The following is a 53,475-nucleotide window of genomic DNA, read 5'->3' as shown; positions in this document are numbered from 1 at the left end:
GCTCGAACAGGGCCTGGAGACGGATCCACGCCCATGCGCGGTGCAGGCCGCGCCGCCACCGACTCACGGCACCTCCCGTACTCACCGCGGCGCGCGTGCGGGCCCGACATGAACGCGCGCCTCCGCTTCACTGTGGCACGGACCGGGCCCGACGCCATGGAGGAGGCGGCCAGTCGGGTCGACCGACGGGTACGGGCGGGGCCGCGCGGCCGGTTCCGGGCGGTGTTCCGCACGCGCCACAGGGCGTACCGGAGCCGTACACGTGCCGACGGGGAAGGCGCCAGGACCCGGGAGCGGCCCGGGCGCAGCTCGGCAAGCAGCCGCGCGGCACGTCCGGGACCACGAGAGGTCCCGGCTGGAGATCGTCCGGTCCGGGCGGCGGCAGCGGCAGCGGCAGCGGCAGCCGGACCGAACCGACGCGGCGGTCGAGCACGCGCCGACAGCCGCCCGTCGCGCGCTCGACCGGCCGACCGAGGTGCCGGGGCATTCGCCGAAACCGCCGTCCACGGATCAGCCCAGCCCGTGCTCCCGCAACGGCCCCACCGTCAACCCCGCCTCCCGGCAGTCCCCGACGATGGCCGGCAGCGCGGCGAGGGCCGACCGCCAGCAGCCCGGCGCGGCCAGTCGGTCCGAGTCGTGGAGCAGGATCGTGCCGCCGCCCCACAGCTGCGCGGTGACCAGCGCGTGGACCGACTCCGGGGTGGCCTCCGCGCGCCAGTCCATGCCCCAGGCGGACCAGAGGACCGGGCGCAGGCCGGCGCGGCGGGCGGCCAGCCAGCGGGGGGAGGTGAGGATGCCGTAGGGCGGGCGGTACCAGCGGGGGCGGTGGCCGGTGAGGTCCCGTACCGCGCGGGCGGCTCGGGCGACGCCCTCGGACTCGCGGGCGAGGGCGGGGCGCCAGGGCCGGTCGTGGTGCCAGCCGTGCACCGCGACCTCGTGCCCGCGCCGGGCGGTCTCCGTGACCAGCGCCGGATGGCGCGCCGCGTGCTCGCCGAGCACGAAGAAGGTGGCGCGCGCACCGAGCCCGTCCAGCGCGTCGAGGAAGCGCGGCGTGGCGACCGGGTCGGGGCCGTCGTCGAAGGTCAGGGCCACGTGGTCGTGGCTCCCGGTGCCCGCGAGCCGGGGGAACAGCCGCTGCCGTACGCCCGGGAGCCACGTGGCGGCCGGGGCGGCATGGGCGCCCGCGAGCGCGAGCGGCAGCAGCGTGGCCGCCGCGCGAAGGGCGCGGGCGGACGGCGGGGCCGCGTGCTCACTCATGGCGCGTCCGCCGGTGCCTGCCGTCCCGTTCGCCGGGCGTGTCCCAGCCCCGGCGGACGGAGGGCGCGTTCGCCAGTCCGATGCTGCCCGCGCCGATCAGCGCGATGCCGATGATCTCCGGGATGATCCGCAGCCCGAGCTGCACGGACTCCTCGAACAGCGCCCAGCCGAGCGCCACGCTGGTGAGCGCGTCGCCCAGGGTGAGCGCGGGCTGCGACGCGGCCAGCGACCCCGCGCCGAGCGCGCTCTGCAGCAGCAGGAAGGCCGCGAGCCCGACGGCGGCGGTGGCGTACGGCGACCAGTGGGAGAACATCACACCGGGCCCGAACCGCAGCTGCCCCACGGTCTCCTTGAGCAGCGCGGCGGTGGTCGCGAAGGAAACGGCGGAGCCGAGGCCGAACAGCACCGCGCGGGCCGCCCCGCGCACCGTACGGGCGGCCAGCACCAGCAGCACCACGACACAGCAGGCCACTCCGCCCGCCATGAGCCACGCCCGGGACGTCGCGTCGGCGCGGCCCGGCCGCGGCGCGGCCGACAGCAGGAAGACGGCCAGACCGGCGGCGAGGGCGACGAACGCCGTCCAGGTACGGCGGTCCGGGGGGCGCCGGAAGACGAGGCTGCCCACGAGCAGCGTGAACAGCAGTTCGGTGGCGAGCAGCGGCTGCACCAGGGAGAGGCTGCCCACGCCGAGCGCCCAGCCCTGGAGCACGGCGGACAGCATCAGCAGGCCGACGCCCGCCAGCCAGTCCGGGCGCCGCAGCAGCCGCAGCAGCCCCCGCAGCATCCCGCCCGCCCCGCCGTGTTCCGCCGGGGCGTGCACCGCGGCGGCCCGGCGTTGCAGCACCGAGGAGGCCGCGTTCGCCAGCGCCGAGCACAGAGCCAGTCCGACGGTCAGCACGGTCGCTCACCCGAAGTGGGCGGCGAGCCGCCGGTAGAGCCCCGGCGCGGCGCCGCGCACCCGGGCGGGCAGCCGCAGCCAGCCGGGGACGTAGACCTCGTCCGTGCCGCGCCGTACGGCGGTGAGCACGGCGTCCGCGACCCGCTCGGGCGGCACCGGCCGGGGCCGGGACCGCCGGTAGGGGACGCCCCGCCGGTCGAAGAAGGGGGTGTCGACCACGCCGGGGACCACGTGGGTGACGCCGACGCCGGTGTCGCGCAGCTCGTAGCGCAGTGCGTCGGCGAACACGGCCACGCCGGCCTTGACCGCGGAGTACACCGCCTCGCCGCGCACGCCGACGCTGCCCGCGACGGAACCGAGCAGCACGATCCGCCCGGACCCTGCCGCGACCATGTGGGGCAGCAGGCCGCGCACGAGGTGCAGGGTGGCCAGCAGGTCGGTGCCGACGAGTTCCTCGATGCGGGCGCGGGGCATGCCGGTGAAGTCTCCGGCCCAGCCGACGCCGGCGCCCGCCACGACCAGGTCCACGCGGCCGAGGTGGTCGAGGGCGGCCTCGGCCACCTTGCGGTCGGCGCCCGGCCGGTTGAGGTCCGCGGCGACGGTCACGGCCGACACCTCGGCGGCCACCTGCTCCAGACGGGTGAGGTCGCGGCCGTTGAGCACCAGGCGCCAGCCGCCCTCGGCGGCCAGCCGGCGGGCCACGGCGGCGCCGATACCGGAGGACGCGCCGGTCACCAGGGCCGTGCCGCGCGGGGCCGGCTGATCGGCGGGCCGGGCGTCGTGGGCCGCCGCCGGGCCGGACTTCGTCACCGGCCGGGCGCGGTTCGACGGTCCTGCGGGGGGCGGGGCTTGGGACATGGTGGCGACCTCACTGCGACGGCGTGCAGGGTCCGCGAGCTCCTGGGCCGAACCTTCGCGGTGCTTCCAGGGCGCCACAGCCTGAAACTCCCCGCATGTGGAAGCGCCGCGGACGGGGGCGCGGCGGGGCGGTCCAGGCCCGCACCGGGGCGCCTCGGGGGGAGGGGGGAGGGCGGCGACGCTGCGTCGCCGGGCGCGCCGAGGACATCGGTGAGCGTGAAGCGGGCGCGGCCCTCGGACGGGGGTTCCCGGGTTCCCGCCAAGTCGTCCATGGTGCGCCGCACCGGGCGCACCATCGAAACGTTGCCGTTTCGCTGAGGCTCGTCTAGCCTCAAGGCGTACGAAACCGTTTCGTTTATGTCCGGCGCACGTCCCACGCGTGAACGACTTCCCTGGAGTGGTTCCCCATGTCCCAGAAAACCCTGACCGACGCCCCCCGAACGGGGGCAGGGGTCGCCGCACAGCACGACGCCTCCGCCCGGCGGTGGTGGATCCTCGCGGTGATCGCCGTCGCCCAGCTGATGGTGGTCCTCGACGCGACGATCGTGAACATCGCCCTGCCCTCCGCCCAGCGCGACCTCGGCTTCTCCGACGGCAACCGGCAGTGGATCGTCACCGCGTACGCGCTGGCGTTCGCCTCGCTGCTCCTGCTCGGCGGCCGCATCGCCGACCTGTTCGGCCGCAAGCCGGCCTTCCTCGTCGGCGTCGTCGGCTTCGCCGCGGCCTCCGCGCTCGGCGGCGCCGCGAACGGCTTCGCCATGCTGGTCACCGCCCGCGCCCTCCAGGGCGCGTTCGGCGCGCTGCTCGCGCCGGCCGCGCTGTCCCTGCTCAACACGACGTTCACCGACGCCCGCGAGCGGGCCCGCGCGTTCAGCGTCTACGGCGCGATCGCCGGCGCCGGCGGCGCGGTCGGCCTGCTGCTCGGCGGGCTGCTCACCGACGCCCTGGACTGGCGCTGGACGCTGTACGTGAACGTGGCCATCGCGGTCGTCGCCTTCGCGGGCGGCTGGATCCTGCTGGGCAACCACCGCGACGCGGGACACGCCAAGCTGGACGTGCCCGGCACCGTCCTGGTCGCCGCCGGTCTCTTCTCCGTGGTCTACGGATTCTCGAATGCCGAGACGCACCACTGGCACTCCCCGCTGACCTGGGGCTTCCTGCTCGCGGGTGGGCTGCTGCTCGCCGCGTTCACCTGGTGGCAGACCCGTGCCGCGCACCCGCTGCTGCCGCTGCGGATCCTGCTGGACCGCGACCGGGCGGCGTCCTTCCTCGCGGTGCTGATCACCGGCGCCGGCATGTTCGGCGTGTTCCTCTTCCTCACCTACTACCTCCAGCTCAACCTCGGCTTCAGCCCCACGAGGACGGGCGTGGCGTTCCTGCCGATGGTCGGCGCGCTGATGGTGGCCGCGCAGCTCGGCACCACGCTGCTGGTGCCCCGGGTCGGACCGAAGGCGGTCATCCCGCTGGGCTTCGCGATCGCCATGGCCGGCATGGCCTGGCTGACCGGCATCGGCCTCGGCTCGCACTACGGCAGCGCCGTCCTGCCGCAGCTGATCGTGACCGGCCTGGGCCTCGGCCTGGTGATGCCGCCGGCCATGCAGCTGGCCACCGGCGGGGTCGCGGCCGAGGACGCAGGCGTGGCCTCCGCGAGCGTCAACGCGATGCAGCAGGTGGGCGGTTCGGTCGGCACGGCCCTGCTGAACACTCTCGCGACCAGTGCCGCGACCCACTACGTGGCCGGCCGTGACGCCACCAGCAAGCTGGTCCAGGCACAGGCGACGATCGAGAGCTACACCACCGCCTTCTGGTGGTCGGCCGGCTTCTTCGCCGCGGGCGCGGTACTCGCCTTCCTGCTCTACCGGCGCGGGGTGCCGCGCCAGGACGCGGGCACGGCGACGGTCGTCCACATGTGACCGCCCGCGTCCTGGGACAGCCCCGGTCCGCGCGCTCCGCCGAGCCGGGCCGCGCCCGAGGAGCCGTCCCGCCGGAGGAGCAACCGAGGGGCCGGCCGAGCCGAGGGGCCGCCGTCCGCAGGGAGACGGCGGCCCCTCGGCCACGCTTGGGGACGGCCGCAGCGGGTAGCCGGTGCGGATCAGGACGACCCCGGCGAAAGGAGACGCCATGTCCGGCGGGGACGAGAAACGGCCCGAGACGGCGCTGGAGGAAGTGCTGCACGAGGTCGGGGAGGCCGAGCGGCACGGCGAGAAGGGCGACGGCGGAGGCGAGGCGGCGGACGCCCTCACCCCGAACGCGGGGGCCCAGGAGCAGTCCCAGGGTGACCGGACGGCACCCGGACGGCGGCACTGACCTGGCCGAGCCCGGGTACCCGGTCGCCATGAACCCACGAGGACCCGAGCTGCCGCCCGCGCGGGGACCGCTGTCCGCCGCGCTCGTCGGCCATCTGCGCGGCGCCGGACCGCTGCCCGAACCCACCGGCGCCGAGGACCCCTACGGCGACGACGCGCAGCTCGCCCTGTACCTCTGCTACGAGCTGCACTACCGCGGCTTCGCGGGCGTGCCCCCCGAGGCCGAGTGGGACCCGGACCTGCTGCGCCTGCGGGCCCTGCTGGAGCGCCGCTTCCTGGCCGCGCTGCGTGCCGACACGCCGGTGCACGAGAGCCTGGACGCCGCGCTCGGCGCGCTCCTGGTGGAACCGGTCGACGGCACCGGCGTCACCCATTTCCTGTGCGCCGAGGGCGAGTCGTGGCAGCTGCGGGAGTACGCGGCGCAGCGCTCCCTGTACCACCTGAAGGAGGCCGATCCGCACGCCTGGGTGCTGCCCCGGCTGTGGGGCCGGGCGAAGGCGGCGATGGCGGCGGTGGAGTACGACGAGTTCGGCGGCGGCCGGGCCGAACGGGTGCACGCGCGCCTGTTCGCCGATCTGATGCGGGACCTGGACCTGGACGCGGAGTACGGCCGCTACCTGGACGCGGCCCCGGCCGAGATGCTGGCCGTCGTCAACCTGATGTCCCTGTTCGGCCTGCACCGTGCGCTGCGCGGGGCACTGGTCGGCCACTTCGCGGAGGTGGAGATCACCTCCTCCCCCGGCTCCCGGCGGCTCGCCGAGGCGCTGCGCCGCACCGGCGCGGGAGAGGCCGCGCAGTTCTTCTACGACGAGCACGTGGAGGCGGACGCGGTGCACGAGCAGGTGGTCCGCCACGAGGTCATCGGCGGACTACTGGAGGAGGAGCCCGAGTTGGCGGCCGACATCGCCTTCGGCGTCGACGCGACCGAGTACCTGGAGGACCGGCTCGCCAGGCGGCTGCTGGACGCGTGGCGCGCAGGGCGGTCCGCGCTGCGCGTCCCCCTCGGGCAGCCGAGCGCGATATGACCCATATATCCGTCATGTCCGGGTACTCGCGGAATGTGATCACTTTGTTGATTCCAGGTGTCTACGCCCCTCAGGACGACACCGCGCTGCTGGCCGAGGCACTGCGCGAGGAGGCCCTGCCGACCGGGGCGCGGGTGCTCGACGTGGGCACCGGAAGCGGGGCGCTGGCGCTCGCGGCGGCCCGGCGGGGTGCCGAGGTGACCGCGGTGGACGTGTCCCGACGGGCGGTGTGGACGGCCCGGTTCAATGCCTGGCTGACCCGGGTGCCGGTGCGGATCCTGCGCGGCGACCTCTTCACCCCGGTGCGCAGACGGACGTACGACGTGATCCTCGCGAACCCGCCCTACGTGCCCGCGCCGCACTCCGGGCACGGGCCGCGCGGCCGGTCCCGGGCCTGGGACGCGGGCCACGACGGGCGGCTGCTGCTGGACCGGATCTGCCGGGACGCGCCCCCGCTGCTCGGCCCCCGGGGCGTGGTGCTGCTCGTGCAGTCCGCGCTGAGCGATCCGGAGCGCTCCCTGGAACTGCTGCGCGACGCGGGCCTGAAGGCCGCGGTGGTGCGGCGGCGCTGGATCGACCTCGGTCCGGTGCTGCGCTCCCGGGAGGAGTGGCTGCGCCGACGCGGGCTGCTCGCGCCGCACGAGAGAACGGAAGAGCTGGTGGTGATCCGTGCCGAACGAACCCGCTGAACGCGCCCACGAACCCGCCGGCCGCGCCCGCCGGATCACCGTGCAGCGGCGGGGTCCGCTGCTCGTGGAGGGGCCGGTCGAGGTCGAACTGGAGGACGGTACGACGGTGTCCTCGGACCGTTTCCGTGTCGCTCTGTGCACCTGCCGACGCAGTCGTCGCTACCCCTGGTGCGACACAAGTCATCGCCGCAAGGCCTGAGCACCGTTCGTTTTTCGCCGCTCCCCGGTAGGCCCCCCACGGACCTGCCCGGGGAGCGGCTCAGTGTGCCGGCAAGCCGACGGGCGACCCCACTTCGCCCGACGGTCCGGCGCGAGATCGCGGGTACCCCGCTCCGAGAGGGCCGCACTCCCCAGTCACGGTCCTGATCCGGTGGCCACGGAGCCCCTGCGATCCCGGTCCTCGGGCAGCCTTCGCTAGAACGCGAAGAGGCTGCCGCCGACGGCGTCCCGCTCGCAGGAGTTGCCGAAGGTCCGCTCATAGGAGACCCGCCGGCCCTGCCACACACCCTGGGCGGTGACGACCACGGGGTCGTACAGCTTGTTGCACCACACGTCCTCGCGCGCCGTGAGGGCGTCGAAGTCGCCGCCGACGGCGCGCAGTTCGGCGCAGGCCTCGGGGGCGGCCGGGTGGGTACCGGAGGCGCCCGGGGCGCAGCTGAGGGTGACGGCGCGTTCGGGGGTCGCGGTGGCCGCGTCGCCGCCGTGGCCGATGGTCAGCACCAGCGCCGAGGGGGCGTAGAGCGAGGCCGGGGCGGCGTCCGGGGCGGCGACGGCGGCCCCGGTCAGGGGGCCGCAGACGGCGACGGCGGTGAGGCCGAGGGCCGCTGCCCAGCGCGCGGTGTTCCGCATGGTGTGCATCCTTCCGCTCGAACTAGACGGGTGCCGGCTCCGTTTCCGGTGGGACGTCGGAGCGGCGAGCGCCACTCTGCCGAGTCCCCCGCCGAAACACACATCGACCCCACACGTTTCGGTAACCTTTCGTGTTGAAGCAGTGGCGTGAAGTCACGGAATTCGAACGACGGGACCCGGGAACTGGGCGGCGGCCGCCCCTGGGAAGTCGTCAATCGGCTGAAAATAAGCGGTTATTTAATCGTCCGGAAACATTCCGGCGCGGCCGCCCGAGACCGCCTCCATGACTCCTCGTGTTCATGCGGTGATCACCGCCGCGGCCGCCCCGCCGAGGCACGCACGCGAAAGCCGGCGACCGGCAGTCTCCTGCCGGTCGCCGGCTCGGGCGCGTGGGGACGGGTGAACCTCCGGGCCGTTCCACGGCGTTCAGGACTCCGGGGCCGGGCGCGGGATCAGGGCGTGCACGGCCCCGGCCACGAGGGCGATGCCGACGCCGGTCAGGCACAGCACGCGGGCGGTCACGCCGCGGTCGACCAGGATGCCGCCGAGGGCCGCGCCGAGGGCCTGGCCCAGGTAGATGCCGGAGGAGTTGAAGGAGATCACGACGCTGGGCAGCGTCGGCGCGAGCGCGGTCAGCCGGTGGTTGTTCGGCGTGGCCACGGCCCAGCCGGCGGCGCCGTTGAGCACCATGACGACGATCACGGCGACCATCGAGGTGCTAACCGTGAGCGCCGCGAGGGTGACGATCAGCAGGGCGGTGGCGAGGGTGAGGGTGCGTGCGGCGCCCAGCCGGTCGGTGAGCCAGCCGCTGCCGAAGGAGCCGAAGACGCCGCCGACGCCCCAGGCGAGCAACGCGGTCGCGAGGCCGGTGCCGTGGATGTGGGCGATCTGCCCGAGCACGGTCGCGGTGTAGGTGTAGACCATGATGCCGGCGCCGCTGGCCAGGAGCATGAAGGCGACGATCGCCAAGACCCGCCGGTTGGCCAGCACGGCGAACCGCCGAGCGAGCGGGATCGCCGGCGGGATCGGCAGGCCGGGCAGCACCAGCAGGACGCCGAGCAGGGCCAGCACGCCGACGGCCGCGACGAAGACGAGGCCGGCCTCCCAGGACAGGTGCTGGCCGATGGCGGTGCCGACAGGGACCCCGAAGACGGTGCCGACGGTCAGACCGCCCAGGATCACCGACAGCGCGCGGCCGCGGCGGGCGGGCCCGGCGAGCGCGGCCGCGGCGGCGGAGGCGTTCGGGGTGTACAGGGCCGCCCCGAGGCCCGCGACGACGCGTGCCGTGAGCAGTAAGGGCAGGTTGGGCGCGGCGGCGGAGGCGAGGTTGGCGAGCACGAACAGCGCGAGCGCGACCGCGAGCAGGGGCTTGCGGGGCAGCCGGCTGGTCAGCGCGGCCAGGAAGGGCGCCGCGAGCCCGTAGGTCAGGGCGAACGCGGTGATGGTCTGCCCGGCGGCGCCGGTGGAGATGTGCAGGCCGTGGGCGATCTGCGGGAGGATGCCGGCCAGGACGAAGGAGTCGGTGCCCATGGCGAACGAGCCGAGGGCGAGGACGGCGACGGGCCTTCCCCAGGCGGGCGAGGACGAGGCGGGAGCGGGGCTGTGGATACCCGCGGTGGTGGATGACGTGGTCACGGAAACAGCGTGCGGCCCCTCGTGAAGCGGGTACAGAGGGGCGGTCATGCTGGTGTAATGACCACCAGGACAAGGCCGTTCGGAAGGTGCTTGTATGACCGGCATGCAGCGTGAGCTTCTTGCGGCGTTCCTGCGGTCCCGGCGGGAGGCGCTCTCCCCCGAGCAGGCCGGGCTGACTCCCGGACGGCGGCGCCGTACCCCGGGACTGCGCCGCGAAGAGGTCGCCCAGCTGTCCGGCGTGAGCCTGACCTGGTACACCTGGCTCGAACAAGGCCGGGACATCCGGGTGAGCCGACAGGTCCTTGAGGCGCTCGCGCACACGCTCCAGCTCACCCAGGCCGAGCGTCGGCACCTGTTCACCCTGGCGGAGACGGCGCTGCCGGCCGAGCGGCCCGAGCCGGTCGCGGTCAACCCGACCCTGCGCAAGCTGCTGGAGACCCTCGACCCGTTCCCGGCGCACGTGATCAACGACAGCTGGGACCTGCTGGCCGCGAACCGCGCCTACGCCTCCCTGGTCGGCGGTCTCGACCAGTTGCCGCAGGAGGAGCGCAACAGCATCTGGCTGCTGTTCACCCGGCCGCAGATGCAGTCGCTGCTGGTCGACTGGCAGCGCGAAGTCCGCGACATCCTCGGCCAGTTCAGGATCTCGGTGGGCCGCAACCCCGACGATCCGCGGACCGCGGCGCTCATCGACACCCTGACCCGGTCCAGCGGCCAGTTCCGCACACTGTGGTCCGAGCACCCCGTGCAGGCGTTCCGGCCGACCCTGAAGCGCTTCAGCCATCCGACGGCCGGGCGGCTGGACCTCAACTACACCAAGCTGGACGTGGCGGAGACGCCGGGCCAGCATCTGGTGGTGTTCATGCCCGCCGCCGAGGAGGACGAGCGGGCGCTGGCGCGGCTGGTCGCCGAGTCCGCCCAGGCGGCCCTGCTGTAGCGGGGGCGCGTCCCGTCGTAGCGAGGCGTCCCCGGCGCCTCATCCCTGGCGGGGCGTCCGTAGCGAGGCATCCGTGGCGAGTCGTCCCCGGCGGGGCGCGTGGCGAGGCATGGCCGCCGCGAGGGCGAGGCAGAGCACGGCGCCTGCCGGCCGATCAGGTCGGTCGGGGCACCGCTGAGCAGCGCGCCGCCACCGGAGACGAGGCCGGCGACGGCGCTCACCGTGCCGATGGTGCGGCCGCGTTCAGGCGGGTCGGTGAAGAGCCGGTTGGTGGCCCGGTCGCGTACGTCCACGCGCGTCCTGGCAGTGACCTCGGCCACCGCCGCACCAGCTTCCCTCCCGGCCGACGGACTGCGACAGGAGTCGCGGATCGCGGGACAGACTGTGCGCGGCGGGCGCGGGCAGGGGCCGACGGCGGGCGGCGCACAGGGTACGTTCCGGGAAGCCGGCGGACGGTCCGTCCCGACCGGCCTCCCGCGCGGGGACGTTCAGATCTGCCAGGAGCGGAGCCGGTCGGCGGCCCCGTACACATCCGTCTTGCCGGAGATCAGATCACGGGCGAGGTCCACCAGCGCACCGTAGGGCGGGTCGATGCCGACGCCGCTGACGAACATGTAGGCGACCGCGGTGGCGCAGGCGAAGCGGGCGTTGGCCGCGGGCAGCGGCTTGAGCAGGACGAGGGTGTGCAGCAGGGCGGCGGCACGCCAGGCGGGATCGGAGTCCACGCCGAGCCGGGGCGGGTCCACCCGGTGCCGGGCGACGGCGGCGACCAGCGCGGAGAAGTCGTCGACCGCGGGCTGTTCGGGCAGGACCTCCTCGTGCCGCTGGAGCAGCCACGGGACATCGATATGGATGACGGGCGGCATCACTCAGGCGGCCTCGCCCCGCGCGGGCGGCTCGTCCTCGGGGAACGCGGCGGCGAACTCCTCGGCGTGCGTGGTGAAGAAGCTGCGGAACGCCTCGGCGCCCTCCTTCAGCGCCCGGTGCCGGGCGATGTCGGCGGCGGCGGCCTCGCGGACGAGGGCCTTCATCGACGTACCGCGCTCCTTGGCGATCTGCCGCAGGTCCTCTAGTTCCCGGTCACTGAACTCCACGTTGAGAGCTGGCATGGGCCAAACCGTACCCCTCGGGTACTCAGTCGTAAATATCCGCAGGTCAGCTCATATCCATTGCGGTACCGACTCTTACCCGGGGCGGCGCAGGGCCATGTCCGATCCCCGCCGGTACCAAGCCGTTCGGCGCGGCAGACTCGACCGCGGAACGGAAACCTTCCGAGGAGGACCGATGAGCACCGTCCACACCCTCCACCCCAGTCCCCTGGGCGAGCTGCTGCTGACCGGGGCGCGCTCCCCCGCCGGGTTCACCCTCACCTCGTTGTCCCTGCCCGCCGGGGAGAACCCGTCCGGGGAGCGTGACGACCGCCCGTTCGCCGAGGCGCACCGGCAGCTCGACGCGTACTTCGCGGGCCGGCTCCCGCGCTTCGAACTGCCCCTCACCGCCACCGGGACGCCGTTCCAGCGGGCGGTCTGGCGGGCCCTGGAGGACATCCCCTACGGGACGACGATCACCTACGGCGAACTGACCGCGCGCCTGGGCCTGCCCAGGGCCCGTGCCCAGGCCGTGGGCCGGGCCCTCGGCGCCAACCCCCATCTGCTGGTCCGCCCCTGTCACCGGGTGATCGGCGCGGACGGCTCGATGCGCGGGTACGCGGGCGGTACCGACGCCAAGGTCCGGCTGCTCACCCACGAGGGCGCGCTCCAGGCCGCCCTGATCCGAGAACACACCACCGAAGAGTCCAAGGAGTCACCGCTGATGAGGTTCACCCCGGCCGAGGCCCGCCGCCGGGTGGCCGGCACGGACTGGGCATCGCTCGCGGCGGAGCTGGACGCGCTCGGCTGCGCCGCCACCGGGCCGCTGCTGACGCCCTCCGAGTGCGCCGATCTGGCCGCCCTGTACGACGAACCGCGGCTGTTCCGCACCACGGTCGATCTGGCCAGGCACCGGTTCGGCTCCGGCGAGTACCGCTACTTCACCCACGACCTGCCCGCCCCGGTGGCCGCACTGCGCGCCGCGCTCTACCCCCGGCTGCTCCCCCTCGCCAGGGACTGGGCGTCCCGTCTCGGCCGCCCGGCGCCCTGGCCCGACACCCTGGAGGAGTGGCTGGACCGCTGCCACGCCGCGGGCCAGGACCGCTCGGCGCAGATCCTGCTCCGCTACGGTCCCGGCGACTGGAACGCACTGCACCGCGACGTGTTCGGGGACCTGGTCTTCCCGCTCCAGGTGGTGATCGCCCTGGACGTGTACGGCGGCGACTACACCGGCGGCGAGTTCCTGATGGTCGAACAGCGGCCGCGCGCCCAGTCCCGGGGCACGGCGACCGCCCTGCGCCAGGGGCACGGGCTGGTCTTCACCACCCGGGACCGCCCCGTGCGCTCCCGCCGCGGCTGGTCGGCCGGCGCGATGCGGCACGGGGTGAGCACCGTACGCTCCGGACGGCGGCGCACACTGGGCCTGGTCTTCCACGACGCGAAGTGACCACCGCGCCGGCCGTCTCCCCCAGCGGCGCGGCGGCCGTCTCCCCCAGCGGTGCGGCGGCCGTCTCCCGCGGCGCCACGGCAGGGCGCGGCGCAGATCCGCCCCCACCGCCCCGGCGCTCACCCCCGTACGCGAAGCACTAGGCTGGAAGCCGCGAGACGTGCCACCTGATCACTGTGAGTGTGCGCTTGGGAGCGGCGACGATGAGCCGGGGCTATCCGTTCGACAAGGCGGCGACGGCCCGAGCTGTCATCGATGACGACGGAACGCTGGTGGAGTGGAACGAGGGCGCGCGGCGCCTGCTCGGCCACCCCGCCGAAGCCGTCGTGGGCCGCCCCGCCACCGATCTGCTCACCGGCCCCGCCCCCGCCCTGCCCCGGGGCCCGCAGTGGCACGGCACGCTCGCGCTGCGTCACCGCGACGGCCACAGCGTCGACGTGTGGCTGCTCGCCCGGCACCACCGGGCCGCCGACGGCGCCGGGGGCCGGTGGACCCTGGTCGCCCCGCTGACCGGCACGGAGCCGCCCGCCGAGGACGATCCGCTGGCCGAGGCGGGCCTGGTCCAGTCGCCGTGCGCCGTCGCGGTGTACGACGAGGAGCTGCGGTTGCGCCGGATGAACGACGCCATGGCCGCGCTCTCCGGGCTTCCGGAGGAGCACGCGCGGGGCCTGCGCTTCACGGAGCTGGTCGAGGGTCCGCAGAGCGAGGAGCTGGCGCGGGGCATGCGCGAGGTGCTGGCCACCGGCCGGCCGCTGGACGTGCAGACCTTCATGCGGGCGAGCGGCGAGCGCCGGGCGCACGCCTGGCTCGCCCGGATGGCCCCGGTGAAGGACCGGGCGGGCCGGGTGCGCGGCGTGTGCCTGGCCGCGCACGACGTCAGCGACAACCAGCGGGCCCGGCAGCGGCTTCAGCTGGTCAACGAGGCGAGCGTGCGCATCGGCACCACCCTCGACGTCACCCGCACGGCGCAGGAACTGGCCGACATGTGCGTGCCGGCGCTCGCCGACTTCGTCACCATCGACCTGCTGGACCCCGAGGAGTACGGCGGTGAGCCGCCGGCCCGCGTCGCCACCCCGGTCACCCTGCGCCGGGCCGCCCACCGCTCGATCCTGGAGGGGGTGCCGGAGGCGGTGATGAAGCCGGGGCAGACCGAGCGCTACCCGGCCGGCTCCCCGCAGGCGGACTCGCTGACCGCGGGCCGCACCATCATCGCCTCGAAGATCGCGGGCGACATGGGCGCCTGGATGAACTGGAACAGCGCGCGCACCCGGTCGGTGCGCCTCTTCGGCATCCACTCCGCGATGTCGGTCCCGGTCCTGGCCCGCGGCCTCACCCTGGGTGTCGCGGTGTTCATCCGGCACCGGCGCCCGGACGGCTTCGACGCGGACGACCGGATGCTGGCCGAGGAGATCACCACCCGGGCCGCGGTCTGCATCGACAACGCCCGGCGCTACTCGCGCGAGCGGGAGACCGCGCTCGCCCTGCAACGCAGCCTGCTGCCCCGCACGTTGCCGCACACGGCCGCGTTGGAGGCCTCCTCCCGCTATCTGCCGGCGGCGCGGGCGGGTGTGGGCGGCGACTGGTTCGACCTGATCCCGCTGTCCGGACTGCGGGTCGCGATGGTCGTCGGGGACGTGGTCGGGCACGGCATCCAGGCCTCGGCCACCATGGGCCGGCTGCGCACCGCCGTACGCACCCTCGCGGACATCGACCTGGCCCCGGACGAACTGCTGACCCACCTGGACGACCTGGTGCTGCGGCTCGCGGAGGAGGCCGGCGACGGCGGCGCGGGGGTCGGCGCGACCTGTCTGTACGCGGTGTACGACCCGGTGTCGCGGACCTGCACGCTGGCCCGCGCCGGGCATCCGCCTCCCGTGCTGCTGCCGCCGGGCGGCCGCCCGCACGAGCTGGAACTGCCCGCGGGACCGCCGCTGGGCCTGGGCGGGCTGCCCTTCGAGTCCGCCGAGGTGCGGCTGGCCGAGGGCACCGTGCTCGCGCTGTACACGGACGGCCTGGTCACGTCCCGGGAGCGGGAGAGCGACGTCGGACGCGGAATGCTCTTCGAGGCGCTGGGCGCGCACGCCGGCTCGCTCGACGCCTCCTGCGACCACATCCTGCACACCCTGCTGCCCTCCGGCGGCGCCTCCGACGACGTGGCGCTGCTGCTCGCCCGCACCCAGGGCCTGCCCGCCTCCCAGGTGGCGAGCTGGGACGTCCCGGCGGACCCGGCGTTGGTCGGGCCGATCCGCAAGAAGGCGGTGGAGCAGCTGGACGTCTGGGGGCTCAACGAGGCCACGTTCACAGCGGAGCTGGTGGTCAGCGAGCTGGTCACCAACGCCATCCGCTACGGCGCCCGTCCGATCCGGCTCCGGCTGATCCATGACGCGACCACGCTGACCTGCGAGGTCTCCGACACCAGTCCCACCGCCCCGCACCTGCGCCGGGCCAAGACCTTCGACGAGGGCGGCCGGGGGCTGCTGCTGGTCGCCCAGCTCACCCAGCGCTGGGGCAGCCGGCACACCGCGGGCGGCAAGACGATCTGGGCGGAGCTGCCGCTGTTCGAGGAGGACCGGTAGCCGTCGTCAGAAGCCCGTGAGCCAGGGCCGCACCTGTCTGCGGGCCTCGTGCAGACGGGACTTGAAGGTGCCGAGCGGAATGCCCGCGCGCTCGGCGGCCTCGGCGTAGTCCAGCTGGCAGATGTCCCGGTACACCAGCGGCGCGACCAGCTGCGGATGCTCCCGCTCCAGCCGCTCCAGCGCCTCCAGCAGGTCCACCCGGGAACCGGCGATGACGCTGGTGGTGCGCGGGTCGACGGCGTGCTCCTGGTCGATGGCGACGGGCTGTTCGGCGGCCCGCCGCTTCAGCTCGCGGTACTTCTGCCGGCAGCAGTTGGCGACCACGGTGTACAGCCAGGTGCCGAAGCGGCTGCGGCCCTCGAAGGTGCCCACGTGCCGGGCCACTTGGAGCAGCACGTCCTGGGCGGCCTCCTCGGCGTCCTCCCGGCAGGGCAGGAAGCGCCCGCAGCGGCGTACGACCTCGGGCCGCAGCTCGGCCAGCAGCCGGTCCAGGGCCTCGGCGTCCCCGGTGGCGGCACGCCGGGCGAGTTCCTCCACCGGCGACTCGTCCCGCACGTCGCGGACCCCCTTCGAGTCGATCTCAGGGCAGGCATGATAGCCGTATGCACTCCCTGGAGCGGATCGGCCGGTACCGTCTCGAACGACCGCTGGGCACCGGTGCCTTCGCCACCGTGTGGCTCGCCCACGACCCGGAGCTGGAGGCCCCGGTCGCGGTGAAGGTCCTCGCCGAGAACTGGTCGCACCGGCTGGACGTCCGGGACCGCTTCCTGTCCGAGGCGCGGCTGCTGCGCCGGGCCGGGTCCAGCCGGGTCGTACAGGTCTACGACATCGGTGAACTCCCGGACGGCAGGCCGTACTTCGTGATGGAGTACGCCGACGGCGGCACCCTCGCCGATCTGCTGGAGGACGGTCCGCTGCCGGTGCCGGAGGCGCTGGCGCTGACGGCGGAGGCGACGCGGGCCGCCGCCGCGCTGCACGAGGCGGGGATCGTGCACCGCGACATCAAGCCGACCAATGTGCTGCTGCACACCGCCCCGGACGGCACCCGGCGGGTGCTGCTGGCCGATCTGGGGCTCGCCAAGAGCCTGGCGCAGGGCTCGGTGCTCACCCTGGCGGCGGGCTCGGCGGGCTACCGGCCGCCGGAGCAGGCGGAGCCCGGCGCGGGTATCGACGAGCGGGCCGACGTCTACAGCCTGGGCGCGGTCGGCTACGAGCTGGTCACCGGGAGCGTGCCGGGTCCGCCGGGCAGGGTGGTACCGCCCGCGCGGCTGCGCCCTGCCCTCGGCGACGACGTGGCGCGGGCCCTGATGCGCGCGCTGGAGCCGGACCGGGCCCGACGCTGGCCGGGCGCGCGGGAGTTCGCGGCCGAGCTGGACCGGCTGGCGGCGGGGTCCGGGCTGCGGCGACCGGACAGGGTGCGCGGCCGGCTGAACGCGGTGACGCTGTCCGTGGCCGCCCTGGTCGCGGCGGCGGTCGCGGCGGTCACCGTGACCGTGGTGATCCACCGTGGCGGCACCGCGGAGCAGGCCCGGGTGGCGGACTCGGAAGGCAGGGTGAGTGTCCGGGTGCCCGCCGCCTGGGACCGCGAACTGCGCGACTCCGGCTGGGACCCGCGCGCGCTGGGCCTGCGCGCGGGGCACGAGCCGGGTCTCGTGGTGGCGTCCAGCCTGTCCCGCTGGCCCGACCTCGGCGCTCCCGTCGACGGTGTGTTCGTCGGGGTCAGCGAGCACGGCGATGTCACCGCCCGGGTGAAGGGGCTCGCGCACACCGGCTGCCGCTACGCCGGCGGCCGCGGCTTCCGCAGCACCGGGTGGCGCGGGCTGGTGCGGGCCTGGACCGGCTGTCCGGACGGCGGTTCGATCACCGAGTCCGCGCTGGTCCCGGCGGGCGGCGCCGCCGAGCCGCAGGTCTATGTGCAGCTACGCCAGCGGGGTGACGGCGACGCCACCGATGGCGTACTGCGTTCACTGCGGGTGCGCTGAGGGGTCGGCCGGGGGCCGAAGCGGGGAAAAGAACCCCTGTGTTCCGAACTTTTCCCACGGTCCGTGCATCGGAGTGGGGTGACGGCGCACTCGGCACCGTAGGCACGCGTCCACCGCGTGCCCCGATCCTCCAGGAGTGTTGAGCGACATGGTGTACACCCCACGGTCCGCGCGGCGCGGGGCCCTGTTCGCGGGCTCGGTCGCCGTGCTGGGCCTGCTGACCGCCTGTGGCAACGGCCAGACCGTGCACAGCAATCCGCCCATGACGGCCTCGGGTACGGCCGCGCCCGCGACCGGCGACTCGACGCCACCGGCGTCCGGCACCGCGGCCACCTCCTCCCCCGCCTCCTCGGCGCCCACCGGCGCCCCCTCGACGGCGGCGTCCCGGGCGACCGCCACCTCGGGCGGCGGCGGGACGACCCCCGTGGCGAGCACCCGCTGCCACACCTCCGAACTGCGCGCCTCCGTGGGCCGCAACGACCCGGGCGCCGGACAGGAGAACTTCCCCCTGGTGCTCACCAACGCCTCCGGCCGCACCTGCACGGTGCGCGGCTTCCCGGGCGCGGCCTTCGTGAACGCGAGCGGCGCCCAGCTCGGACCCGACCCCCGGCGCGCGTCGGGCTCCGCCACGACCGTCACCCTTCGGCCGGGCCAGAGCGCCTGGGCCGGGCTGTCCTTCTCCAATCCCGGGGTCAGCGGCGCGAAGACCGCGAAACCGGCCGCGCTGCTGATCACCCCTCCGGATGAACGGGACCATCTGAAGGTGACGTGGACGGGCGGCGAGGTGCCCGTCTCCGGGAACTCCTCGTCCGTGTCCCTCAGCGTGCTCAGCCCCGGCACCGCTCCCTGACGCGTCCCGCCCCGGCCGTCATCGGGCGGCCGGGGCATCTGTTTTCATGGGCGGGAAAGCGTGATCGATTCCGGAGGGACCCGCCCTGAACAGCCCGCTCGCCGAAGCACTCTCGGCCGTACTGCTCCTCGCGGTACTCGTCTTCGCCGTCGTACGCCCCTTCGGGTGGCCCGAGGCGGTGATGGCCGTCCCGGCCGCCGGGATCGCGATCGTCTCCGGCGCCATCTCCCTCGATCACGCCCGCGCGGAGGTGGAGCGGCTGGGGCCGGTGGTCGGTTTCCTCGCGGCGGTCCTGGTGCTCGCCCACTTCTGTGCCGTGGAGGGGCTCTTCCGGGCCTGCGGGGCGTGGATGGCCCGCTGGGCGGCCGGGCGTCCGGTACGGCTGCTCACGGCGGTCTTCGTGCTCGCCTCCGCGATCACCGCCGTACTCAGCCTGGACGCCACGATCGTGCTCCTCACCCCAGTGGTGTTCGCCACCGCCGCGCGCACCGGCGTACGCCCCAAGCCACATGTGTACGCCTGCACGCATCTGTCGAACACGGCGTCGTTGCTGCTGCCGGTGTCCAATCTGACGAACCTGCTGGCGTTCGCGGCGAGCGGACTGAGCTTCACCCGGTTCGCGGCGCTGATGGCGCTGCCGTGGCTGGCGGCGATCGGCGTCGAGTACCTGGTGTTCCGGCGGTTCTTCGCCGGTGACCTCGCGGCGGCGGCCCCGGCGGGCCGGGACACCGGCGAGCCGCCCGTCTTCCCCCGGTTCGCGGTGGTGACCGTCGTCTGCACGCTGGCCGGGTTCGTGGTGGCCTCGGCCTTCGGCGTCGAGCCCGCCTGGGTGGCGGCGGCCGGCGCGCTGGTACTGGCCGGGCGGGCGCTGGCGCGGCGCGAGGCGACCCCGCTGACCGTGGTGAAGGCCGCGGCCCCGGCGTTCCTCGCGTTCGTGCTGGCGCTGGGCATCGTGGTGCGGGCGGTGGTGGACAACGGGCTGTCCGATGTGCTCGGGCACGTCGTGCCGGGCGGCACCGGGCTGCCCGCGCTGCTGGGGACCGCCGCGCTGGCCGCCGTCCTCGCGAACATCGTCAACAACCTGCCCGCGGTGCTGGTCCTGCTGCCGCTCGCGGTGCCGGTCGGCCCCGGCGCGGTGCTGGCCGTGCTGCTCGGGGTGAACATCGGCCCGAACCTGACCTACGCCGGCTCGCTGGCCACGCTGCTGTGGCGGCGGATCGTGCACCAGCACGAGCACGACGTGAACCTCCGCGAGTTCACCCGGCTGGGGCTGCTCGCCGTGCCGTCCTCCCTCGCGGTCGCGGTGGTGGCACTGTGGGGGTCGCTGCACGTTCTCTGACGGGAGGCCGACCCGATGCGTGTGATCGCCTGGCTGGTCGAGGGCACCTGGCCCGCCTGTGTGGACGCCGTGCGCGCGCATGCGCCGGAGTCCGCCGAGGTGGTGCTGCTGCACGTCAGCGGCCCCGATGTGCCCGGGGTCGCGCACGGCGCGTTCGCGGGGCTGCTGGGCCGCGGGCACCCGGAGCGCGATCCCGGTGTCCGGCTGGAGGAGCTGGGCGATTCCTCGGCGGCCGAACTGCTGGCCGCGGCGGCCGAACGCCTCGGCCGGTCCTGTGTGCGCGAGGAGCGCGCGGGCCGGGTCGAGCGGGCGGTGGTGGCCGCCGCCGAGAGGGCCGACCTGCTGGTGCTGGCCCGGGACGGCGACCGCTCCCGGCTCGGGCCGCACAGCCTCGGTCCGGCGGGCCGCTTCGTCGTCGACCACGCCCCCTGCCCGGTTCTCCTGGTCTGGCCCGAACCGGCCCCGGGGCTCGCCACCATCCCCCCTCCGCCGCCGCGCCACCCCTGAACGCCCGTCGTACTCACGGCCGTCGCCCCGCGCGGCAGGCACCGGGCGGGAGGGCGCACTTCGAGGAGCGGGGATTCATCGTCGTGCCAGGGCTGTTCGGGTACGAGGAGACCGCCCGGCTGTGCGCCGAGTTCGCGGCACCGCACGCGGCGGGCCCGGTGCCGGGGCACTTCGCGCCCGACCCGGCCGACCCCGATCCGCTGCGCCGCTACCCGAGGGTGATGCGGCCGCACGAATTCAACGCCCTGGCACGGGATTTCCTGCTCGACACCCGGCTGCGTCCGGTGCTGGAGGCGCTGCTGGGCGAGGAGGCGCCGGCCGCGCAGAGCATGTTCTGCTTCAAGCCACCGGGGGTGCGGGGGCAGGCGCTGCACCAGGACAACTTCTTTCTGCGGGTGGAGCGGGCACCTGTGGGGCCGCGTGGGTGGCGTGCGAGCCGATCGACCGGGACAACGGGGGCCTCGAAGTGGTGCCCGGCACCCACCGGATGGACCTCTTCTGCCCCGGACAGGCGGACGAGGAGCTGTCGTTCGCCCGCGGGTACGTCCCGCCGCCGCCCGGACTCGCCCCGGTGCCCGTCCATCTGGCCCCGGGCGACGTGCTGTTCTTCCACGGCAGCCTGGTGCAAGGCTCCGGCCCCCACCGCACCGCCGACCGGTTCCGGGCACCTTCATCGGGCACTACGTGGGCCGCTCGGCACGGCGCATCGGGGCCTCCTACCGGACCCTCACGAGGTCCGGCGAGCGGGTCCCGCCGCCGGAGTGCGAGGGCGCGGGTCCGTGCGGCACGGAGTTCGCGCCGCACGGACCCCACTGAGCCGAACGGGCCCCGCCGGCCGGCCCGGCGCGCTCAGTGGCCGCTGATCGCCCGCGGCGTGTACGGCCGCTCCAGCTCCTCGATCTCCTTGTCGTACAGCGTGAGTCCGACGGCGGCGACCGCGTCCTCGATGTGCCGCGGCCTGGCGGCGCCCACGATCGGCGCGGTCACCGGGGCCTGGTGCAGCAGCCAGGCGAGGGCCACCTGGGCGCGCGAGACGCCCCGCTCCCCGACGATCCGGGTGACGGCCGCCACGATCGAGCGGTCGCCCTCCTGGTACAGCCTGCTGCCGAAGTCGTCGTGCTCGCTGCGCTCGGTGACCGTGCCCCAGTCGCGGGTGAGCCGGCCCCGGGCGAGCGGGCTCCACGGCAGCACGCCCACGCCCTGGTCGACGCAGAGCGGCAGCATCTCCCGCTCCTCCTCGCGGTAGAGCAGGTTGTAGTGGTCCTGCATGGAGACGAACTTCGTCCAGCCGTGCCGCTCCGCCGTGTACTGCGCCTTGGAGAACTCCCACGCGTACATCGAACTGGCCCCGATGTAGCGGGCCTTGCCCGCCTTGACCACGTCGTGCAGCGCCTCCATCGTCTCCTCGATCGGCGTCGCGTGGTCGTAGCGGTGGATCTGGTAGAGGTCGACGTAGTCGGTGCCGAGGCGGCGCAGGCTGTGGTCGACCTCGGTCATGATCGCCTTGCGGGACAGCCCGGCACCGTTGGCGCCCGGCCGCATCCGGCCGTGGACCTTGGTGGCGAGCACGATCCCGTCGCGGTGGGTGAAGTCCTTGAGGGCCTTGCCGACGATCTCCTCGCTGGTGCCGTCGGAGTAGACGTTGGCGGTGTCGAAGAAGGTGATGCCGGCCTCCAGCGCCTGCCGGATCAGCGGACGGGCGGCCTCCTCGTCCAGGGTCCACTCGTGGTTGCCGCGCTCCGGCACCCCGTAGGTCATGCAGCCCAGACAGACGCGCGACACGTCCAGGCCCGTCGAACCGAGCTTCACATACTGCATCGTTGCTGCTCCTGCCTTCGGGACGGTGGTCGCGGCCGAGCCTGACGACCTGGCCCGGTACGGGCTTGACGGCCGAAGCGTCCGGACGCTTCGATCCTGGCATGTTCCGCGCCACGTCACTCGTCGTCCTGGCCGTCACCGTCTGCGCGCTGACGGGCTGCGCCACCACCCGGGGGGACGACGGCACCGTTCCGTCCTCGGTGCGGCTGCCGCCCCGGCACGCCGGGTTCGACTACCAGATCGGCGGCGCGTATCCCCCGCCGGCCGGTGTCCGGATCGTCAGCCGCGACCGCTCCGACTCCCCCGCGCCCGGCCTGTACAACATCTGCTACGTCAACGCCTTCCAGGCCCAGCCCGCCGAACGCGCCTCCTGGCCGCGCGACCTCCTGCTGCGCGACGCGCACGGCAGGACCGTCGTGGACCGGGACTGGAACGAGGCGCTGCTCGACATCGGCACCCCGGCCAAGCGGAAGCGGGTGGCGCAGCGGGTGGACCGCTGGATCGACGGCTGTGCGCGCAAGGGCTTCGACGCCGTGGAACCGGACAACTACGACAGTTACACCCGCTCCCAGGGGCTGCTCACCGCGTCCGACGCGACCGCCTTCATCGCCCTGCTGTCCCGGCACGCGCACGCCCGTCATCTGGCCGTCGCGCAGAAGAACACCTCCGAACTGGCGGATCAACGGCGCCGTGCCGGGCTGGACTTCGCGGTGGCGGAGGAGTGCGGGCAGTACGACGAGTGCGGGGTGTACGCGAAGGCGTTCGCGGACCGGGTGGTGGACATCGAGTACACCGCCGAAGGGCTGCGCAAGGCCGTCGCCGGCTGGGGGAAGCGGCTGAGCATCGTGCGCCGGGACCGGGACGTCTCCACCCCGGGCGCCCCCGGGTACGTCCGCGCAGTCCGCTAGGGCCGCCGGGGCGGACGTGTTGCTGCCCCCAGGTGACCGTCCGGCGCGGGAGGCGACGGATCGTCGTACCGTCGGATGATCCTCGACCGTAGGCGACCGGCGCCCGGCCGGTCACGGCCGTCCGGGAGGAATGCGGTGCCGACCCATCCGACCACCCTGAGAGCACTGACCGGGGCGGCGCTGCTGCCCCTGGCCCTCGTCACCCCCGCCCGTGCCGGTACCGCCGCGGCCCCGGCCCCGAAGGCCGAGGAGCCGGCCACCCTGTGCGCGGTCGCCGGGACCCTGCGCGGCGACCACGGCCAGCACGCGCTGGTCAGCCTGTGCGCGGGCAGCGGCACCCCGCAGTTCGCCGTCTCCGCCCCGGCCTCCTGCGGCCGCGCCGGCACCCGGGTGCGCTACAGCTGCCGGACCAACGGCACCTGGACGGCCAAGCGCGCCGGAAAGACCCTGACCGGTGGCGCGCTGCCCGGTTCGGGCGACTACCCGGGCCCCGGTACGTACGACATCACGGCCACCGTGCGGGTACGGTCCGCGCCCGCCGGCGTCGACCTGACGGGCCGGGTCCGCGCCACCCTGACGCTGACCACCCCCGAGGCCCGGCCCACCCACGCGATCACCGTCGACCGCACGACGTTGCACCGCGACAGCACCACCACGCTGACCTACACCGTGCGCCGGGACAGCGCGGAGGGCGACGGCAGCGCCCGCTTCGGGCTGATCGGGAAGGCGGGCACCGGCGTCCGGCTGGCCACCGCGGACGCCCGCTGCGTCAACCCACTGGTCGGCAAGTACCCGGAGAAGACCCGGCTGCCCTACTCCCTGGACTGCGCCCTGACCGAGCTTCAGCCCGGCCACCCGGAGCAGGTCAGGGTCCTCGTCACCGTCGGCGCCGCCTGCTCCACGGTGGTCTCCAAGCTCGGCTACTGGATGCCGGACGGCCAGGCCCTCTACACCGGCGGCATGCTGGAGGGGCCCGAGCTGACCTGCGTCTAGACCCGTTCCAGCAGGTCCAGGGCGGTCGTCCACGGGAACGTCGGACGGCCGCCGCCGGGACCCGGCTCGCCGGAGTACGGCTCCCCGAAGCGAACACCCATCCCGCGCAGCCGTGCCAGGCTCTCCTGGTAGGCGGGGTGGGCGGCCAGCGCGTCGGCCACACAGGGCAGCACGGCGATCGGCACGCCGAGACCCGCGGCCTCGCACAGGGTGCCGACGGCGAGGGTGTCGGCGATGCCCGCCGCCCATTTGTTGACGGTGTTGAAGGTGGCCGGCGCGACCACCACGGCGTCCGGTGCCGGGAACGGGCGCGGGTCGTCCGGGGAACGCCACGCCGAGCGGACGGCCCGTCCGGTACGGGCCTCGACCGCCGCGATGTCGAAGAACCCGCCCGTCGCGACCGGCGTGGCGATCACCCCGGCCTCCCACCCCCGCTCCTGCGCGGCCTCGATCAACTCGCCGACGCCGGCGGCGACGCCGGCCGCGCAGACGACGACGTACAGGAACGGCTTCTCGGACCCCTCGACGCGTGCGATCACCCGCGAAGCCTAGCGAGCGACGGGCGGCGGCGCGGGGTCCTTCAGCCGGGGCCCCCGCCCGTCGGTCGGCCGGGGCCGCACGCGTCCGCCGGTCAGTCCGCCTTCGCGTCCGCCGGCTCCGTCTCGGTCACGGTGATCGCGCCCACCGGGCACGCCCGCGCCGCCTCGCGGACCATCGGGTCCCCCGCCCCGTCCTCACGGCCGGGGACGAGCATGCTGAACCCGTCGTCGTCCTGGGTGAACACGCCCGGCGCGGTCAGCGCGCACTGGCCCGCCCCGATACAGACGTCCTTGTCGATCTCGATGTGCATGAGCTGAGCCTCTTACCAGGTCACGGGGAGTTCCAGCATCCCCTGGATCGTGTCGCCGGGTTTGAACGGGATCTCCTCGGCGGGTGCGGCGAGACGCAGTCCCGGCAGCCGGGCGAACAGGGTGCCGAGGGCGATCTCCAGCTCCGCGCGGGCCAGGTTCTGGCCGAGGCACTGGTGGATGCCGAAGCCGAACGCCAGGTGGTGGCGGGCGGGACGGTGGAAGTCCAGGTCGTCGGGGTCGTCGTACTGGCCGGGGTCCCGGTTGATCACCGAGGTGGAGAAGAAGACGCCCTCGCCCGCCCGGATGACGGTGCCGTCGGTCTCGATGTCCTCCAGCGCGATCCGCACCAGGCCGTCGGCGATGGACAGCATCCGCATGAGCTCCTCGACGGCGGCGGGCAGCAGCGCCGGGTCGGCGCGCAGCTCGGCCAGCCGTTCGGGGTTCCGCAGCAGGGTGAAGGTGCCGAGGGAGATCATGTTGGCGGTGGTCTCATGGCCCGCGACCAGCAGGATCACCGCGAGCGAGACGACGTCGGCGCGCTCCAGCGTGCCCTGGGCGAGCTGCTGGTGGACGAGGTCGTCGAGGACGCCGTCGCCGGGTTCGGCTTGCCGGGCCTTGGCGTCGACGAGGCCGCCGAGGTACTCCTCCAGGCGGGTGCGGGCGCTCTGGCTGTCCTCGGCGGTCGGGCCGCGCAGCAGCCGTCGGGACTGCTCCTCGAAGAACTCGTGGTCGGCGTAGGGGACGCCGAGCAGATCGCAGATCACCATCGACGGGACCGGCAGCGCGAAGGCGGAGACCAGTTCGGCGGGCGGGCCCTGTTCGATCATCGCGTCCAGCAGTCCGTCCACGATCCGCTGGATGGCGGGGCGCAGCCCGGTGGCGCGTTTGAGGGTGAACGACGGGATCATCATCCGCCGCTGCCGCTGGTGTTCGGGGTCGTCCTGGCCGAGCAGGGCCACCCGGCGGTCGCGGACCCCCGCGAAGCGCGCCGAGGGCATCGGGAACCCGGGACGGCGGCGGTCGCTGGAGAGCCGGGGGTCCGCGAGCAGCGCGCGGGCGGTGGCGTGCCCGGTGACCATCCAGACCTGGCGGCCGTCGTACAGGGTGACGCGGGCCAGCGGCCGCTGCTCGCGCAGCGGGGCGTATCCGGCCGGCGGGTGGTAGGGGCAGGTGCGGTCCTGGGGGAAGGCGACGGGGGCGGCCGCGGACGCCGGGCCGGTGATGTCCGTCAGTTCCTGCATGGAAAGACCTCGCAGACGAAGAGGTGCGTCGTGCCGATCTTCATTAGATGCCTCAGGCATCTAATGGGTCGACGGTAAGTTCGGCCAGTTCAAGGATCCTCCCGATCTGTCCGGAACGCGAAGGCACAGGGACCGGATCCGGCCATCCGACGTAAGGTCCGTTCAGACCGGACCGGCGCCCCCTTCGCGCGGCGCGAAGGCACGGGCCACGGCGAGGCTGTCCTCGTACACGTGATGGCGTACGACGACGCCGTCGCGGACCGTGAGGTGCAGGGCGAACCGGGCCGCGTAGGCGCGGCCGGTCGGTGCTGCCGTCTGCCGGATGACGCCGAGCACGACCGCGTCCTCGCCGTCCACCAGGACGCGCTCGACGACGGTGTCCGCCTTCTCGGGGACATGGTGGGCGGCCAGCTCCCGGAAATGGGCGGCCGCGTCGGCGCGGGTGGCGCGGTGCCGGATCCAGGGGGTGTCCGGGCGGCCGTGCTCCTCCTCGGGCCAGTCGAGTCGCCAGTCGCAGTCGTCGGCGTACAGCTCGGCGATCCGGTCGGGGTCGCCCGCGCCGATCCGGGCGAGGAGTTCCTGGACCGTGGCGCGCGTGTCGGTGCCGGGGGTGGACGTCATGGCGGGTGCTCCCGGGGGTCGGCGGCGGTCGGGACGGCGACCACTGTGCCAAGACCGGCGGGGTGACGCGATGACTCCGAGGGTAATGATCACGGCCGAGCGGGGAAGCACGGTACGGATGAAGCATGCGGCCGCCGCTGTCGGAGCGGGGTCCGCGCATGCGTCGGAGCGACGAAGGGGACGGATCCATGCCTCTTGAGGGTGAGTACGAGCCGAGCCCGGAGCAGTGGGTGCGCGATCAGGTGGAGTTGTACGAGAGTTCGGGCGGCACGAAGGGGAACACCCTGCTCGACACCGGGCTGCCGGTCATCGTCCTGACGACCCGGGGCGCGAAGAGCGGGAAGATCCGCAAGACCCCGCTGATGCGCGTGGCGCACGAGGGCGCGTACGCGGTGGTCGCCTCCCAGGGCGGCGCGCCGAAGCACCCGGTGTGGTACTTCAACGTCAAGGCGGATCCGCACGTGGAGCTCCAGGACGGCCCGGTCAAGCGGGACATGCGGGCGCGCGAGGTCACCGGGGCGGAGAAGGCGCGGTGGTGGGAGCGGGCGGTGGCCGCGTACCCGCCGTACGCGGAGTACCAGCGCAAGACCGAGCGGGAGATCCCGGTGTTCGTGCTGGAGCCGGTCGAGGGGAGCTGACCGGTCTTCGTGACGGCGCTTTCCGGAGAAATCCTCACCCGGTAGGTGTGAACCGCCTGCCGGGCGGGCAGTCGTGCCGTCAGGCCCCGCCGCGTTCCCCCGTCGCGGCGGGGCTCTGCCGTGCCTCGCCCGCCGACCGGTCGGTGATGTCGAGGAAGATCTGGTCGGCGGCCGGGAACGTCGCGGCCAGCGAACGCTTGATGCGGTCGGTGACCTCCTCGACGCGCTCGCTGTCCAGGCCCGGAGCGAGGTCGATGCGGGCGGCCACCAGGGTGGAGTCGAGGCCCAGCTTCATCGTGAACAGCGCCTCCACGCTGTCGATCTCCGGCTGCGCCCGCAGCAGCGCGCGGATGCGGCCGCTGAGTTCCGGGTCGGCGGCCTGCCCGATGAGCTGGTCGCGGGCCTCACGGCCCAGCCGGTAGGCGACGTACACCAGCAGGACCCCGATGGCGAGCGAGGCGGACGCCTCCCAGACGACCTGCCCGGTGACCATGTGCAGGGCCATCCCGGCGATCGCGAGGATCACGCCGAGCACCGCCGTGCCGTCCTCGGCGACCACCGTGCGCAGCGCCGGATCGCGCAGCGCCGCCCGACCGCCCCGGCGGCGCACCTGGTGCAGGGCGCGCAGCAGCGAGACCCCCTCGGCGAGCAGGGCCACACCCAGCACGGTCAGGCCCACCGCATAGCCGCACGAGGTCTCCCGCGTGCCCTGGCGCAGGGCCTCGAAGCCCTGGAAGAAGGAGAAGCAGCCGCCCATCACGAAGATCCCGACGGCGGCCAGCAGGGACCAGAAGAAGCGCTCCTTGCCGTAGCCGAAGGGGTGCCGCGCGTCGGCGGGGCGGCGGCTGCGGCGCAGGGCGGCCAGCAGGAAGACCTCGTTGAACCCGTCGGCGACCGAGTGCGCGGCCTCCGACAGCAGCGCGGGCGAGCCGGAGAGGGCACCGCCGACGGCCTTGGCGACGGCGATCAGCAGATTGGCGGCGAGGGCGACGAGGACGGTGGTCCGGGTGCGCCGGTCGGTCGCCCGGGTGCGCCGGCCGGCGCGGGCGCCCGCCGGGCCGGCCTTCCGGTCCTGTCGTTCCGATGATGCTCCGCTCACGGGGGCCGAATGCCCGGGGCCGGGGGAATCACACCGTGCGGGCGCCGGGAAACGGGGAAGTCGGTGCTCTGGGAAACCCGACGGTGAGGTCCGGGACCCGGCGGCGAGGAGGAGACATGGGCGGTGACGGCGACGGCAACCGCGCCTACGGCCACCGGACGTTCAGCCGGTCGCGCAGCCACTTCCGGGACCGGATCACGGCGGACGGGCGGGGCGGCTGGCCGGTGGAGGCGGGGCGCTACCGGCTGGTGGTGTCCCGCGCGTGCCCCTGGGCGAGCCGGGCGGTGATCTCCCGCCGGCTGCTGGGCCTGGAGGACGCGCTGCCGATGGCGGTCGCCGACCCGATCCAGGACGACCGCAGCTGGCGGTTCACCCTGGATCCGGACGGCCGGGACCCGGTGCTCGGCATCCGGTACCTCAGCGAGGCGTACGACCGCCGGGAGACCGGCTGTCCGGGCGGGGTGAGCGTGCCCGCCGTGGTGGACGTGCCCAGCGGCCGGCTGGTCACCAACGACTACCAGCAGCTCACCCTGGATCTCGCCACCGAGTGGCGGGACCTGCACCGCGAGGGCGCCCCCGACCTGTACCCGGCGGCCCGGCGCGACGAGCTCGGCACGGTGATGGCCGAGGTGTACGAGGACGTCAACAACGGCGTGTACCGGGCCGGGTTCGCCACCCACCAGAAGGAGTACGAGGAGGCCTGCGCGGGCGTCTTCCGGCGGCTGGAACTGCTCGCCGAACGGCTGGCCGGGCAGCGGTATCTGGTCGGCGACACCCTCACGGAAGCGGACATCCGGCTGTTCACCACGCTGGTCCGGTTCGACCCGGTCTACCACGGCCACTTCAAGTGCAACCGCTGGAAGCTGGCGGAGGACCCGGTGCTGTGGGCGTACGCCCGGGACCTGTTCCAGACCCCGGGGTTCGGCGACACGGTCGACTTCGACCACATCAAACGGCACTACTACCGGGTGCACACCGGTATCAACCCGACCGGCATCGTGCCGCTCGGCCCGGACCTCGCGAACTGGCTGAGTCCGCACGGCCGTGAGGAACTGGGCGGCCGGCCGTTCGGCGACGGTACGCCCCCGGGCCCGGTACCGCCGGGCGAGCGGGTGGCCCCCGCGGGCCTGCCCGCATGAGGACCCGCTGACGAGAAAGGAGTCATCCATGTCCAAGTCGAAGAAGAGCAAGCTCCCCTTCGTCTACCAGCCGATCGGCTTCGCGCTGAGCTGGGTGAGCGGCGCGGTCGCCGGCCTCGCCTTCAAACAGGCGTGGAAGGCGATACGGCACGAGGAGGACGCGCCCACCGCCCTGGACGAGGACCGCCGTCTGCGGGACATCCTGCTGGCCGCCGCCCTCCAGGGGGCCATCTTCGCGGTGGTGCGCAGCGCGGTGAACCGCACCGGCGCCAAGGCCATCGCGCGGTCCACGGGGGTGTGGCCGGTGGCGGAGGACAAGGAGAACAAGGGGGCCGAAAGCGTCAAGGCGGCCAGGAAGGCGAAGCGCGGCCGGCGCTGAGGGCGCCGCCCGCGCGGGCCGGTCTCAGTCGGCGAGCAGCCACCGGCCGTCGCGCATGACGTCCCGCCCGCGCAGTTCGTTCGCCTCGCGCCAGGCCTGGATGCGCTCGGGGACGACCCGGAAGTAGAGGTAGCGGGTGGCCAGTCGCCTGGGGTCGAAGCCGGTCTTGCCGGCGAAGACCTCCGCGTCCTCCTCGGGCAGGTCCTCCGGGGTCACCGCCTGGACGTCGCCCTCCACGAGGACGACGTCCCGGGTCGGTCCGATGCCGAGCCTGACCCGGCCACTGGCGACCAGGTTGCGGCCGGTGGGGCTGTCGGCCGGGGTGGCGAACAGCAGGAGCGCGCCGTCCCAGACGAACGACAGCGGCACGAGGTAGGGCGCGCCGCCGTCGGGGCCGGCCGTGGCCACCCAGGCGTCCTCGTCGTGGTCGAGCCGGTGCAGGGTGTCCTTCTTGCGCTGCTCGGCGGTGCGGGCGGGCGGCGGGGTCATCGTGTTCGGCCTCCTGTGGGATGCGGGTGCGCTCCAGTGTGGCCGCCGGGGCGCGCCCGCGGGGGGTGTCCCGACGGCGTGTCACCCACCGGCGCCGGTACGGCCTCAGTCGCAGCCGGCCCGGGGCCTGAGCCGGGGCCAGGCCTCGACCCCGTGGGCCGTGCGGACGTAGGCCGTGTCCCGGTCGGGGGTGAGCCACAGCCGCTGGTCGCGGTAGTGGTACCCGGTGTCGTGCGCGTCGGCGGGCAGGGCGCGCAGCCGGCCCCGGTACGGGCCGGTGAGGAGGCCGTCGCGGGCGAGGACGCCCTCGGGGTCGCGGGCGTACGTCCGGCCGCCGAGGCCGAGGAAGTGGGCGGACCCCCAGCCGCAGTGGTCCGGGCCGGGCGAGCTGCTCAGCCGGGTCACCGGCACCCTCCTGCCGTCGCGGCCGGTCCACACCTCCCATTCGGTGGTGGCCGTGAAGCTCTGCGGGAGTTCGGCCGGGTCGCACGAGGCGCTGGTCTCGGGGCCCCAGCCGGGCCGGTCCCGCTGGTCCCTGGCCACCACCACCGCCACCTTGGTACGGCCGCCGACGTCGAAGGAGTACAGCACCCGGTCGGCCTCCCGGCGCTCCACGCGGTAGCCGTACCCGGGCACCTCCGGCTTCCACCCGTCGAGGTAGAACGCGAGTCCCTGCTCGGGGGTCGCGCCCGCGTCGGACGCGCTCCAGGCCTCGGGACCGCTGCCGTCGAAGATCTCGCCGTCGCACTCCAGCGCCCGCCCGGCCGCACCGGAGGCCGCCGGCAGCGCCCGGGAACCGTGCCCGTGGGCCTGCTCGGTGGGGACGTGGAGCGGTCCGCGGTACGGCCGGGCGGGCGGGGTCCCCCGCACCACCAGGTCCGCCCGGGGGCCGCCGCCCGAGCCGCATCCCCCCGCCGTCACGGCCGTCACCGCCGCCAGCACCACCGCGACCGACACTCTGCGCATGTTCGAGCCCCCAGTCCTTTCCCCGATCCGTACGACTCCTGGACGCCGCGGCGGGCCCGAACGTTCGAAACTCCGTCATGGTGCCGTTTCGCTGCGGCGCCGGGAGGGGCAGGCTGGGGGACCATGAGCGATGTGACCACCATGCGAGCCATCGGCCAGGACGTCCTCGGCGGTCCCGAGGTGCTGCGAGAAGTACGGCTGGAGCGGCCGAAGCCACGGCCGAACGAGGTGCTGGTCCGGGTGCGGGCCGCCGGGGTGAACCCCACCGACTGGAAGCACCGGGCCACCGGCGGGTTCCTCGGCGAGCCCCCGTTCGTGCTCGGCTGGGACGTCTCCGGCGAGGTCGCCGCGACCGGGATCGGTGTGGCCGAGTTCGAGCCGGGCGACGAGGTGTTCGGCATGCTGCCCTACCCCTTCGGACACGGCTCGCACGCCGAGTACGTGATCGCCCCCGTCCGCGCCCTGTGGCACAAACCGGCCTCCGTCGACCACATCCAGGCGGGCGCGCTGCCGCTGGTGTCGCTGACCGCCTGGCAGGCGCTGACCGAGCGGGCCGGCGTACGGGCCGGGCAGCGGGTGCTGGTCCACGCCGCGGCCGGCGGGGTCGGGCACGTGGCCGCGCAGATCGCCAGGGCGCACGGCGCGCACGTGATCGGCACGGCGAGCGCGGCCAAGCACGGCTTCCTGCGCGAGATCGGCGTGGACGAACCGGTCGACTACCGCTCCACCGATGTCACGGAGGCGGTGCGGGACGTGGACGTCGTCCTGGACACCCTCGGCGGCGAGACGGCCCTGCGCTCCCTGCGGGTGCTGCGGCCCGGCGGCATCCTGGTGTCGATCCTGCCGGTGGGCTCCCGGGAACTGTACGACGAGGCCGAGCGGCTCGGCGTACGGGCGGTACGGATGCTGGTGGACGCCGACCGGGCCGGAATGCGGTCGATCACGGAGCTGGTGCAGTCGGGGAAGCTGAAGGCGAGCGTCGCCGCGACGTACCCGCTGGCCGACGCCGCGAAGGCGCACGAACAGGGAGAGACCGGGCACACCACGGGGAAGCTGGTGCTGCTGGTCGACTGAGCGACCCTCGAACACGCGTCAAACCCGAAGACATATGTCAATCGAACATGCTCAAATTCCTTCCATCGAGGGTAACTTGACGATCGGAGATCCGACGTCCGGGCGCGGGTGGGAGGTGATGCCGAGGTGCGACGGGAACCCGTGTCCCTCACCCGGCATCTGCGCGTGTACACATACCGTGCGTACACCGTCCTGGAGTTCCGGGGCGAGATCGACATCATCGCGGCGGCGGAGATCCTCCCGCTCCTGGACCAAATCACCGGCCGCCCCGGCGCCCGGGTCGTGCTGGATCTGCGGCCCGTGGAGTTCTTCGACTGCTCGGGGCTGCGCCTGCTCTACCGGGCGCGCGCCCGGGTCCTCGCGCACGGCGGGCGGCTGCACCTGGTGTGCACCCATCCGCTGACCCTGCGCGTGCTGCGGGTGACGGGCCTGTCCCGGCTCCTGCCGCCGCATGCCACACCGGACGCGGCCCTGGCGGGTGCCGGGGCGGCGTCCGGGTCGTGATCAGGGGCGGGCCCTCGGTCGGTGGCGCTCAGGCCTCCTCGAACAGGGCGCTGACCGACTCCCCGTTGTGGATGCGCCGTACCGCCTCGGCGAGGGCCGGGGCGATGGACAGGACGCGCAGCTTGTCGGTGTGTTCGTCGGCGGGGATCGGCACGGTGTTGGTGCAGACGATCTCCAGCACGTCCGGCTGCTCGCTGATCCGCTTGAGCGCACCGGCCGCGAACAGCCCGTGCGTGCACGCCACCCGGATCGAGCGCGGACCCAACTCCCGCAGCCGGTCCAGGAGTTCCAGCACGGTGCTGCCCTTGGCGATCTCGTCGTCCAGCACGATGACGTCCCGTCCGGCGATCTCGCCGATGACGGAGCTGATGCTCACCCGGTCGTCCGCGTACCGCTGCTTGGCGCCGGCCGCCACCTGCGCGCCGATGCGCCGGGCGAAGGCGGCGGCCTCCTTGGCGTTGCCGAGGTCCGGGGAGACCACCGTGGTGCGCGAGAGGTCGTACTGCCGGAAGTGGGCGGCCAGTTCGCGCAGCGCGTGCAGATGGTCCACCGGCACCGAGAAGAAGCCGTGCACCTGCGGGGAGTGCAGGGTCATGGCGAGGACCCGGCTCGCGCCCGCCGCCACCATCAGGTCGGCGACGAGCCGCCCGCCGATGGAGATGCGGGGGGCGTCCTTCTTGTCGGAGCGCGCGTAGGAGTAGTGCGGCATGACGACGGTGATCCGGGAGGCGGAGGCGCCCCGGGCCGCGTCGCACATCAGCAGCAGCTCGACCAGGTGCTCCTGCACCGGTTTGACCAGCGGCTGGATCAAGAAGACGTCCCGTTCCCGGCAGTTGGCCTGAAGCTGGACCTCCAGACAGTCGTTGGCGAACCGGCTGACCCGGGTCGGGCTCAGCGGCACCCCCAGGTGCGCGCAGACCTCCTCGGCCAGTTCGGGATGGGCACTGCCGCTGAAGACGGCGATGTCTCGCACGATCTGCTCCTCGCATGATCATTCCGGGCTGCCGCGCTCATGCTACTGGCCTGGGCCGCGGCGGTAGAGCGCGTGTGCGGTGCGTCCGCGTGCCCGGTGCCGGCCATCGGCGGGCCGGGACCGGTGGGGCCTGCCGCCGGTACGCACCGGACCCGACCGGTGGGGCCTGCCGCCGGTACACACCGGACCCGACCGGTGGCCACCAGCCGCGGAAGCCCGCCTGCGTCGGGAAGGGAACCCGCCCGCTGAACCGCCGATCGGCAGGACGCCGGCGCCGGTCGCCGGGATGTGGCGGCGCTCGTCGGCGGTCAGGGTGCCGTGGGAGGTGATGCCCGCCCGGCGGAGAGGCCGGGGGTGGTGGTCGTGCGACCGCCGGTGGCCCACGCGCCGGGCGCCCCGGTGCCGGTTGCGCGGGGTCCGGCCCGCAGCCCGCGTGCGGTCGGGGCCGGTCGGACCCACCGAGCCCGTGCCGGAGGTGCCGTACGCGGGGTCGAGGACCCGCACCGCCCAGGTGCTCGGCGCGACGAGCAGGGCCGCCCGGGGAGGCGGCGAGCCCGGCGCGCGCGAGCCGGCCGCCGGCGCGGGACCGCTCCGGCCGGGCGAGGACCGGCAGGACCACGGCGGTGGGGCCGGGCCCGTTCACGGCGGCCGCCGGCCCCGGCGGGAACGAGCGATTCTCTGATCGCACGACAGGGGATTCGCCCCGGTGAAGTGCCTTCGCCGCCCGCGACGCGGCGGCGGCTGATCAGCCGCCGAGCACCCCCGGCAGGGCCAGCACCGCCAGCACGGTGGCGCCCACCAGCAGCCATGCGACGTAATCGCCGACGTGCCCGGACTGGAGGCGTCTCAGCGGCGCCGTCCACTCGGGGACGGCAGGCCGCCGCCGACGGGTGACGGCACCGGCGGCGAGGACCACGGCGAGGACCGCCGAGGCCAGCCCGAGCAGGACGCCGTGCGGGGTCCACTCGGCCGAGGCCCGGGCGCCACCCGAGCCCGCCTCGTTGACCGAGCGGGCCACGAGGTCGCCGAAGCCGGGCACGGTGCCCACGGCGAGCGCGGCGGCGAGCAGCACGGCCGGGACCGTCGTCATCGTGTCCGGGACCCGGCCGAGCAGCCCGGACGTCTCGGGCTCCTCCCGCGAGCCGCTCGTCTCGTAGGCGTCGGTGTCCGCCGGCGGTGGCCCGAGGCCGAGGAACACCCGCCCGACGACCCGCAGCACCGCGCCCGCCGTGACCGCGGACGCGGCCACGTACACCACGGTGAGCGGCCCGCCGACCGCCTCCTCGCTGACCGCCTTGCCGAGGCCGGTGCCGAAGGGCGGCAGCCCCGCGAGGGCGAGCCCGCCGAGGGCGAACAGCACGCCGGTCGTCCGCAGTCGGCCCGCTTTGCCGTGCAGCGCGTGCTCGTCCACGCTGCCGAACCGGTTCAGCAGGGCGCCCGCGCAGGCGAACAGGGCGGCCTTCACCCCGGCGTGCCCGAGGATGTACAGGGCGGCCCCGTCGTCGCCCTCGGGGGTGAGGACGCCGACGGCGATCAGGAACAGACCGGTGTGGGCGATCGTGGAGAAGGCGAGCAGCCGTTTGATGTGCCGCTGGTACCAGCACATCACGGCGCCGGTCACGGCCGTGAGGACGCCGAGGGTCACCAGGGCGCGGGTCAGGTCGGCGGCCGGGATGCCGCCGGGTCCGGCGAAGACGGTGCCGTACACGCGCCAGACGCCGTACACCCCGAGTTCGACCATCACGCCGGACAGCAGCATGCACACCGGGGTGGGGGCGACCGCGTGGGCGTCGGGGAGCCAGAAGTGGAAGGGTACGGCGGCCGCCTTCACCAGCAGCCCGGTCAGCACCAGCGCGAAGGCGGCGAGGACCAGCGCGTCGGGGCCGCCCTGCCCGCCGGTGCTGTCCAGGCCCCGGCCGATCTTCGTCATCGACAGTTCCCCGGTACGGGCGTACAGCAGCCCGATTCCGGTCAACATGGCGTACGCGCCCAGCGAGTTGACGACACCGAACGTCAACGCGCCCTGGACGGCCTTCGGGTCGTCGATGCGGTAGCCGGTGAGCGCGTACGCCACCACGCTCATCAGCTCGAAGAACACGAAGGCGTTGAACAGGTCGCCGGCGAGGGCGAATCCGCACATGGCACCCTGGAAGACCAGCAGCAGCGCGGGGAACGAACCGGCGTGGCCGCGCGGCGGCTCGTCGAAGTACCGCCAGGAGTAGGCGAGCGCGGAGAGGGTGAGCAGACCGACGAGGGCCGCCATGCCGAGCGAGGGCCCGTCCCCGATCACCTCGATGCCGACGCTCTCCCCGCCGACGGGCACCCAGCCGCCGACCCATTCGACCATCGGCGGCGCGGAGTTCAGCAGCAGTACGAGGGCGAGCGCGGCCGTCGCCGCGGAGACGACGAGGCCGGCCAGCTCGGCGGCGGGGCGCGGCAGCCCACGGCCGGCGGCGGCGAGCAGGGCGGCCCCGAGCAGCGGCACCGCGACGAGGAGCGGAAGCAGGTGGTGCATCAGCCGCGCAGCTCCCGCAGTTCGTCGGGGTCGAGCGTGCCGTGCCGTTTGACGATCTGCAGGACCAGGGCGAGCAGCAGCGCGGTGACGGTGGCGCCGACGACGACGTCGGTGAGGGTGAGGGCCTGCACCACCGGGTCCACCACCGGCCGGGAGCCGGGCTTGATGTCGGAGAAGACGGGCGCGGTGCCCCCGGAGCGGTAGCCGACCGCCAGCAGCAGGATGTACGTGGAGACCTGGCACACGGACAGACAGCCGACGGCATGGATCAGATTGCGGCTGGTGGCGAGGCCGTAGCAGCCCGTCAGGAAGACATAGGCGGCGACCAGGTAGGGCACGACGTGCATCAGGGCGTTCATCCTCCATTCCCCTCCTCGATCTCGACGGCCTGGTCGAGGAAGTTGGCGAGCAGGACGACGACCGCGCTGGCCACCTCCATGCCGACGGCCGCGTTCAGCAGCGGGACGGTGCCGCCGGAGGACAGCGTGTTGAACGTGCCGTACGGCAGCAGTGTGTTGGCGAGGAACGCGGTCCCGGCCAGGACCCCGGCGAGGCCCAGCACGAGGTAGGCGCAGACGGACAGGGCGTCGGCGGTCTCGAAGGCGCCGAGGGGGCGGACGCGTTCCAGTGCCCGGTAGTCGGCGCCCAGGTACAGCAGGTGCAGGGCGGTCGCGGCGACCACGCCGCCCTGGAAGCCGCCGCCGGGGCTGAGCTGGCCGTGGGCGATGACGTAGAGGCCGCAGACCAGGGCGACGGGTACCACGAGGAGGGCGTAGCGGCGCACCGGGCGGGCGACCTCGGCGGGCCGCGGCCGCTCCCGGTGTTCGTCGCGGGCCTGGCGCAGCAGCACCACGCAGCCGAGGACGGCGGCGAACAGGATGCTCATCTCGCCGAGGGTGTCGTAGGCACGCTGGTCGAAGTTGACGGAGGCGACGGTGTTGGCGGTGTGCCGGGCGAGGGAGGCGTGGACGGCCCGGGTGCCGTAGGGGTGCGCACGGCCGCCGAAGCCGGGCAGCTCCAGGCAGGCGGCGGCCAGCAGGACGGCGAGGCCCGTGCCGCCCGCGGCCAGCAGCCACAGCCGCAGCCGCCGGCTCACCGCGCGCCGTCCCGGTCACGGCCGCGCCGCCGGACCTTGCGGACCGACAGCATGATCAGCAGCGGGGTGAGGGCGGCCCCGACCGCGAGCTGGGACAGGCCGACGTCGGGCGCCTGGAGCACGGTGAACAGCACGGCCAGCAGCACCCCGAGCACGGACAGCACCAGCGCCTGGCGGGCCGGGTCGCGCTGGGCGACGGCGGCGGTGGCGGTGGCGGCGACGAGGAGCAGGGCCACGAGGTTCAGGGCGTCGGTCATACGACGCCTGCCGCGGCCCTCACGAGGCACTCCCGCCCCGGGTCAGCCACCCCGCACCCCCCGGAAGCCGCCCGACAGCGCCCATGAGGCGATCAGGTTGCCGCCGATCAGCAGCGCGCCGATCACCAGCAGCTTGACCATGGCCCGGCCGGGTCCGGTGGCCGCGCACACCGCGATCACGACGACGGCGCCCACCCCGGCCACCGCGTAGGTGAGCCCCCAGGCGCTCGGCCGCCGCTCCTCCAGGTCCTCGTGCAGCAGCCGGGCGAAGACCAGGGTGCCGACCGGGCCGAGGAGGGCGAGCAGCAGGGCGAGGTCGACGTAGGCGGGGCGGCCGTAGCCCTGGGCGAGCAACAGCAGGGCGGGGCACAGGGCCGCGGTGGTGAGGTTCTGGGCGACGGCGCGGCGGGCGGCCGGGCCGGTGGTCACGCCCCACAGGGCGGCCGCCCCTCCCCCGCCGAGTTCGACGGTCGCCGCGAGGATCCAGCCGTTCACCGCCAGGTCACCGCCCGCCGGCCGGCCCGTGCCAGCAGCGCGCCCACGACGGCGACGCCCCCGCCCACGACGCGTTCCAGGGTGTCGACGGTGGTGATCAGTACCAGCCAGAGCAGGGCCGACGCGGCCCACCAGGCGAGGAGTTCACCGGCGGCGAGGAGGACGGCACGAGGCGTCGTAGGCCGGTCCATCCGCCACCTCCCCTTCTCCGGTCCTCCGGTCCTCCGGTCCTCCGGTCCTCCGGTCCTCCGGTGCTCCGGTGCTCCGGTCCTCCGGTGCCCGGGCTCCCGGTGCTCGGGACCCCCTGGCACTCCACCTTCCGTTTCGCGGTGGATTGTCCGCTTCGCCGCTCGGTGCATCCAAGCACCGCCGGGCCCCCGCCGGGGCGGCGGCACGCGGGTCCGCGAGCGGAGTGCCCCGGGAGCGTGAACGGAAACCGGCGGGGCCCGCCACACCCGCAACGGCAGGTCTGCACCAGCCTCTTGACGCCCCCTTATCTCACTCCTTAAATCAAGAGGCATCACTCTGTGCGTCCGAGTGTCTCCCCCACACCGATCGGAGAGCCATGGTCTCCCCACGCCTGCTCCGCAGATGCCTGCTCGCCGCCCTGTCCGCCGTACTGGTCGGCTCGGCCGCCGTCGGCCCCGCGCACGCGCGCCCCGCCGGCCCGGCCGCCACCGCGGCGGCCGTGACCACCTTCTCGGACACCTTCGACGGGCCCGCGGGCTCGGCGGTCGACTCCTCGAAGTGGACGCTGGAGACGGGTGACAACGTCAACAACCACGAGCGGGAGTACTACACCTCGGGCACGAACAACGCGGCCCTGGACGGCCAGGGCCACCTGGTGATCACGGCCAGGAAGGAGAACCCGGCCGGGTACCAGTGCTGGTACGGCAGTTGCCAGTACACCTCGGCGCGCCTGAACACGTCCGGGAAGTTCACCGCGCAGTACGGGCATGTCGAGGCGCGCATGAAGATCCCGCGCGGGCAGGGCATGTGGCCCGCGTTCTGGATGCTCGGCACGCCGGTGAACTGGCCGGACTCGGGCGAGATCGACGTGATGGAGAACGTCGGCTTCGAACCGTCCACCGTGCACGGCACCATCCACGGCCCCGGCTACTCCGGCTCGGGCGGCATCGGCGCCGCCTACAGCCTGCCCGACGGACAGGCCTTCGCGGACGGCTTCCACACCTTCGCCGTGGACTGGGCGCCCGACTCGATCACCTGGTCCGTGGACGGCACCGTCTACGAGCGGCGCACGCCCGCCGACCTGGGCGGCAAGACCTGGGTGTACAACGACCGGCCGTTCTTCCTGATCCTTGACCTCGCGGTCGGCGGCTACTGGCCCGGCGACCCGGACGGCAGCACCCAGTTCCCGGCGCAGCTGGTGGTGGACTCGGTCTCCGTCACGACCAGCGACAGCGCGGCGGGGCTCCCGATCCGGGGGCTGGCCGGCAAGTGCGTGGACGTGGCCGGCGCGAACTCCGCGAACGGCACCCCGGTCCAGCTCTACGACTGCAACGGCACCGCCGCGCAGTCCTGGACGGTCGGTTCGGACGGCACGATACGGGCGCTCGGCAAGTGCCTGGACGTGACGGACAGGGGCACGGCGGACGGCTCGACCGTCCAGCTGTGGGACTGCACCGGCGGCACCAACCAGCAGTGGACCGTCACGGGTGCGCACGACATCGTCAACCCGCAGGCGGACAAGTGTCTCGACGTCACCGGGAACGACCCGGCCAACGGGACACGGCTGCAGATCCTGTCCTGCACGGGCGGCGCCAACCAGAAGTGGACGGTCGGCTGACCTGACGGCTCAGTGCAGCCGCCAGGTGTACTTGCCGCCGCCCACCCAGCGGACCACGTCCGGATCGTCGAGGTCGTGGATGGTGATCCCGTGGGCGGCGGCTACCTCCAGCACATCGGTGACGGTTCTGGCCTCGCCGATCACCTCACCGTCGATCTCCACGATCCGGAAGGGCGCCTCACCCTGTCTCCCCGGGCACACGCCCAGCACCACGATCCGCGGCCGGGAGATGTGCGGAGCTGCTTGTTCGGTCATGCAATTCAGGTTAGGCCGTCACGCCCGGGAAGGGGTGGTCCGCGAGCCCCGATCGACGTACGGGCGTTCCCCGCGCCCCTTCGGCGCGCCGATGTGAGCCTGGGAGGTATGGAACCCGTCGCCGCTCTGGAGCGGATCGCGTTTTTGCTGGAGCGGGCTCTGGCGCCGAGCTACCGGGTGCGGGCGTTCCGGACGGCCGCCCGGGTGGTCGGGGGGCTCGCGCCCGAGGAGGTGGTGGCGCGGGCGGCGGACGGGTCGCTGGAGGGGCTGAAGGGGGTCGGACCGAAGACGGCGCAGGTGGTGCGGGAGGCGTTGGGCGGGGAGGTGCCGGGGTATCTGCGGCGGCTGGAGGAGGAGAGCGGGCGAGCCGGGCGCGAGGGACCCGGGGCCGCCCTGCGGAAGATGTCGCGGGGGGACTGCCACACCCATTCGGACTGGTCCGACGGGGGCAGCCCGATCGAGGAGATGGGCCGGGCGGCGGCCGCGCTCGGGCACGAGTGGACCGTCCTGACCGATCATTCGCCGCGGCTGACGGTGGCCCGGGGCCTGTCCCCGGAGCGGCTGCGCGAACAGCTGGACGTGGTGGCGGAGCTGAACGCGCGCTGGGCGCCCTTCCGGCTGCTCACCGGGATCGAGTGCGACATCCTGGACGACGGCTCGCTGGACCAGGAGCCGGAGCTGCTGGAACGGCTGGACCTGGTCGTCGTGTCCGTGCACTCCAAGCTGCGGATGGACGCCCGCTCGATGACCCGCCGCATGGTGACCGCCGTACGCGATCCGCACGCCGACGTCCTCGGGCACTGCACCGGGCGCCTGGTCACCGGCCGGGGACGCCCCGAGTCGGAGTTCGACGCGGACGAGGTGTTCGCCGCCTGCGCCGGGTCCGGCACCGCCGTGGAGATCAACAGCCGCCCCGAACGCCTCGATCCGCCCCGGCGGCTGCTGCGCCGTGCCGTGGCCGCGGGCACCCTCTTCGCCGTCGACACCGACGCGCACGCGCCCGGCCAGCTGGACTGGCAGATCCTGGGCTGCGCCCGCGCCGAGGAGTGTGGGGTGCCGCCCGAGCGGGTGGTCACCACGTGGTCGGCGCGGGAGCTGCTGGACTGGACGCGCGAGGAGCGGGTGCCCGCGCGCGTGGCGGCGGTCTGACGTGGTACCCGGAGCCGGAACGCAAGAGCCGGAGAGAGCCGGAGAGAGGGTCCCGGATGGAGCGAGCCGCCGTCCTCGACGTCGACGGAACCCTTGTCGACACCAATCACCTGCACGTGGTCACCTGGTGGGAGGCCTTCCGGCAGGCCGGTCACCGCGTGCCCATGCACGCCGTCCACCGGGCCGTCGGCCTCGGCTCGTCGGACCTGGTCGCGCACCTGCTCGGCGAGGACCGCGACCGCGACCGGGACGCCGCGCTCAGCGCGGCCCACAAGGCGCTGTACGGCCAGTACTCCGACCGGCTCCCCGCCCTGCCGGGCGCCGGTGAGCTGCTGCGCCGGCTGCACCGGGACGGCTGGACGGTGGTGCTCGCCACCTCGGCGAGCGGCTCCGAGCTGGGGTCGCTGCGCCGGGCGATCGACGCGGACGACGCCATCAAGGACACCGCGAGCAGCGAGGACGTCCAGGAGGGCAAACCCGCTCCGGAGCCGGTGGAACACGCGCTGGAGCTGGCCGGGGTGCCGGCCTCGCGCGCGGTCCTCGTCGGGGACACGGTGTGGGACATGCGGGCGGGCGCCGAGGCCGGGGTGCGGTGCGTGGGGGTGCTGTGCGGCGGAATCCCCCGCGCCGATCTGACGGAGGCCGGCGCGGAGGCGGTCTATGCGGACCCCGCCGACCTGCTCGCCCGCCTCGGCGCCAGCCCGCTGGCCTGAGCGTCGCGGCGTGTGGCACAGGTCACGGGAAGGGGCGGAACACCGGGCACCGGTTACCCGTTGAACCAGGCGTGGGTACGGACGGGACAGTGTCCCCGGGCCTCACCTTCCGCCCACAGGGACGATCGTTCGGCTGAAGCCCTGTGGAGCCTTTCGCCGAGAGGCGACCGCCGTCCGCACCCACCTCAGACCGCCCCGGCCGTGAATCCCCCGTCACGGCCGGGGCTTTCCATGTCCGCCGGCCTCCGGCACCCCGGCCCGCGCGATCCCCGCGACGGCCGCCACCCGGCCGGTCCCGGTGGTGGTGGCCGCCGTGGCCCCGTCCGCGCCGAGGAACTCCCGCAGGTCCTCGGCGAGCCGTTCCGCGTGCGTGAGGAACAGGCCGTGCCCGCCGTTCTCGTACACCTTCAGCACGGCGCCCGGCACCAGCCTGGCCACCCGCTCACCCGTGTGGGCGAGGGGCGCGGAGGTGTCGTGGGTGCCGTGCACGACGAGCACCGGTACGTCCACGGCGGGCAGCTCGCCGGTGAGGTCGAGGCCGGTCACGACGGACCGGACACCGGTGGAGGCGCGGGGCGTGGCCGCCAGACAGCGGTCGACGAGATGGCGCACATACGCGTCCGAGACCTCGTTCCCCGCGCTGGAGACGGCGAAGAACGCGTCCGCGGAATGGGTGAACCACGCGGGCCGGTCGCGCCGGAAGAACTCCTCGTCGGCCCGCGCGACCAACGGGTCCACGCCGTCGGGCAGATGCTCCGAACGGATGATGCCGGGACTGACCCCGCAGACCAGGGCGACGCGGGCCACCCGGTCCGAGCCGTGACGGGTCAGACAGCGCACCACCTCCGCGGTGCCGACGGAGTACCCGATCAGGGTGACCTCGCGCAGGTCGAGATGGTCGAGCAGCCCCTGGAGGTCGTCGGCGAGGGTGTCGAGGTCGTACCCCGACCAGACGTCGTCCGAGCGCCCGTGACCGCGCCGGTCCAGGCCCACGCAGCGGTATCCGGCCTCCGCGAGCGGCAGCATCTGGTGCTCCCACATCTCGTGGCCCAGATAGGCGCTCGCGACGAAGACGGCGACGGTGCCGGAGGCGGGACCGTGGTCGACGTAGTGCAGCCGGGTGGAGTCGACGGGGCTTTCGTAGTACGGCACGGAGTCCTCCTCGGGGTGGCGGTCGGGAGCGGCGGCGGACGGACGGGGCGCCGGCCGGCCGTCGAGCCCGATCGTGCCGGGAGCGAATCCCGCGGTCGATTACCCGGTACGTCAAGCACATGTGTACGGCCCGCCGGCGCGCGTGTGCGGGCGGGCCGCCCGGGTACCCGGCCGGTCGTCGCGAACCCTCCGCCCGAGGACGGAAGGAGCCGAAGGTGAGCAGCTCAGCGGGCAGCACGGTGGTGGTCACGGGGGCCACCGGAAATGTGGGGACGAGCGTGGTGCGCCTGCTCGCCCAGGACCCCGGGATCGCGTCGGTACGGGGCCTCGCGCGGCGCCTGCCCGAGTGGTCGCCGACGGGGATCGAGTGGTCCGCCGTCGACCTGGCGTCGGACCGGGCGGACCTCGCGGAGCGGTTCGCGGGCGCCGACGCCGTGGTCCATCTGGCGTGGGCGTTCCAGCCGACGCACGATCCGGCGGCCACCTGGCGGACCAATGTGCTCGGCGGCATCCGGGTGTTCGACGCGGTCGCCGCGGCCGGAGTGCCGGTGCTGGTGCACGCCTCCTCCGTGGGCGCGTACTCGCCGGGTCCCGAGGACCACGCGGTGGACGAGTCCTGGCCGACGCACGGCTGGCCGGACGCCGCGTACTGCCGGGAAAAAGCGTATCTGGAGCGCACCCTGGACGTGTTCGAACGCGACCACCCCGAGGTGCGGGTGGTCCGGATGCGGCCGGCGTTCCTCTTCAAGCGGCAGTCGGCGAGCGAGCAGCGCCGGATCTTCGGCGGTCGCTTCCTGCCCGGCCCGCTGGCCCGGCCCGAGCTGCTGCCGTTCCTGCCGGACATCCCGGGCCTGCGCGTGCAGGCGCTGCACACCGACGACGCCGCCGAGGCCTATCGGCTCGCGGTGCGCTCGGAGTCGGCCCGCGGCGCCTTCAACCTCGCCGCCGACCCGCCGCTGGACGCGGCCGTCCTCGGCGACCTGCTCGGCGCGCGTCCGGTGCGGCTCCCGCGTACGGCCGCCCGCTCGGCGATCGCCGCGGCCTGGAACCTGCATCTGCTGCCGGCCTCCCCGCACCTGTTCGACGCCGTGCTGCGGCTGCCGCTGATGGACTGCGCGCGGGCCCACGAGGAACTGGGCTGGCGGCCCCGGTGGACGGCGACGGAGGTGCTGGAGGAGTTCCTGGAGGGGCTGCAGCGGGGCAGCGGGCTGGAGACCGCGCCGATGCGGGGCCGCAAGGTGGGCTGAGGGGGAGAACCCGTCCCGACCGTACGGCAAGGGGAGGAAGGCGAGGACAGTATGGCCGCACAGCGCGAACAGGAACCCGGGCGGGCCCCGGACCCGCGACCGGTGCCGAGGGACATGCCCGACCAGGAGGCGCGGTCCGACGACCCGTGGGACCTTCCCGCGGGCCGTCCGGGCGGACGCGCCGGGGAGGACGACGGGAACGACGGGAACGACGGGAACGACGGGAACGACGGGGACGTCGGGGACGGTGTGCCGGACACGGACGAGGCCGGCTCCGGCCCCCGCGGCGCCCCGCGCACGGGCACCGTCCACCCGGAGCACCCCGGCCCGGACGAGTCACCTGCCTGAACGACCTTGGTCCCCCGCACGGTTGACGTCCCTTGCGCGCGCCCGGCATCGCGGGCAAGGATGATCGATCATGCCCACCAAGACTCTGCGCATCCCCACCCCGGACGGCGTTGCCGACGCATTCGCCGCCTTTCCCGACGACGACCGGCGCCACCCCGCGGTGCTGGTCTACCCCGACGCCTTCGGCCTGCGCCCCGAACTGGAGGACAGGGCGCGCGAACTGGCCGGGCACGGCTACTACGCGCTCGTGCCCAACTTCCTCTACCGGCACGGCCCGGCGCCGGTGGTCGAGCTTCCCGCGCACGTCGGAGAGGCGGTCCGGCCCGCGCTCATCGCCGAGCTGCTGCCCCTGGTCGAGGCGCACACCACCGAACGCGTCCTGCGCGACGCCGAGGCGTATCTCGGCTTCCTCGCCGCCCAGCCCGAGGTCGCCGACGGGCCGGTCGGCGCGATCGGCTACTGCATCGGCGCCGTCCTCGCGATGCGCACCGCGACGGCCCACCCCGACCGGGTGGCCGCCCTCGCCGGGTTCCACCCCGGCTTCCTGGTCACGGACGCGCCCGACAGCCCGCACCTGTCGCTCTCCCGGCTCACCGCCGAGGTCCACATCGGCCTGGCCGAGCAGGACATGAAGCCCGCGGCCCACGACGAGCTGGACAAGGCCCTGGACGCCGCGGGCGTGGCCTACACCACCGAGGTCTACCCCGGCGCGATCCACGGCTTCACCATGTCGGACACCGACGCCTTCGACCCCGCCGCGATGCGGCGGCACTGGGACCGACTGCTGCCGCTCCTCGGCCGCACCCTCCGGGGCTGAGGGAGCTACGCGCCCGGAGTCCGCTCCCGCAACGCCGTCTGCCAGGCGGGAAGCGGGCTTTCGGGGGCCGGGGCGGGGCGGCCGCCGCCGGCGAAGAAGTCGGCCAGCGGGAGGATCGCGGCGCCGACGGTCACGGCGTCCGGTCCGAGGCGGCCGAGTTCGATGGTGACCCTGTCGGCGGGGTGGCGCAGCGAGTACGTCGCCGCGTGCCGGCGCACGGCGGGCAGGAACCGGGTGCCGAGCTGGAGCCCGGCCCAGCCGCCGACGATGATCCGCTCGGGCTGGAAGAGGTTGATCAGGTCGGACAGGCCCGCCCCCAGGTACTCGGCGGTCTCCTCCAGGACGGCCAGCGCCACCGGGTCCGCCGTGCCGTCCTGCGCCGGGTAGGCGGCGGCGAGCATGGCGGTGAGCGCGGTCTCCTCGTCGGCGTCGGCGGGCGGACGGCCGCCCTCCTCGCGCCAGCGGGCGAGCAGCGACTCGGCCCCCGCGTACGCCTCCAGGCAGCCCGGGGCACCGCAGCGGCAGCGGCGCCCGCGCACCCGTACCGTCAGATGGCCCCACTCGACGGCCCGCCCGCGCTCGACCTCGGGAGTGACCAGGCAGGCGCCGACGCCGGAGCCGAACAGCACGACGAGGGCATTGCGGGCACCCCTCCCCGCGCCGAACCACATCTCGGCCTGGCCCAGCGTCTTGGCCCCGTTGTCGATGAAGTACCGCACGGTCTGCGGCAGTTCGGAGGCGGCCCGGAGCAGCTGCTCCAGCGGCACCGCGTCCCAGCCGATGGTCTGCCCGTGGACGACGGCACCCCGGTCGGCGGTGTGCTCGACGATGCCGGGCACGCCGACCCCGATGCCCAACAGCCGTTCGGGTACGGCGGCTTCGGCGGCCAGGACCTCGGCGACGCCGTCGCGGATGTGCCCGGCGATGACGCCGGCGTCATAGCGCTGCGAGGTCAACAGGCGTTCGGTGCGGACCAGTTCGGTCAGGGCGAGGTCGAACAACTCGATGCGGACGCGGGTCTCGCCGACGTCGACGCCGATCATCTGTCCGCTGTCCGGGGAGACACGCAGCAGGGTGCGGGGCCGGCCGCCGTCGGAGTCGACGCTGCCGGCCTCCTCGACCAGACCGTCGGCGACCAGATCGGCGACCACATTGCTGACCGAGCCGGAGCTGAGACCGGTGGCCGGGCCCAGCTCGAAGCGGCTCAGCGGGCCGTCGAAGTACAGCCGCTGCAGCACGGCGGTGCGGTTGCCCCGCCGAAGGTCACGCACCGTGCGCCCGTTCCGCCCCGCCATTCGGCTCCTTTCACGAACCATGCCCGACCTGCAACATACTCCTTCGGGCGACCGGAACGCGACTTTCCACCAACCCTTAGTTCATGCTGTGAGCTAAGTAAGGGGCCCGTGCGTCCGTGCGGGGCCGGATGTCCGGGCAGGAGCGGCCGGTCGAGGGCGCCGAACCGGCGCCGAACCGGCACGCGCCTCGGCCGTGCCCGCCCCCGCCGGAGCCCCGAAGCGGGCCAGGGTGTGCCAGACCATTTTCAGGTGCTGGAGGTCGTGGCGGCCGGTGCGGGCGGCGTGGCCGAGGTGGTGGGGGGTAAGGATGCCCGAGGAGGCGATGCGGGTGCCGAGGGCGGCGTATTCCGGGCCGCGGTAGTCGGCGTGGTGGCGCAGGCGGTCGACGGTGAGGACGTAGCCGGGGTGCCATTCCAGGGGGAAGGGAAGGCGCCGGGCCGCCGTCTCGACGGGGGTGCCGCGGTAGCTCGCGTCCAGGACCAGGGCCTCGGCATCGCGGGCGAGGAGGACTCCGCCGTGCACGTGGCACTCGATGTAGTCGTCGAGCGCGTCCCGTGCGTCCGCCTCGGCGAGGGCGATCAGCGGCATCGCGCCGGCCACGCCGAATTCCGTGGGTTCGGCGGCACTGTCCGGGTAGCAGAAGGTGGCGCGGGCCGCGGCCGCGGCGGTGAGCCGTAGGTGCGAGGAGCCGAACCGCGGTGCGGCGCCCACCACTTGGCGGCGGAAGTTCAGCGCGCCGTACACCGGCCGCTCCGCGGGCTCGGCGTCGTCGTACGCGCCGCCGAAGATCCGGCTCTCCCAGCGCCACCGGTCGCCGCCCTGGTGCGCGGTGAGCCCGCCGTTACTGGTGCCGGTGACGAACTGGGAGTGGTAGACGCCGTCCCTGGCGAGGGACGTGAGGATCGGCAGCCCGTCCGAGAGGCGGTCCGGATGGAAGTTGAGGGTGATGCGCGGGCCGGGGGCGAGCGGGGGGCCGGACGCGTGGGCGGCCACGTGCCCCAGCGCGCGCAGGGCGCGTGCCGGGAGCCCGGCGGGGAAATCCATTGGCCCGCCCTCCCCGGGGGTACCTAGGCTGATCAGGGACCCCATCCTCCCGGGTCCGGCGCACGTACGACGAAGGATTTTCCATGAGACCGCTCACCGAGCAGGACATCCGCAGCTCTTTCGTGAACTGCTCGAAGGGTGAGGCCAAGCGGCTGGCCGTGCCGCGGGACCTCGGGGAACGGCCATGGGCCGACCTGGACTTCCTCGGCTGGCGGGACCCGGGCGCGCCCGACCGCAGCTATCTGGTCACCGAGCGGGGAGACCGGCTCGTGGGCGTCGCCCTGCGCTACCCCTCCTCCCAGCGCGGCTTCCTGCACCGCAGCATGTGCTCCGTGTGCCTGACCACGCACCGCGGCGGCGGGGTGTCCCTGATGACCGCGCGCAAGGCGGGCACGGCGGGCCGCGAGGGCAACTCGGTCGGCCTGTACATGTGCACGGACCTGTCGTGCTCGCTGTACACGCGCGGGAAGAAGGTCCCCGACTCCGCGACGCGGATCGAGGAGAGCCTGACCCTGGAGGAGCAGATCGCGCGGACGACCGGCAATCTGTCCGCGTTCCTCGACAAGCTGTACGTCTGAGACGCCCGCGCGGCACCAGCCGGGAGCCCGGCTCCGGGTACGGCGCCTCCCCCGGCACCGGCACCTCGACCCGACGCCCCCTTCCTCCCCGCCCCTCGAACAGCCACGTTCGACGCACCCGGGGAAGGGGAACAGGCCAAGGGATGCACGACGTACGCAAGGAGACCTCGGGACTGCTGCGCCTGGCCAAGCGCCGCCGGGAGCCGGTGGTCGTCCAGACGCTGCGGTCGGCCACGGCGGCGACGATCGCCTACGTCATCGCGCTCCGGCTCAGTCCCGAGCCGGCCCCGCTGACCGCGCCCCTGACCGCGCTGCTGGTGGTCCAGGTGACGTTCTACGCCACCCTCACCAACGGCATCCGCCGGGTGAACTCGGTGGTGGCCGGCGTACTGGTCGCCATCGCCTTCAGTGTGCTGGTGGGTCTTACCTGGTGGAGCCTCGCGCTGCTGATCGTGGCCTCGCTGGCGGTCGGCCATCTGGTGCGGGTGGACGAGTACGTCGCCGAGGTGGCGATCAGCGCGATGCTGGTGCTCGGGGTGACCACGGTGGGCTTCACCGCGTGGGCGCGGATCGTGGAGACGCTGATCGGCGCGGTCGTCGGCACCGCCTGCAACCTCCTGCTGCCGCCACCGGTGTGGGTGGACGAGGCGGGCCGGTCGATCGAGGACCTCGCGCGCCGGGTGCGGCAGTTGATGCTGCGGATGGGCGAGGAGGCCGCGGACCGCATCCCCTGGGAGCGGGCGGCCGAGCGGCTGCACGAGGCGCGCCGGCTCGACCAGTACATCGCCGAGGTCGACGGCTCGCTGCGGCAGGCCGAGGACAGTCTGCGGCTCAATCCGCGGGTCAAGGAGGGCCTGCTGCACCGGGTGGTGATGCGCACCGGTCTGGACACGCTGGAGATCTGCACGGTGGTGCTGCGGGTGCTGGCCCGTTCCTTCACCGACCTCGCGAAGGCCCGCGACTCCGACTACCTCTTCCCGCCCGGGATCGGCGCGACCGTGGAGGAGTTGCTGTCGGAGATCGGCGACGCGGTGGTCAGCTTCGCGGTCCTGGTGACCACCCATCTGAGTGAGAACGCCGAGTCCGCCGAGGCCCGGCTGACGGCCGAGCTGCACACCGCGGCCGGTACCCGCGACCGGCTGGCCGAGCAGATGCGGGAGGAGATCCGCAAGGACTGGGCGCACTGGCAGCTGCTGGGCGCCGTGCTGACCGAGACGACGCGGATCATCGACGAGCTGGACACCGAGCACCGCACCCGCCGGCTGCTGGAGGAGCTGGACCGGGTCTCCGCCGAGCAGCGGGCCAAGCTGCCCCGGATGACCCGGCTGCGCGAGCGGCTCGGGGTGCAGGAGGAGCTGTGGCGGCGTACGGGGTTCGGTGGCCGCACGTCGTGAGGGCGGAGCTTGCCCCGCGGGCCCCGCTCGGCGAGGGTGGCTGTTCATGGACGACCGGGCGAGCCGAGGTGGGCGAATGGGCACGCGGGCAGGGGCGGGCGGCCGCTGGAGCAGACGCCGGTTCATCGGGATGGGCGCGGGCGCGGCGGCCGTGGTGGCGGTGCCGTCGCCGGCCGCCCCTCCCCCGGACCCCGCGCCGGAAGGCCCCCCGCACAGGGCACCGGGCGACGCCTCCTTCGGCCCCCGCCCGCTGTACCTAGGCACGTACACCTCCGCGCCGGGCGGCGGTGCCGGCATCGGGCTCGCGTCGTACGACCCCGAGTCGGGCCTGATCACCGGGTCCGGGACGCTCACCGGGGTACCCGACCCGTCGTACCTCGCCGTCCACCCGGACGGCCGGACGCTGTACGCCGTGGACGAGCGCCAGGACGGCGGGGTGACGGCCGTACGACTGGACGACCGGCGTGTCCTCGGCACGCGGGGCACCGGCGGCGCGGGGCCCTGCCATCTGTCGGTGCATCCGTCCGGGCGCTGGCTGCTCAGCGCGAACTACGGATCGGGCAGTGTCGCCGTGCATCCGATCGGGGCCTCGGGCGCCCTGGGCGAGCGCACGGACCTGGTCGCACACACCTCCCCGGGGCCGGGGCCCGGCCAGGAGGGGCCGCACGCGCACCAGTTCCGGGCCGCCCCGGACGGACGTCATCTGCTCGCGGTGGACCTCGGCACGGACACCGTCCACACCTACCGCCTGGACGCCGCGCGGGGCACGCTCACCGAGGTGGGCCAGGCACACACCCGGCCGGGCGCGGGGCCGCGCCATCTGACCTTCCATCCCGGCGGGCGGCACGCCTACCTGGCCAACGAGGTGGACGACACGGTCGTCGTCTGCGCGTACGACCCCGCCACCGGCCTGCTGACGATCGGCGAGCCGCAGTCGACGGGCGCCACCGGGAACGTCACCAACTACCCGGCACAGGTGCTGGTCACGGCGAACGGCCGGTACGCCTTCCTCGCCAACCGCGGCCACAACAGCCTGGCCCGGTACGCGATCGAGGCCGACGGGGCCCGGCTGCGGCTGCTCGGCACGGTGCCGGTGCGCGGGGACTTCCCGCGGCAGATCGCGTTCTCGCCGGACGGCCGGCTGCTGTTCGCGGCGAACCAGCGCTCCGGCACGGTCACCGTCTTCCACGTCGACGCCGAGCGCGGTGAACTGCGGTCCGCGGGCGAGCCGTTCGCGTCACCCGTCGCCGTCTGCGCGCTGCCGCTGTAGCGCCCGCGGGCGCCCGGCGGCGCCCGCCTGCGCCAGCAGGGCGTGCACCCGTCCGGTGAGCTGGGCGAGGTCGTCGGCGGGGCGGTGGAAGGGCAGGCGTACGTCGCCGTGGGCGCGGGTGCGTTCGATGCGCAGGGTCAGTCCGTGCCGGTCGACGGCGAGGGGCAGTACACGGGTCGCGGCGTGCAGGCTCTCGGGGCGCACCAGGCGGGTGAGCCGCTCCACGGCGTCCGGGTGGGCGTCGGCGAGATGGGTGAGCAGCCGGGCCTCGGCGGCGGCCAGCGGGTCGGGGCGGGCGTGGGCGTACTCGTCCGGCTCGACGAGTACGCCCACGCCCGCGCGCCGCAGCACCACCCGGGTGGGGTGGAGGCGCAGGGCGCCGTCGGCCGGGGTGAGCCGGCCGGCCAGCCACAGGCGGGCGCGGATCCGGTCGCGCACCGGCACCGGGGCCACGTCGGCGAACTCCAGTACCGCGCGGGGGTCCTGGCGCGGGGCGCCGAGGGCCGCCGTGTGCAGGGCGCTGTCCTCGGGCACTGTCAGCAGGACCGCGCCGTCGTCGGCGACGGTGTGCGCGCCGACGTACTCCTCGCGGGCGCCGCCCGCGGTCACCGCGCACGACCACGCGGCGGCGAGCACCGAGCGCGCCCGTTCCGCCGCGCCGGGGGCGGCCGTCCATGCCTGCGTCTCTTCACCCATCCCGGAACCTCCTTAGGTAAGGCTTGCCTAACCTATCGGAGATCGGGGCGCGCGTCGACCAGGCCCCTCGGCCGAGGGGACGATACAAGCGGTGCGGGGCCTCAGGCGATGGCGCCCAGCAGCGCTCGCGCGCACAGGTCACGCACCTGTTCCCGGCTCAACTCACCGTCGCGCAGCCACTCCAGGCAGACCGCGGTGGTGAAGGCGAGCCAGCCGCGCACCGCGAGGCGCAGATGCGGGGCGCGCGCGAAGACGGGCCCGAACTCGGGGTCGGCCGCGAGCGCGGCCAGGATCTGCTTCTCCTGTGCGGCCAGCGCCCGCCGATAGACCCGTCGTACGGTCTGGTCGCCGGCGGCGTCGGCGCGGTGGAAGGCACGGAAGCCGTGCGCGTGGGTCTGGACGTAGCCGAGGTAGGTGTCGAGCCCCGCGGTCAGCTGCTCGCGCACCGGGACGCCCGGCTCGGCCGCGGTCATGCGCAGCATCCGCTCGCTCTCGCGCTCCACGACGGCCGCGAAGAAGTCCCGCTTGTTCGGGAAGTAGTGGTACAGCAGGCCCCGGGACACCCCGGCGAGATCGGCGACCCGCTCGATCCACACGTCGTCGTACGGACTCTCCGAGAACAGTCGCGCGCCGACCGACAGCAGTTGCTCACGGCGTTCGCCGGTGCTGAGTCGGCGCCGGGCGCGTTCCCCCTGGTTCGCGGGCATGGCGTCACTTTACTTGACGCCGGTTCAACAAGCGGATCACACTGAGGGCCGTTATTGAATCCACGTATAACAGGCGCGCGCCGCGGGCTCAACGGCCCGCCGGGTCAAGGGAGATCGGCGTCATGGCGGAGACGACGCAGAGGCCGCGGAGCACGGACGCGACCGGGGGTCCGCGGCTGCCGAAGGGGTTCCGCAGTGCCGAGCTGGGGTGGCCCGAGCTGGACCGCATCCCGCATCCGCCGCGCCGGCTGCCGCTGCTCGGCGATGTGGTGGGCGTCGACCGGCACAGGCCCATCCAGGACTCGATGCGCTTCGCGCGCGCGTTGGGCCCGATCTTCAGGCGGCGGATCTTCAACAAGGAGATCGTCATGGTGTGGGGGGCGGATCCGGCCGCCGACCTCGCCGACGAGTCCCGGTTCGCCAAGCATGTCGGACTGGGGGTGGCCAACCTGCGCCCGATCGCCGGGGACGGGCTGTTCACCGCGTACAACCACGAGCCCAACTGGCAGCTGGCGCACGATGTGCTGGTGCCCGGGTTCAGCCGGGACGCGATGGAGGGCTACCACGGGATGATGCTGGCGGTCGCCGAACGGCTGACCGACCACTGGGACCGGGAACTGGCCGCGGGACGCACGGTCGACGTGCCCGGGGACATGACCAAGCTGACCCTGGAGACGATCGCGCGCACGGGGTTCGGGCACGAC

Annotated in this window: 59 protein-coding genes and 2 pseudogenes (2 of these 61 running past the window's edge); 31 read left to right on the top strand and 30 right to left on the bottom strand. The window is 74.1% G+C overall.

Annotated features, from left to right (window positions below):
- From ACWDD7_RS16875 to ACWDD7_RS16860, 4 genes are all read right to left on the bottom strand, one after another.
- On the bottom strand, window positions 1-67 hold the 5' end (the start) of the coding sequence (locus tag ACWDD7_RS16875; protein WP_392213443.1) for a ribonuclease BN. It extends 743 nt beyond the left edge of the window; only the first 67 of its 810 coding nucleotides appear in the window; it begins with the start codon at window positions 65-67; its stop codon lies off the left edge, out of view.
- Window positions 68-510: 443 nt separating this feature from the next.
- On the bottom strand, window positions 511-1,257 hold the full coding sequence (locus tag ACWDD7_RS16870) for a polysaccharide deacetylase family protein (protein ID WP_351877038.1): 747 nt from the start codon (window positions 1,255-1,257) through the stop codon (window positions 511-513).
- Window positions 1,250-2,155, bottom strand: coding sequence for a DMT family transporter (locus ACWDD7_RS16865; protein WP_450457857.1), 906 nt, complete (start codon window positions 2,153-2,155; stop codon window positions 1,250-1,252). Before ACWDD7_RS16865 ends, ACWDD7_RS16870 begins: the two co-directional genes overlap by 8 nt.
- A 6-nt stretch (window positions 2,156-2,161) precedes the next feature.
- Window positions 2,162-3,013 carry an SDR family NAD(P)-dependent oxidoreductase gene (locus tag ACWDD7_RS16860; protein WP_450457856.1) on the bottom strand — a complete coding sequence of 284 codons (852 nt, stop codon included), beginning with the start codon at window positions 3,011-3,013 and terminating at the stop codon, window positions 2,162-2,164.
- A 407-nt stretch (window positions 3,014-3,420) separates the two neighbouring features.
- Here ACWDD7_RS16860 and ACWDD7_RS16855 point away from each other — a divergent pair, with 407 nt between their 5' ends.
- The 5 genes from ACWDD7_RS16855 (at window position 3,421) to ACWDD7_RS16835 (ending at window position 7,232) form a co-directional block, all read left to right on the top strand.
- Window positions 3,421-4,926: an MFS transporter gene (locus ACWDD7_RS16855; RefSeq protein ID WP_450457855.1), complete on the top strand. Its 1,506-nt coding sequence runs from the start codon at window positions 3,421-3,423 to the stop codon at window positions 4,924-4,926.
- Window positions 4,927-5,134: 208 nt separating this feature from the next.
- Entirely contained in the window at window positions 5,135-5,320 is a 186-nt protein-coding gene (locus ACWDD7_RS16850; protein ID WP_450457854.1) for a hypothetical protein, read from the top strand.
- 28 nt (window positions 5,321-5,348) lie between these two features.
- A complete protein-coding gene (locus ACWDD7_RS16845) occupies window positions 5,349-6,344 on the top strand; it encodes an iron-containing redox enzyme family protein (RefSeq protein ID WP_450457852.1) in 996 nt (331 codons plus the stop codon).
- A 14-nt stretch (window positions 6,345-6,358) separates the two neighbouring features.
- On the top strand, window positions 6,359-7,033 hold the full coding sequence (locus ACWDD7_RS16840) for a HemK2/MTQ2 family protein methyltransferase (protein ID WP_450457851.1): 675 nt from the start codon (window positions 6,359-6,361) through the stop codon (window positions 7,031-7,033).
- Window positions 7,014-7,232, top strand: coding sequence for a CDGSH iron-sulfur domain-containing protein (locus ACWDD7_RS16835; RefSeq protein WP_351877044.1), 219 nt, complete (start codon window positions 7,014-7,016; stop codon window positions 7,230-7,232). The genes ACWDD7_RS16840 and ACWDD7_RS16835 overlap by 20 nt, the downstream gene beginning before the upstream one ends.
- Window positions 7,233-7,447: 215 nt before the next feature.
- Here ACWDD7_RS16835 and ACWDD7_RS16830 read toward each other — a convergent pair whose 3' ends face one another.
- Together ACWDD7_RS16830 and ACWDD7_RS16825 are read right to left on the bottom strand one after the other, a co-directional pair.
- Window positions 7,448-7,882 carry a protease inhibitor gene (locus ACWDD7_RS16830; protein ID WP_392213453.1) on the bottom strand — a complete coding sequence of 145 codons (435 nt, stop codon included), beginning with the start codon at window positions 7,880-7,882 and terminating at the stop codon, window positions 7,448-7,450.
- A 426-nt stretch (window positions 7,883-8,308) separates the two neighbouring features.
- Complete coding sequence (locus ACWDD7_RS16825; RefSeq protein WP_450457850.1) at window positions 8,309-9,517, bottom strand: MFS transporter; 1,209 nt, start codon at window positions 9,515-9,517, stop codon at window positions 8,309-8,311.
- A 94-nt stretch (window positions 9,518-9,611) separates the two neighbouring features.
- Here ACWDD7_RS16825 and ACWDD7_RS16820 point away from each other — a divergent pair, with 94 nt between their 5' ends.
- Complete coding sequence (locus ACWDD7_RS16820; protein ID WP_351871451.1) at window positions 9,612-10,454, top strand: helix-turn-helix transcriptional regulator; 843 nt, start codon at window positions 9,612-9,614, stop codon at window positions 10,452-10,454.
- A gap of 488 nt (window positions 10,455-10,942) precedes the next feature.
- Here the strand turns inward: ACWDD7_RS16820 and ACWDD7_RS16815 are convergent, their stop codons facing one another.
- Together ACWDD7_RS16815 and ACWDD7_RS16810 are read right to left on the bottom strand one after the other, a co-directional pair.
- The gene (locus tag ACWDD7_RS16815; RefSeq protein WP_450457849.1) at window positions 10,943-11,320 is read right to left on the bottom strand and encodes a toxin Doc; all 378 of its coding nucleotides are present in this window, start codon (window positions 11,318-11,320) and stop codon (window positions 10,943-10,945) included.
- Between the two features lie 3 nt (window positions 11,321-11,323).
- Window positions 11,324-11,563, bottom strand: coding sequence for a hypothetical protein (locus ACWDD7_RS16810; protein ID WP_285561532.1), 240 nt, complete (start codon window positions 11,561-11,563; stop codon window positions 11,324-11,326).
- On the opposite strand from ACWDD7_RS16810, the pseudogene ACWDD7_RS16805 reads away from it, so the two are divergent.
- From ACWDD7_RS16805 to ACWDD7_RS16795, 3 genes and pseudogenes are all read left to right on the top strand, one after another.
- A pseudogene (locus ACWDD7_RS16805) lies at window positions 11,448-12,197 on the top strand (methylated-DNA--[protein]-cysteine S-methyltransferase); the annotation flags it as partial. The gene ACWDD7_RS16810 and the pseudogene ACWDD7_RS16805 sit on opposite strands and share 116 nt — an antisense overlap.
- A 69-nt stretch (window positions 12,198-12,266) precedes the next feature.
- Window positions 12,267-12,989: a 2OG-Fe(II) oxygenase gene (locus tag ACWDD7_RS16800; RefSeq protein ID WP_351871575.1), complete on the top strand. Its 723-nt coding sequence runs from the start codon at window positions 12,267-12,269 to the stop codon at window positions 12,987-12,989.
- A gap of 203 nt (window positions 12,990-13,192) precedes the next feature.
- Complete coding sequence (locus tag ACWDD7_RS16795; RefSeq protein ID WP_450457848.1) at window positions 13,193-15,565, top strand: SpoIIE family protein phosphatase; 2,373 nt, start codon at window positions 13,193-13,195, stop codon at window positions 15,563-15,565.
- Window positions 15,566-15,571: 6 nt separating this feature from the next.
- Here ACWDD7_RS16795 and ACWDD7_RS16790 read toward each other — a convergent pair whose 3' ends face one another.
- Window positions 15,572-16,120 carry an RNA polymerase sigma factor gene (locus ACWDD7_RS16790; protein ID WP_450457847.1) on the bottom strand — a complete coding sequence of 183 codons (549 nt, stop codon included), beginning with the start codon at window positions 16,118-16,120 and terminating at the stop codon, window positions 15,572-15,574.
- Between the two features lie 47 nt (window positions 16,121-16,167).
- Between ACWDD7_RS16790 and ACWDD7_RS16785 the strand changes: the two genes are divergently transcribed.
- From ACWDD7_RS16785 to ACWDD7_RS16765, 5 genes and pseudogenes are all read left to right on the top strand, one after another.
- Window positions 16,168-17,547 carry a serine/threonine-protein kinase gene (locus ACWDD7_RS16785; RefSeq protein WP_450457846.1) on the top strand — a complete coding sequence of 460 codons (1,380 nt, stop codon included), beginning with the start codon at window positions 16,168-16,170 and terminating at the stop codon, window positions 17,545-17,547.
- 148 nt (window positions 17,548-17,695) lie between these two features.
- Window positions 17,696-18,397, top strand: a complete 702-nt coding sequence (locus ACWDD7_RS16780) for a DUF4232 domain-containing protein (RefSeq protein WP_450457845.1) — start codon at window positions 17,696-17,698, stop codon at window positions 18,395-18,397.
- A gap of 85 nt (window positions 18,398-18,482) precedes the next feature.
- Window positions 18,483-19,736 (top strand): arsenic transporter, encoded by a 1,254-nt coding sequence (locus tag ACWDD7_RS16775; RefSeq protein ID WP_450457905.1) that lies wholly within the window; start codon window positions 18,483-18,485, stop codon window positions 19,734-19,736.
- 15 nt (window positions 19,737-19,751) lie between these two features.
- Window positions 19,752-20,243 (top strand): universal stress protein, encoded by a 492-nt coding sequence (locus ACWDD7_RS16770; RefSeq protein ID WP_392213467.1) that lies wholly within the window; start codon window positions 19,752-19,754, stop codon window positions 20,241-20,243.
- 77 nt (window positions 20,244-20,320) lie between these two features.
- Window positions 20,321-21,059, top strand: a pseudogene (locus tag ACWDD7_RS16765) (phytanoyl-CoA dioxygenase family protein).
- Between the two features lie 33 nt (window positions 21,060-21,092).
- Here ACWDD7_RS16765 and ACWDD7_RS16760 read toward each other — a convergent pair.
- Window positions 21,093-22,061, bottom strand: coding sequence for an aldo/keto reductase (locus tag ACWDD7_RS16760; protein ID WP_450457844.1), 969 nt, complete (start codon window positions 22,059-22,061; stop codon window positions 21,093-21,095).
- Window positions 22,062-22,162: 101 nt separating this feature from the next.
- On the opposite strand from ACWDD7_RS16760, the gene ACWDD7_RS16755 reads away from it, so the two are divergent.
- Window positions 22,163-22,969, top strand: a complete 807-nt coding sequence (locus ACWDD7_RS16755) for an endo alpha-1,4 polygalactosaminidase (RefSeq protein ID WP_450457843.1) — start codon at window positions 22,163-22,165, stop codon at window positions 22,967-22,969.
- A gap of 135 nt (window positions 22,970-23,104) precedes the next feature.
- Window positions 23,105-23,962, top strand: coding sequence for a hypothetical protein (locus ACWDD7_RS16750; protein WP_450457842.1), 858 nt, complete (start codon window positions 23,105-23,107; stop codon window positions 23,960-23,962).
- Here the strand turns inward: ACWDD7_RS16750 and ACWDD7_RS16745 are convergent.
- The 4 genes from ACWDD7_RS16745 to ACWDD7_RS16730 form a co-directional block, all read right to left on the bottom strand.
- Window positions 23,959-24,501, bottom strand: coding sequence for a flavoprotein (locus tag ACWDD7_RS16745; RefSeq protein ID WP_351871478.1), 543 nt, complete (start codon window positions 24,499-24,501; stop codon window positions 23,959-23,961). The two genes, ACWDD7_RS16750 and ACWDD7_RS16745, sit on opposite strands and share 4 nt — an antisense overlap.
- A gap of 92 nt (window positions 24,502-24,593) precedes the next feature.
- Window positions 24,594-24,812, bottom strand: a complete 219-nt coding sequence (locus tag ACWDD7_RS16740) for a ferredoxin (protein ID WP_351871481.1) — start codon at window positions 24,810-24,812, stop codon at window positions 24,594-24,596.
- Between the two features lie 12 nt (window positions 24,813-24,824).
- On the bottom strand, window positions 24,825-26,054 hold the full coding sequence (locus tag ACWDD7_RS16735; RefSeq protein ID WP_351871484.1) for a cytochrome P450: 1,230 nt from the start codon (window positions 26,052-26,054) through the stop codon (window positions 24,825-24,827).
- A 162-nt stretch (window positions 26,055-26,216) separates the two neighbouring features.
- A complete protein-coding gene (locus tag ACWDD7_RS16730) occupies window positions 26,217-26,675 on the bottom strand; it encodes a nuclear transport factor 2 family protein (protein ID WP_392213475.1) in 459 nt (152 codons plus the stop codon).
- A 188-nt stretch (window positions 26,676-26,863) separates the two neighbouring features.
- Between ACWDD7_RS16730 and ACWDD7_RS16725 the strand changes: the two genes are divergently transcribed.
- Window positions 26,864-27,313, top strand: a complete 450-nt coding sequence (locus ACWDD7_RS16725) for a nitroreductase family deazaflavin-dependent oxidoreductase (protein WP_450457841.1) — start codon at window positions 26,864-26,866, stop codon at window positions 27,311-27,313.
- Between the two features lie 79 nt (window positions 27,314-27,392).
- Here ACWDD7_RS16725 and ACWDD7_RS16720 read toward each other — a convergent pair whose 3' ends face one another.
- Window positions 27,393-28,412 (bottom strand): cation diffusion facilitator family transporter, encoded by a 1,020-nt coding sequence (locus tag ACWDD7_RS16720; RefSeq protein WP_450457840.1) that lies wholly within the window; start codon window positions 28,410-28,412, stop codon window positions 27,393-27,395.
- Between the two features lie 116 nt (window positions 28,413-28,528).
- Here ACWDD7_RS16720 and ACWDD7_RS16715 point away from each other — a divergent pair, with 116 nt between their 5' ends.
- Both ACWDD7_RS16715 and ACWDD7_RS16710 read left to right on the top strand, forming a co-directional pair.
- Complete coding sequence (locus tag ACWDD7_RS16715; RefSeq protein WP_450457839.1) at window positions 28,529-29,551, top strand: glutathione S-transferase family protein; 1,023 nt, start codon at window positions 28,529-28,531, stop codon at window positions 29,549-29,551.
- Window positions 29,552-29,579: 28 nt separating this feature from the next.
- Window positions 29,580-29,930, top strand: a complete 351-nt coding sequence (locus ACWDD7_RS16710) for a DUF4235 domain-containing protein (protein ID WP_450457838.1) — start codon at window positions 29,580-29,582, stop codon at window positions 29,928-29,930.
- Between the two features lie 24 nt (window positions 29,931-29,954).
- On the opposite strand, the gene ACWDD7_RS16705 is transcribed toward ACWDD7_RS16710, so the two are convergent.
- Window positions 29,955-30,419, bottom strand: a complete 465-nt coding sequence (locus ACWDD7_RS16705; protein ID WP_351871502.1) for a pyridoxamine 5'-phosphate oxidase family protein — start codon at window positions 30,417-30,419, stop codon at window positions 29,955-29,957.
- Window positions 30,420-30,524: 105 nt separating this feature from the next.
- The gene (locus tag ACWDD7_RS16700; RefSeq protein ID WP_450457837.1) at window positions 30,525-31,385 is read right to left on the bottom strand and encodes a hypothetical protein; all 861 of its coding nucleotides are present in this window, start codon (window positions 31,383-31,385) and stop codon (window positions 30,525-30,527) included.
- Between the two features lie 123 nt (window positions 31,386-31,508).
- On the opposite strand from ACWDD7_RS16700, the gene ACWDD7_RS16695 reads away from it, so the two are divergent.
- Window positions 31,509-32,459 carry an NADP-dependent oxidoreductase gene (locus ACWDD7_RS16695; protein WP_392213483.1) on the top strand — a complete coding sequence of 317 codons (951 nt, stop codon included), beginning with the start codon at window positions 31,509-31,511 and terminating at the stop codon, window positions 32,457-32,459.
- Between the two features lie 126 nt (window positions 32,460-32,585).
- Window positions 32,586-32,963 carry an anti-sigma factor antagonist gene (locus tag ACWDD7_RS16690; RefSeq protein WP_450457836.1) on the top strand — a complete coding sequence of 126 codons (378 nt, stop codon included), beginning with the start codon at window positions 32,586-32,588 and terminating at the stop codon, window positions 32,961-32,963.
- Between the two features lie 28 nt (window positions 32,964-32,991).
- Here the strand turns inward: ACWDD7_RS16690 and ACWDD7_RS16685 are convergent, their stop codons facing one another.
- The 7 genes from ACWDD7_RS16685 to ACWDD7_RS16655 form a co-directional block, all read right to left on the bottom strand.
- Complete coding sequence (locus ACWDD7_RS16685) at window positions 32,992-33,936, bottom strand: ribose-phosphate diphosphokinase (RefSeq protein ID WP_351871513.1); 945 nt, start codon at window positions 33,934-33,936, stop codon at window positions 32,992-32,994.
- A gap of 745 nt (window positions 33,937-34,681) precedes the next feature.
- Entirely contained in the window at window positions 34,682-36,451 is a 1,770-nt protein-coding gene (locus ACWDD7_RS16680) for a complex I subunit 5 family protein (RefSeq protein ID WP_450457835.1), read from the bottom strand.
- A complete protein-coding gene (locus ACWDD7_RS16675; RefSeq protein ID WP_450457904.1) occupies window positions 36,451-36,798 on the bottom strand; it encodes a sodium:proton antiporter in 348 nt (115 codons plus the stop codon). The genes ACWDD7_RS16680 and ACWDD7_RS16675 overlap by 1 nt, the downstream gene beginning before the upstream one ends.
- A gap of 8 nt (window positions 36,799-36,806) precedes the next feature.
- Entirely contained in the window at window positions 36,807-37,547 is a 741-nt protein-coding gene (locus ACWDD7_RS16670; protein ID WP_450457834.1) for an MnhB domain-containing protein, read from the bottom strand.
- A complete protein-coding gene (locus ACWDD7_RS16665; protein WP_450457833.1) occupies window positions 37,544-37,804 on the bottom strand; it encodes a hydrogenase subunit MbhD domain-containing protein in 261 nt (86 codons plus the stop codon). Before ACWDD7_RS16665 ends, ACWDD7_RS16670 begins: the two co-directional genes overlap by 4 nt.
- Before the next feature lie 42 nt (window positions 37,805-37,846).
- Window positions 37,847-38,299, bottom strand: a complete 453-nt coding sequence (locus tag ACWDD7_RS16660; protein WP_450457832.1) for a monovalent cation/H+ antiporter complex subunit F — start codon at window positions 38,297-38,299, stop codon at window positions 37,847-37,849.
- The gene (locus ACWDD7_RS16655) at window positions 38,296-38,490 is read right to left on the bottom strand and encodes a hypothetical protein (protein ID WP_450457831.1); all 195 of its coding nucleotides are present in this window, start codon (window positions 38,488-38,490) and stop codon (window positions 38,296-38,298) included. Before ACWDD7_RS16655 ends, ACWDD7_RS16660 begins: the two co-directional genes overlap by 4 nt.
- Window positions 38,491-38,864: 374 nt before the next feature.
- Between ACWDD7_RS16655 and ACWDD7_RS16650 the strand changes: the two genes are divergently transcribed.
- Window positions 38,865-40,106 carry a ricin-type beta-trefoil lectin domain protein gene (locus ACWDD7_RS16650; RefSeq protein WP_450457830.1) on the top strand — a complete coding sequence of 414 codons (1,242 nt, stop codon included), beginning with the start codon at window positions 38,865-38,867 and terminating at the stop codon, window positions 40,104-40,106.
- Between the two features lie 9 nt (window positions 40,107-40,115).
- Here ACWDD7_RS16650 and ACWDD7_RS16645 read toward each other — a convergent pair whose 3' ends face one another.
- Window positions 40,116-40,361 (bottom strand): hypothetical protein, encoded by a 246-nt coding sequence (locus ACWDD7_RS16645; RefSeq protein ID WP_450457829.1) that lies wholly within the window; start codon window positions 40,359-40,361, stop codon window positions 40,116-40,118.
- Between the two features lie 108 nt (window positions 40,362-40,469).
- On the opposite strand from ACWDD7_RS16645, the gene ACWDD7_RS16640 reads away from it, so the two are divergent.
- Window positions 40,470-41,510 carry a PHP domain-containing protein gene (locus tag ACWDD7_RS16640; RefSeq protein WP_450457827.1) on the top strand — a complete coding sequence of 347 codons (1,041 nt, stop codon included), beginning with the start codon at window positions 40,470-40,472 and terminating at the stop codon, window positions 41,508-41,510.
- A 56-nt stretch (window positions 41,511-41,566) separates the two neighbouring features.
- On the top strand, window positions 41,567-42,223 hold the full coding sequence (locus tag ACWDD7_RS16635; protein WP_450457826.1) for an HAD family hydrolase: 657 nt from the start codon (window positions 41,567-41,569) through the stop codon (window positions 42,221-42,223).
- 213 nt (window positions 42,224-42,436) lie between these two features.
- On the opposite strand, the gene ACWDD7_RS16630 is transcribed toward ACWDD7_RS16635, so the two are convergent.
- Entirely contained in the window at window positions 42,437-43,375 is a 939-nt protein-coding gene (locus tag ACWDD7_RS16630) for an alpha/beta fold hydrolase (protein ID WP_450457825.1), read from the bottom strand.
- Window positions 43,376-43,590: 215 nt separating this feature from the next.
- Here ACWDD7_RS16630 and ACWDD7_RS16625 point away from each other — a divergent pair, with 215 nt between their 5' ends.
- The 3 genes from ACWDD7_RS16625 to ACWDD7_RS16615 all read left to right on the top strand — a co-directional run bounded on the left by ACWDD7_RS16625 (window position 43,591) and on the right by ACWDD7_RS16615 (window position 45,787).
- Window positions 43,591-44,622, top strand: coding sequence for an SDR family oxidoreductase (locus ACWDD7_RS16625; RefSeq protein WP_392213498.1), 1,032 nt, complete (start codon window positions 43,591-43,593; stop codon window positions 44,620-44,622).
- Window positions 44,623-44,673: 51 nt separating this feature from the next.
- A complete protein-coding gene (locus tag ACWDD7_RS16620) occupies window positions 44,674-44,970 on the top strand; it encodes a hypothetical protein (protein ID WP_450457824.1) in 297 nt (98 codons plus the stop codon).
- A 70-nt stretch (window positions 44,971-45,040) separates the two neighbouring features.
- Window positions 45,041-45,787 carry a dienelactone hydrolase family protein gene (locus tag ACWDD7_RS16615; protein WP_351871551.1) on the top strand — a complete coding sequence of 249 codons (747 nt, stop codon included), beginning with the start codon at window positions 45,041-45,043 and terminating at the stop codon, window positions 45,785-45,787.
- A gap of 5 nt (window positions 45,788-45,792) precedes the next feature.
- Here ACWDD7_RS16615 and ACWDD7_RS16610 read toward each other — a convergent pair whose 3' ends face one another.
- On the bottom strand, window positions 45,793-47,082 hold the full coding sequence (locus ACWDD7_RS16610; RefSeq protein ID WP_450457823.1) for an ROK family protein: 1,290 nt from the start codon (window positions 47,080-47,082) through the stop codon (window positions 45,793-45,795).
- Between the two features lie 93 nt (window positions 47,083-47,175).
- The gene (locus tag ACWDD7_RS16605; RefSeq protein WP_450457822.1) at window positions 47,176-48,126 is read right to left on the bottom strand and encodes a DUF3626 domain-containing protein; all 951 of its coding nucleotides are present in this window, start codon (window positions 48,124-48,126) and stop codon (window positions 47,176-47,178) included.
- Between the two features lie 83 nt (window positions 48,127-48,209).
- Between ACWDD7_RS16605 and ACWDD7_RS16600 the strand changes: the two genes are divergently transcribed.
- From ACWDD7_RS16600 to ACWDD7_RS16590, 3 genes are all read left to right on the top strand, one after another.
- Window positions 48,210-48,704: an FBP domain-containing protein gene (locus ACWDD7_RS16600; RefSeq protein WP_351871560.1), complete on the top strand. Its 495-nt coding sequence runs from the start codon at window positions 48,210-48,212 to the stop codon at window positions 48,702-48,704.
- Window positions 48,705-48,847: 143 nt separating this feature from the next.
- Entirely contained in the window at window positions 48,848-50,098 is a 1,251-nt protein-coding gene (locus ACWDD7_RS16595; protein WP_351871562.1) for an FUSC family protein, read from the top strand.
- A gap of 76 nt (window positions 50,099-50,174) precedes the next feature.
- On the top strand, window positions 50,175-51,368 hold the full coding sequence (locus ACWDD7_RS16590) for a lactonase family protein (protein ID WP_450457821.1): 1,194 nt from the start codon (window positions 50,175-50,177) through the stop codon (window positions 51,366-51,368).
- On the opposite strand, the gene ACWDD7_RS16585 is transcribed toward ACWDD7_RS16590, so the two are convergent.
- Window positions 51,336-52,064, bottom strand: a complete 729-nt coding sequence (locus tag ACWDD7_RS16585) for a DUF2470 domain-containing protein (protein ID WP_450457820.1) — start codon at window positions 52,062-52,064, stop codon at window positions 51,336-51,338. The genes ACWDD7_RS16590 and ACWDD7_RS16585 overlap by 33 nt on opposite strands.
- Window positions 52,065-52,165: 101 nt before the next feature.
- The gene (locus tag ACWDD7_RS16580) at window positions 52,166-52,771 is read right to left on the bottom strand and encodes a TetR/AcrR family transcriptional regulator (RefSeq protein ID WP_450457819.1); all 606 of its coding nucleotides are present in this window, start codon (window positions 52,769-52,771) and stop codon (window positions 52,166-52,168) included.
- A gap of 122 nt (window positions 52,772-52,893) precedes the next feature.
- Here ACWDD7_RS16580 and ACWDD7_RS16575 point away from each other — a divergent pair, with 122 nt between their 5' ends.
- Window positions 52,894-53,475, top strand: the start of a protein-coding gene (locus tag ACWDD7_RS16575) for a cytochrome P450 (protein ID WP_450457818.1). The gene runs 984 nt beyond the window's last position; 582 of the gene's 1,566 nt are visible here — the first part of the coding sequence; the start codon lies at window positions 52,894-52,896; the stop codon falls past the right edge of the window.

The organism is Streptomyces sp. NPDC001056 (genome assembly GCF_053598955.1).
Note: the sequence above shows the minus strand (reverse complement) of the source record. Positions and strands in the feature narration are given on the sequence as shown.

Excerpts from the sequence above, each read along its gene's own strand:
- ACWDD7_RS16870 (WP_351877038.1), bottom strand. The coding sequence starts at position 1,257 with ATGAGTGAGCACGCGGCCCCGCCGTCCGCCCGCGCCCTTCGCGCGGCG.
- ACWDD7_RS16860 (WP_450457856.1), bottom strand. The coding sequence starts at position 3,013 with ATGTCCCAAGCCCCGCCCCCCGCAGGACCGTCGAACCGCGCCCGGCCG.
- ACWDD7_RS16855 (WP_450457855.1), top strand. The coding sequence starts at position 3,421 with ATGTCCCAGAAAACCCTGACCGACGCCCCCCGAACGGGGGCAGGGGTC.
- ACWDD7_RS16850 (WP_450457854.1), top strand. The coding sequence starts at position 5,135 with ATGTCCGGCGGGGACGAGAAACGGCCCGAGACGGCGCTGGAGGAAGTG.
- ACWDD7_RS16845 (WP_450457852.1), top strand. The coding sequence starts at position 5,349 with ATGAACCCACGAGGACCCGAGCTGCCGCCCGCGCGGGGACCGCTGTCC.
- ACWDD7_RS16840 (WP_450457851.1), top strand. The coding sequence starts at position 6,359 with ATGTCCGGGTACTCGCGGAATGTGATCACTTTGTTGATTCCAGGTGTC.
- ACWDD7_RS16830 (WP_392213453.1), bottom strand. The coding sequence starts at position 7,882 with ATGCGGAACACCGCGCGCTGGGCAGCGGCCCTCGGCCTCACCGCCGTC.
- ACWDD7_RS16820 (WP_351871451.1), top strand. The coding sequence starts at position 9,612 with ATGACCGGCATGCAGCGTGAGCTTCTTGCGGCGTTCCTGCGGTCCCGG.
- ACWDD7_RS16815 (WP_450457849.1), bottom strand. The coding sequence starts at position 11,320 with ATGCCGCCCGTCATCCATATCGATGTCCCGTGGCTGCTCCAGCGGCAC.
- ACWDD7_RS16810 (WP_285561532.1), bottom strand. The coding sequence starts at position 11,563 with ATGCCAGCTCTCAACGTGGAGTTCAGTGACCGGGAACTAGAGGACCTG.
- ACWDD7_RS16800 (WP_351871575.1), top strand. The coding sequence starts at position 12,267 with ATGAGGTTCACCCCGGCCGAGGCCCGCCGCCGGGTGGCCGGCACGGAC.
- ACWDD7_RS16795 (WP_450457848.1), top strand. The coding sequence starts at position 13,193 with ATGAGCCGGGGCTATCCGTTCGACAAGGCGGCGACGGCCCGAGCTGTC.
- ACWDD7_RS16785 (WP_450457846.1), top strand. The coding sequence starts at position 16,168 with ATGCACTCCCTGGAGCGGATCGGCCGGTACCGTCTCGAACGACCGCTG.
- ACWDD7_RS16780 (WP_450457845.1), top strand. The coding sequence starts at position 17,696 with ATGGTGTACACCCCACGGTCCGCGCGGCGCGGGGCCCTGTTCGCGGGC.
- ACWDD7_RS16770 (WP_392213467.1), top strand. The coding sequence starts at position 19,752 with ATGCGTGTGATCGCCTGGCTGGTCGAGGGCACCTGGCCCGCCTGTGTG.
- ACWDD7_RS16760 (WP_450457844.1), bottom strand. The coding sequence starts at position 22,061 with ATGCAGTATGTGAAGCTCGGTTCGACGGGCCTGGACGTGTCGCGCGTC.
- ACWDD7_RS16755 (WP_450457843.1), top strand. The coding sequence starts at position 22,163 with ATGTTCCGCGCCACGTCACTCGTCGTCCTGGCCGTCACCGTCTGCGCG.
- ACWDD7_RS16740 (WP_351871481.1), bottom strand. The coding sequence starts at position 24,812 with ATGCACATCGAGATCGACAAGGACGTCTGTATCGGGGCGGGCCAGTGC.
- ACWDD7_RS16735 (WP_351871484.1), bottom strand. The coding sequence starts at position 26,054 with ATGCAGGAACTGACGGACATCACCGGCCCGGCGTCCGCGGCCGCCCCC.
- ACWDD7_RS16730 (WP_392213475.1), bottom strand. The coding sequence starts at position 26,675 with ATGACGTCCACCCCCGGCACCGACACGCGCGCCACGGTCCAGGAACTC.
- ACWDD7_RS16725 (WP_450457841.1), top strand. The coding sequence starts at position 26,864 with ATGCCTCTTGAGGGTGAGTACGAGCCGAGCCCGGAGCAGTGGGTGCGC.
- ACWDD7_RS16715 (WP_450457839.1), top strand. The coding sequence starts at position 28,529 with ATGGGCGGTGACGGCGACGGCAACCGCGCCTACGGCCACCGGACGTTC.
- ACWDD7_RS16710 (WP_450457838.1), top strand. The coding sequence starts at position 29,580 with ATGTCCAAGTCGAAGAAGAGCAAGCTCCCCTTCGTCTACCAGCCGATC.
- ACWDD7_RS16705 (WP_351871502.1), bottom strand. The coding sequence starts at position 30,419 with ATGACCCCGCCGCCCGCCCGCACCGCCGAGCAGCGCAAGAAGGACACC.
- ACWDD7_RS16700 (WP_450457837.1), bottom strand. The coding sequence starts at position 31,385 with ATGCGCAGAGTGTCGGTCGCGGTGGTGCTGGCGGCGGTGACGGCCGTG.
- ACWDD7_RS16695 (WP_392213483.1), top strand. The coding sequence starts at position 31,509 with ATGAGCGATGTGACCACCATGCGAGCCATCGGCCAGGACGTCCTCGGC.
- ACWDD7_RS16680 (WP_450457835.1), bottom strand. The coding sequence starts at position 36,451 with ATGCACCACCTGCTTCCGCTCCTCGTCGCGGTGCCGCTGCTCGGGGCC.
- ACWDD7_RS16675 (WP_450457904.1), bottom strand. The coding sequence starts at position 36,798 with ATGCACGTCGTGCCCTACCTGGTCGCCGCCTATGTCTTCCTGACGGGC.
- ACWDD7_RS16665 (WP_450457833.1), bottom strand. The coding sequence starts at position 37,804 with ATGACCGACGCCCTGAACCTCGTGGCCCTGCTCCTCGTCGCCGCCACC.
- ACWDD7_RS16655 (WP_450457831.1), bottom strand. The coding sequence starts at position 38,490 with ATGGACCGGCCTACGACGCCTCGTGCCGTCCTCCTCGCCGCCGGTGAA.
- ACWDD7_RS16650 (WP_450457830.1), top strand. The coding sequence starts at position 38,865 with ATGGTCTCCCCACGCCTGCTCCGCAGATGCCTGCTCGCCGCCCTGTCC.
- ACWDD7_RS16645 (WP_450457829.1), bottom strand. The coding sequence starts at position 40,361 with ATGACCGAACAAGCAGCTCCGCACATCTCCCGGCCGCGGATCGTGGTG.
- ACWDD7_RS16640 (WP_450457827.1), top strand. The coding sequence starts at position 40,470 with ATGGAACCCGTCGCCGCTCTGGAGCGGATCGCGTTTTTGCTGGAGCGG.
- ACWDD7_RS16635 (WP_450457826.1), top strand. The coding sequence starts at position 41,567 with ATGGAGCGAGCCGCCGTCCTCGACGTCGACGGAACCCTTGTCGACACC.
- ACWDD7_RS16620 (WP_450457824.1), top strand. The coding sequence starts at position 44,674 with ATGGCCGCACAGCGCGAACAGGAACCCGGGCGGGCCCCGGACCCGCGA.
- ACWDD7_RS16615 (WP_351871551.1), top strand. The coding sequence starts at position 45,041 with ATGCCCACCAAGACTCTGCGCATCCCCACCCCGGACGGCGTTGCCGAC.
- ACWDD7_RS16610 (WP_450457823.1), bottom strand. The coding sequence starts at position 47,082 with ATGGCGGGGCGGAACGGGCGCACGGTGCGTGACCTTCGGCGGGGCAAC.
- ACWDD7_RS16605 (WP_450457822.1), bottom strand. The coding sequence starts at position 48,126 with ATGGATTTCCCCGCCGGGCTCCCGGCACGCGCCCTGCGCGCGCTGGGG.
- ACWDD7_RS16600 (WP_351871560.1), top strand. The coding sequence starts at position 48,210 with ATGAGACCGCTCACCGAGCAGGACATCCGCAGCTCTTTCGTGAACTGC.
- ACWDD7_RS16595 (WP_351871562.1), top strand. The coding sequence starts at position 48,848 with ATGCACGACGTACGCAAGGAGACCTCGGGACTGCTGCGCCTGGCCAAG.
- ACWDD7_RS16590 (WP_450457821.1), top strand. The coding sequence starts at position 50,175 with ATGGGCACGCGGGCAGGGGCGGGCGGCCGCTGGAGCAGACGCCGGTTC.
- ACWDD7_RS16585 (WP_450457820.1), bottom strand. The coding sequence starts at position 52,064 with ATGGGTGAAGAGACGCAGGCATGGACGGCCGCCCCCGGCGCGGCGGAA.
- ACWDD7_RS16580 (WP_450457819.1), bottom strand. The coding sequence starts at position 52,771 with ATGCCCGCGAACCAGGGGGAACGCGCCCGGCGCCGACTCAGCACCGGC.